This is a genomic window from Salinivibrio sp. AR640, from assembly GCF_001995405.1.
Taxonomy (GTDB): domain Bacteria; phylum Pseudomonadota; class Gammaproteobacteria; order Enterobacterales; family Vibrionaceae; genus Salinivibrio; species Salinivibrio costicola.
The window spans coordinates 1-57,671 of the sequence record NZ_MUFD01000020.1; the positions used below are offsets into that span (position 1 = coordinate 1).

Here is a 57,671-nt window from a genome sequence, read left to right on the forward strand (position 1 = left end):
ACCAGCTCGGTAACCTGCTGGCTAAGCAACTTTTTGCTTGGCTTGGCAAGAAGTTGCTTGGCACGTGCAAAAAATTGGTCAGTCATACTATAAAGCACTGATTTWTAATGGTAAAAAACTTGGCATGYATTTCGCAGGATAAGAGAGCGAACAGGCACACCGCCACGGTGGCGATGTGTCTTCCATGACATACAAAGGAGCGATTATGCCAACGCCATGTTATATCTCGATTGAAGGCGAAACTCAGGGTTTGATTACTGCCGGTGCCTGCACCGCGGATTCTATCGGTGATTCTTTTGTCGAAGGCCACGAAGACGAAATGCTGGTACAACAGTTTGACCACAATGTGACGGTTCCCACCGACCCACAATCTGGTCAGCCATCCGGTCAACGTGTGCACAAGCCATTTAAATTCACCGTTGCACTCAACAAAGCGGTGCCATTGCTTTATAACGCACTGGCGTCAGGTGAGAAGATGTCAACGGTCGAGCTAAAGTGGTACCGCACCTCGATTGAAGGTAAACAAGAAAACTTCTTTACCACCAAGCTGGAAAGTGCCTCGATTGTGGACATTCACTGCGAGATGCCCCATTGCCAAGACCCGGCGAAGTCAGACTTCACCCAAAACCTGACGGTATCGATGTCTTACCGCAAAGTGACGTGGGACCACGTCAACGCAGGCACCTCAGGCTCGGACGACTGGCGCAAGCCAATCGAAGCCTAATCTTTCATGGCGACATGAAGACGCAAACAGCCTGCCTTTACGGGCGGGCTGTGGTGCGTTGAGCCAGACGGCAGGGTCTGGCTCAACGTATCAGGGTAAACAAGCAGGGCGAAGGATACACAGATGGCGACATTGCAAATAGCGTTAACCGTGGCGGGGCTCGACCCGCAACCGTTCGTGGTGGTGGACTACCAAGGGGACGAGTGCCTCTCTCACCAAGCTGGCCTAAATGGTAACCCGGTGTATGGGTTCCAGTATGAGGTAGCATTGGCGAGCCGCCATACCGACCTCACGCCAGAGCAAGTGGTCGACAAGCCCGTGCAGCTGACGCTGTGGCGCAACGGCGAGCTGGTCAAACGGGTGCAAGGCATTGCCAGTGCCTTTAGCCAAGGTGACATTGGTCATCACTTTACCCGCTACCGCTTAACCTTGGTGCCCGCCCTGTATCGCCTGTCGCTTCGCCAAAACAGTCGTACCTTCCAGCATCAAACCGTGCCGACTATTCTAGAAACCCTGCTCACGGAAATGGGGGTGACGGAGGTGAGCTTCTCGCTAACCCGTGACTATGCCGAGCGCGAATACTGTGTCCAGCACCGTGAAAGTGACTTGGCGTTCTTCCACCGCTTAGCGGCAGAAGAGGGCTTGGTGTATCACCATGAGCACGATGCCACCACCCATACCCTGATAGTGACCGATGCGCCCGACAGCTTGCCCCAGCTTGAGCGCCCTGTGCCCTATAACGCCTTAAGCGGCGGACGCACCGACACGCCGTATATCGATGGCCTGACACGCCACACTGCGGCGCAGCCTAGCCACACGGCATTAAAAGACTACAGCTTCAAAAAACCGCGCTACAGCTTCCAACAAGCGGCGCAAGCCGATGGCATTGATTACCAGCGTACCGACAGCTACGAGCACTTTGACTTCCCAGGCCGCTTTAAAGACGACGCCACTGGTCAGGCATTTAACCAAACCCGCTTAGAGTACTTACGCCGTGAGGCCGAGCATGCCAACGGGCAAAGCAATGAGCCGGCATTACGGGCGGGTTATCGCTTTACCATCAGTGACCATCTGGATGGGGGCGTGAACCAAGCGTGGCAAGTGGTGCGGGTGCACCACCAAGGCAGCCAACCGCAAGCACTGGAAGAAGAGGGCGGCCAAGGGGCCACCACCTACAACAACCAGTTTATGCTTATCCCTGCCACTACCCCGTGGCGTGCAACCCCCATACCCAAACCTCAAGTGGATGGCCCCATGATAGGCACCGTGGTGGGACCGGATGGCGAAGAAATCTTCTGTGATGAACACGGGCGGGTGAAAGTCCACTTCCCGTGGGACCGCTATTCTAACGGCGATGACAAAAGCAGCTGCTGGATACGGGTGGCCCAAGGTTGGGCGGGTAGCCAATACGGCATGATGGCCATTCCCCGCATTGGCCATGAAGTGATTGTGTCCTTCTTACACGGTGACCCGGACCAACCGATTATCACCGGCCGCACGTATCATGCGACCAATGTGCCGCCTTATACCTTACCGGCACACAAAACCAAGACGGTTTGGCGCAGCGAGAGCCACCAAGGCGAGGGTTACAACGAGCTCACGTTCGAAGACCAATCGGGCAGTGAGCAAGTGTATTTACACGCGCAAAAAGACTGGCATACCGAGGTAGAAAACGACCGCGTGACCGAGATAGGTCATGACAACCACCATCAGGTACACAACGACCAATTTCATCGTGTGATGGGCAATGCGCATCATACCGTGGAGGGAGAGAGTCGCACCCGTATTGGTGGCAACCACTCCAATCTCGTCAAAGCCAGTGAGCACTATAAAGTCGGTAAGGTTCATGCGGTGGAAGCCGGAAGTGACATTCACCTAAAAACGGGCGCCAAACTGGTGATCGAAGCCGGTGCAGAAGTTACCTTAAGTGCCGGCGGTAGCTTTGTGAAAGTGGATGCTGCCGGCGTGCATGCTTCTGGTGCCGCAGTGAACTTAAACTCAGGCGGCAGCGCAGGCAGTGGACCAGGCTTTAATGGCCAAATGGCGAAGCGTCCAAAAACTATTGATGCTTTAGCCGATCCCGAAGCCGCGCCACTCCCCGATATCCAAGCGGTTGATGTAATGACCACATCAGAAACACAGCAAGGGGCACCGACGCCATCGTGGGCGCCGAGAACAGACGATACGCCATCATTGGCGCCTAAACGTCAAGTAGAAGCGCTAAAGGGACAATCTCCTTTATGTGAGGAGTGCGAGAAGTGATGACTATTTTGGCGCATAGCAATCTTTTCGATAGCGTCCCTGACATGCAGCCGCAAGAGGGTCATCGTTTGTATTTGATGGTCGATGGTGGACAAATTGAAGACATGGCGCAGCAACTATATGGCTTGGAAGGAGAGTTAGACATTATGCCTGTCTATACTCAACCGCCTTATGACCAGCTGCTCGCGGTTTCTCCCTTTATTGTACGATTGACCGACGCAGTGTGGACATGGTTTACGACCCTCAATCAACCCACTGCAGGATATGTATTCGCGTCTTCACACCCCGGGCTTGATGTCGCACATCAGTTACGGGATTTCATTCAAGTGCTGTCACCCTATGGCAGTAAGGTGTTCTTAAAGCTGGCGCACAGTGAATGCATTGATGCGTTGCTGTTTAATGACTTTGGTGGCTTCTGGTCCTTGATGTCGGCACTTTGGCTGCCGACGCGTGAAGGTTGGCAAGTTTATCATGCCCCTGAGTCGGCCAAATCAGTCTCGTTGCCCTATCAGCTCTCCGACCCTCAATGGAGCGCGCTTGGTAAGGTGGTTTGGCGTAATCAGATACAAAGCCTTAAGCAACATATGCAAACTTACTTTCCTGAGCGTCTTACCTCTCAGTCAGATCCTGACCAATGGGTACAGACGTGGGCAGAAACTGCCTATCAGCAAGGATTTCATACCGGGCAAGACCTGACGCAATTTTTCAATGTGTTAGGTTTTGTAGGTGAGCAAGCGCTTGATGCATCTGTGCATCCCGATATAAGCAATATTGTTCTCAATCCATCGGCACTGACGCCCTCTCAGCGCATCGAGCAAGCGGCCTTATTGGCAAAACACGAATCAGAACAAGCCGAGTCTCACTTATCGAACCAGCAGGAGCAGCTATGAGTGACCCAATCTCAGCGGCCAAATGTGCCAACAATCAAGATAGCCGCGACCCAACCGGACCGTGTCCTTTAAAAGGTGGCAGCGTTGGTTTTGTTCCTGTGCGTTATGCGTTCGACAATGGCTATGATCAAGACGATTACACACCAATATTTGCTTTACCTAAAAAGTGGCAAGGTGAAGCGTGGATCGAGGCAGAGTATAGCCAGCGCACATTGCGCCAACTAAGGGACGGTTGGCTGTATGTCTACGACCAAGACGCGGAGCGTCTCGATGAATACCAAGTGTCTGGTACCAAACTCATTAAAAAGCTGAATGATGACAGCGATGGCGAAACATCAAGCCGTTTAAACTATCCGGTTAAACACACGGTCTATCTTGCGTTTTCGCATCTACGCTGGACAGCGCGCCTAAAAACGCTGATGCAAGAAAAGGGTCAGCTACGCAGTGCGTGGATGCGAGAGCTCGATCTTGATTATTATCGCGAGAATATGGCGCATCCACACACCGGCAGTTTAAAGCAACTCGGGCAAAGTGTGATTGATATTGGCGAGGACTCTGCGCCGACTGGGTTATTTGCAAGTACGTGCACACCGCTTGATGAAGTCGATGATGTAGAAACCGATGAGCAAGACGTTCAACAACACCAGCACGTTGCACAAAAGCCAGGTAGCACGGTCACTGACTACAAGGTGGACTTGGATAAACCCAATGAAGGCTTTTTTATTGCGCTGGATGATAGGTTGGCCGATGTGTCTGATTTGTTCTTGCCTTTATCTCAGGAAGTCGCGCGACAGAGTGTTATTTTAAAAGACGAAGAGAACATGCATAAGCTCCAAATGGCTGAGCTGACGCGAATGCTAGCAGGCGTGAAATTGGTTCAAGACGAAGTACCCAGCTCAGTGAAGGGTGACCCCATCAGAGAGTTGGCATTCGAGCGCCATGTTATTGACTATCTTGCGACACAACGGCTTGCTGACCAAGAGCGAGCTGCGTTAGAAAATAATCCCAATGTCGCGACTGTGCCGATGACGTCACTGCAAGAAGAGGCCTTAAATAAAGGGGCGCTTCTTGAGGAACAATACGATTACCAACTCACTGAAGAGCAAAAACAGCGCTGGTCTATGTTCAGCGATGAAGTGGATTGGGAAGCGCTAGAGGCATTTCTCTCGGACCATTACAACCAATTACAAGGCCTTGATGCGCGCATCGCCACTCGCTACAAAGACTTTATGCATGGCTTTAAACAATTAAGCACCGATCCAGCCATTGTGGGTGTAGACAATCAAGACGCGGATCATTTGGTGTATCTGCTGAGCTTAGTGAGTCAATATTTGGTTGGCGTAAAACACGCGATAAACAATGAGGAAGCACAAGCTGAACTGAATAAAGTTCTGGACTTTGATCAGCCTGATAACCTCTTGGCGCTGGCGTCAGTGGGTTTCTCCAAAGAGAATTGGCAAGCGCTGAATGATGAAGTGCAGAAGATTGAGCATCATTTTATCGGCTTAGATAAACCAGGAGATATGTTGGCACTGTTTAGTGCGATTGCTAACTATGATGGATTCACGGGCGATGTTCGTATCCAAGAGAAGGAATGGTTTAAAGCGCTTGCAGAGCCTGTGAAAAAAAGTTTTTCTGCGTTGCAGCATGCGACATCAGGCGCGACGGAACAGACGTGGCGAGCGATAACCAACCTGTTATTTCCTAGCCAAATGAATACCACGCATAGCCCTGCAGGCATGATCAGTAATTTACGGTTAGTGATATTGGAGGCAATCGTTAATCCAGAAGCGATTGTTGCACACAACCCAGACTATCCGGCACAAGTCTCGGCATGGCAGCGAAAGATGAATGCCGAAGTTGCAATAATTACACGGATCAGCAAACCTCCGGTCGGGCAACCGATACCTAAAAATCACCAGATTAAGTCCATGCATGCAGCTCAGCAAAGGCTGCAGAAGCTATTGAGTAGTGAGTTACCTCAAATGGTAACGCTGAAGTATCAAGCAGCGAATGATGCAGCGAAAAAAATGCTCAATCAAGCCATTGAGCGCATCTGGCAAAAAGGCACACAAGCTGCTCAAACATCGTGGAATAAGCTCGGTAAAATGGGAGGCATTGTTGCGATCCTCAATATTTGGAATAGCGCATCAGTCTTGCATAATATTCGTTATAAAGCCGAGCAGCACCCTGAGACTAGCTTATGGTCAAACCCAGCACTAAGAGAAGCCACCTACTCGACCGGCTATGCGGTGTCCGCGATCTCGGCGGTTTGGCGAGATGCGGCATGGGAAAAGATTATGACCAGACAGTCTCTTCTCTCGGAACCTATGAAGGTTGCCTTAAAGAGTAGTACTCACTCTTATGAGGTAAGACAAAGCCTAAAAACCTTTGCTAAAACCACAGCGATGGTTTCTTTGTTTGGTTTTATCGCAGCAGGCATAGAGACATGGGATAGTGGTGAAAAAGCATGGGATTCAGACCATACACTAATGGAAAGGTTTGGTTATGGTTTAAAAGGTTTATCAACTTTCGCTCAAGTTATAGTTTTTTCTGCACAGTTAGGGGCCAATACATTAAGCCGACTTGGCATATTCAATATTAGTATAGGTGCGATCATTACTCGTTGGATGTTGACCACACTGATGGTGGCAGGTTTCGTATATCTGATAGCAGTTGTGGTCATTAATATTTTTAAACGCTCAGAACTTGAAAAATGGTTGCTCCACTCTACTTGGGGGAAACAGCCTAGCCAGTGGGAGTACCTAGAAGAGCTGAAGCGTTTGGATCAAATTATTCATAAGCCTCAAATTCGGCTAAATGCTATCCCGAGTCGGCGACCTTCACAATGGATGGACGCTGGCACAGAGCAGTGGCAATTAGAATTAACCCTGCCTGCGTTTACTCGGGATACAAAAATTGGTTTACAAATCACCCGCAAACCCAAAGACAAAAACTACCACTATCGTGTCGCTGAGCCGAAATCTGCAGTGGTAGTCAATGAGCTGCGTGGAACATGGCTTAAAGACAAAGGATCTGGAAACCTAATCTATCGATTGGATTTAGGAGGGACCATCGACGATACGGTGGCGGTACTCATCAGTATGCCTTTTACTTGGCAAGCATCGGAAAATGAGACGCTTGGCTATGTGGCTATCGGTAACCACCAAGGTGATCTAACCGTAAACCCAGCCCCGAGAGATAAAAAATTTGCCAAGCGTACCATTGAAGTGAGAGTTGAAAAATGAGTAATAGCGAAACTATAGATCCCATTGAAAAGAGGCTCTACGAGGTAGAAATTCGCCACTATTGGGAACACAAAGGATGGGGCGGAAAATTTGACCACCTTGGAATTTGGGGACTATCAATTTTTGCAGGGCTAACCCCTTTTTGCTTTCTATGGTTTGTAATCGACGAGCTCACGATAGACTCCATTGCATTTTGGGGATTATTTTCTTTCATGGCGATGATGGTATTAGTCTCAAGGTATCTTTTTTTCCCCGACAAGCATCGCTGTTACCACTTAACGCCTCTGGGTATTCATTACACAGAAAAAGACATGATTCCCGATGTTGCCTATCAAGTGGTGCGTGGTTTTGCGTGGGTGGGGATCGTGGTCTGTATTATTGCCGTGTTTGTGCTTAGTCCTATTGCATTTGTTGGGGCAGGTGGTTTTGCGTTGATGTCGTTTGGCATGACGAATTTTAAGCCAACGACGGAAAAGCATGAGGTGTTTTTTTCGGATAGACCCATATTATTTAATCCGATGAGAGATAGCATATTACGCATTGATAGTAATATTCCTACTGAATACTGCAGTAGTCGCAACTTTTACTTTTCTTCTTTGGGAGAAAAAGACGCGGTTGTATCCTTGATTAAAAACATTAGGAAAGATATCGAATATGTGGAAATGGCTAAAATGAATGACATGTTTAAACATCCAATATTCATTCAGGACTAGTATACTTGGATATCAAAGAGAAACATTGGTTTTATAATGTCATGTTATCTATGGGTGATGATATATTCATGCCAATGTATCTTAAAATTGCTGGGGCGAGCGGTTGAAGTAAGAGCTGAAAAATGAGTAATGGAGAAAACACAGAGCCCCTCGAGGAGCAGCTTTACGCTGCTCAGGTGATTTATTCTTGGGAGTCTATGGGTGCGGGTCTGAAACACGAAAATATGGTTAAGTGGGGACTGTCAATATTTGCTGGAACATCATTTCTTTTGTTTCTTTGGTCAGTGCTCGAGAAGTTGACTGTCGACTCATTTGCTTTTTGGGTATTAAGTGGTTTTTTGACACTGATGGTTTTTGCATCAAGATACTTGTTTCTACCCGATAAACATCGCTGTTATCACTTAACTTCTTTGGGTATTCACTATACAGAAAAAGACATGATCCCTGATGTTGCTTATCAGGTAGTACGTGGTTTGGCGTGGGTGGGAATCGTAGTCTGTATTATTGCCGTGTTTGTGCTTGGTCCTCTTGCGTTTATTGGAGCAGGTGGTTTTGCGCTGATGTCGTTTGGGATGACAAACTTTCGTCCTTCTATTGATAACCACTATATATTGATTTCGGAGCGTACGGTTGTGTTTGACCTAGAGAGTGATGGTGTATTTTCATTCGCCATCCCCGAGAAAGGTGCGTATGCTTACTATGGTGATATATTCACCGCTACTCTTGACCAAAAGCAAGAACTACTTGCTACATTACGTTCACTCTTCCCTAGGATCGAGTTCGTGAAGATAAAAAGGTTGAAGGACCAGTATAAACACCCTGTTTATCAGCAAGAAGAAGAGAAAGCGGCTCAGTAGTATGACCTACAACACCGAGCAGCTGTCGCTACAACCCGCAAAACCACCGCACGGTTTTTTGCAACGGCTACTAACCAAAGGGCAAGTATTCCCCTTTACCAAGGCAAATGACACTATTGCTTTATCACTTGCTCGAGAAACAATGCCATCGAACATAAAAAAGACAGAAGGGAATGGAAAGCCATCATTCTGGACCGAAGAAAGCTTAGATAGTGAATCTTTATCAGGCTGGTCTCAACTATACTTTTTAATGGTGGGGCTGGCAAAAATACTATTGATTTTGTTTTTGCCTTTGGCTTATTTGGTTTTCCTTTATCCATTATTATTTGGTTATGCAAGTTGGGATAAAAGGTGGGATGATTGGTTAATGGTTTCCTACGGTTTAACCCTCTACTTCACGCTTCCTTGCTTGCTTATATGGGCCCATTATAAACTGGTATGTAAAGGCTATTATTTCTTAGCGCCTTTCTTAAAAAGCAAACGTGTTTATAGCTTAAACCGTCAAACAGGGATGGTGACCTTGTATAAACGTGGCAATAAAGTGCGCTTTACGCATCCTTTTATAGAATTTGATTGTGTGTTGATGTCAGCCCCCAGCCCTCAAGGCCATCTGAACTACAATTTGATGTTAGTTCATCGCTATCAGCCTTACTCTGTGGGTGTACCTATTAGCAACTTAATTGGCACCAACGAGCGTGTAGTGGAGTACCAGCGCTTGTGGAATATGATCCAGCGTTACATGGATGTGAGTCAACCGATGCCCGATCTGTTGGTATTAGAAGAAGCTCGAGCCAAAGACCCTGTAACTGCTGCCCATGATCAACAGACTGGCCGCGATCCGCATTACTGGCGAGATATGAGCGATGACACCTACAAGAAGACCCTAGCGGAAATAGCCGAACAACAAAAAACATCCCCCGCCACCGGCCCAAAGATCAACATCTTTGCGGATGATTAAAGTGACTTGAGCAGACTTCTTCAGTCTGAAACAGCGAGAGGCGCTCATCATAAAGTAAGAGCAGGCCAAATAACCTTTATTTATAACCTCATAATACTAAATAGCAATTGTATTAGCACGTTGCGAGAGGAATAATAAATATGGCTCGCTCTTACAATTAACCATTTTCACCAAAGGTGTTTAATGCCTGCTCTGCACTCATTGGTTTAAAGTGGTAGAACCCTTGAATTTCATCGACACGCCAGACGTTGAGAATGCGCAATTGAGACGCGGTTTCGACGCCTTCGGCAACGGTGGTCATGCCCAGCTCTTGAGCCATGTTGATGATGCTGCGGACTAAGGTTTTGGCCTTTTCATTGGTTTCAATTTCGCTCATATACGATTTATCCAATTTGACGATATCGAGCGGGAAATTACACAGCGAGCTAAACGATGAATAGCCGGTACCGAAGTCATCTAAGGCTAGCTGGACGCCTAACGCTTTGAGGGCATGCATCCGTTCAATTGTCTCCTGGTCGGCACCGAGTAGAATACTTTCGGTAACTTCCAGCACCAGCTGTCCTGGCGAAAGTTGATACTGCTTAATGAGTCGCTGCAAGTTATTAATCAGCGCACTTGCGCCAAAGTGAGGACTAGAGAGGTTGACATGAATGGTGAGACGGTGCTGCGATTTTTTACTCCAATACCTTTGTATGGTTTGTAAAAATGCGCAGGCTTTTTCTAACACCAGTTCGTCGAGCTCAATAATTAATTTGTGTTTTTCGGCCAACGGAATAAAAACCCCTGGCGATATCATCCCCAAATCGGGATGATGCCAACGCGCCAATGCTTCAAAACCGATCACTTGATTCGATGTCGCGTTAACGATGGGCTGGAAGAAAGCGGTAAACTCTTCGTTTTTCAGTGCAGTGATCAGGTTTCGATTAATTGTTAATGTCTCATTGGCAGCTTGCACAATCTCTTCATCAACAATCGTCACATTGTGCTTGGGTACCAACTGTTGCTCTATCGCGTAGAAACCACAGTGGACGAGGGGTTCAAAATGGGTAAACGCGAACTCAGGCCCTATCATTGCGGCGTTAAGGCCGATATCAAAGTCTGCTGTCGTCTCAGCTAGATGATTCGCACTGACTTTTAGCACGGTATTCGCGCGAGGAATAAATTGCTCCTCCTCTATTTGATCAGTGAAAACGATAAACTCATTTTCGCTTAGCCTACCGATTTCCGCTTGCGGAAACTGTTGCTTCAAAGCATCAGCGATATGCTTTACCGCATTGTCATAGGCTTGATGCCCATATATCTCGTAAATTTCACGAAGACGTGTGGCAATTATGTAGAGGGTGATAATGGCCTTTTTGTTCGTAAGCGCTTGATTTAAGGCTTTAGTTGTCGAGGGCCGATTAAGTAAACCAGACAGGGTGTCATGGTGTGATAGTGTTTCTATTAAAGCGGCTTGTCGTTTTTGCTGGCTAATATCTTTCACCGCCAGCATCACAGTTTGAGACGTCTGATTGTCTAGCCGCATCGCTTCTACATTGCAAGAGATAGTTTGCCCAGTGACACTGCGTAGGTTAGTTTCAAAGTGAGTAACATCCTGCTCGTCTTGTTGTTGGAAGGCATTCAGATCAGACAGTGTGCCATCTTTGTTATTTAATAGGATATCGAGTGGGGCATCGATAAGCTGTGTGCGTTGATGACCAAGCAAATTAAGTAGTGCCTGATTCACGTCGACAATCTGGTTATTTTCTAAAAGTATCATGCCTAGATGCTGGCTATGGTACAGCGCTTCAAATTTAGACAGTGTTTCTTTAAGTTGTTGTTCGGCGTAAGAGGACGTGCTCGCCATTGCCTCGATTTGTTCAGTAATGCGGGTAAACATATCTGTGGGCGCTGTGATAGGAGCTGTGTTACCGAGCAGAGCGTTCACATTTTTCTCAAAAGAGATAAATTGTCTAGCAATATTGTGTCGATAAAGCAGATAAACCACGAAAGCGATAAATGAGGTCATCGCCAGTAAAGCTAAGATAAGATATTGAAATACTTGCTTTCCCTTTTGATAGTAATGGCGAGATTCGGTGGTTTCTAAGGCCGCAATGGGGCGGTTGCTCAAATCATATAAGGGGGTATAGCGGGTTATCTTATTGTCAGTACGAACAATGCGTTCAACGCTCCCTTCTCCTGTTGTATCCCCCTTGTTAACGAGACGGTTGTTGCCCGCTAATATGTTATCGTAAGCGGAGGGAAAGCGACCCGTCAGCGCTTGCCCCCAAACCATCCAGCCGACGACCGGTGCAGTGCCCGCACTGTCTCGGACTGGGTTGACACTGATCACCCATATGCGGCCTCTAAGCTGGAGTAAACCAGCGAAAGGAGTCAGCTCTTTATCAGGAATGGGTTGATGAATATGGGCTGTGACGGCAGGGGAGCGATATATTGCATCAATAATCGACTTGTTGCCCGCATTTTCCAGTACTTTTGCTTCGACTACCTCACCACTTAAGTCGGCAAACCCCATCATATCTAAACTGAGTGCGAGTAATGTCTCGTCGCTTAGATTCCTCTGCGCATAGCGATTATTACCTGTTGTAAGTAGCGCGTAAGTATCATCCCAATAGGCCCAATCAATTGCATATTCAACTTGATTATCGATGACACGCTGAATCACCGCTTTGGCTTGCTGATTTGCGCGCGTGATTTCTATGTCTTCTAGGTGGTCAATACCGAAGAGGAAAAAATAGCGAGTCAATAAAAGGCTACTGAAAATAATGGCAAGTAACCCTAGGATAAAAATAAGTGCTGCTTTGCTGTGAAGCGTAACAAATCGCGTCCGTGTCATTTAACACCTAGCAAGAAAAGAGGAAGGCCCGACGCCGAGGCTTTAAATTAGGCGAGTACACCACAACAATCAATAACGTTGTTAATGTATTGAGATGTTATTCAGTATTTAGGGATAGACTTATCAACAAGCGCCGATATTACGGGGTTTACAGTGTAAACTGGACCACTTTATGTGACGCTGTCACATTTTATTTTTGGTGTGTCGATTACAAACAAGAGCCCCTCGTATTATTGCTAAGACGAGGGGAAAGTGTATAACAATGCTTAGCTGGTCGATGACTCCAACTGCCAATGATGCTTAATCTTCTCTTGATTGTGCTTGGGCGAGTGAATAGTGAATGCAATACACAAGGATATAGTGATCATTACCAGCATCACACTAAACGCGGCAACAAAACCGCCAAATAGCGCCGCAATGACAGAGCCCATAAAGCTACCGACACCAAAGCCCAGGTACATAAAACCATAGTTTTGGCTGAGGTGGTTCATGCCAAAATAGTCGCTCATCAAGGTGGGGAATACGGTAATTGCTCCGCCAAAACTGAACGCGACACAAGCAACCGACAAATAGAAGCTGTATTGGTCCAGTGGCATAAAGCGGAGCATACCTACGCCTGCCGCGCAGACGAGGAGTGCCAAGCCAACCACTTTGCTGCGCGCCATGCGATCAGACAACACCCCCAGTACCAGACGGCCGCCTAGATTTGCCAGTGCGATAATGGCAACCGCTTCCGCAGCGGTGGCAGCATCAAGGTGGACATAAAGTTCACCCACATCTTTAGCGACGCCAATGACATAAAGCCCACTCATACAAATCGTGACAAATACCGTGGCAAGTAACCAAAATTGCGGGGTTTTAAAACATTGAGAAAGGGTGTAATCAGCAGGCGCATCGGCCTCAGATGCGTTTGTGGCGGCTTTTTGCTGTGGTGCATCGTGCATCAGTGCGCCGCCAATCACGACCATCACACAGGCCAGAACCGCCCACATTTGAAAACTTAGTGCTGCGCCGCCTGCAGCTAAAAAGTACAGATTAATGTATTTAAAACCTAAGCTGCCTAAACCATAAGCGCCAATAGCACAGGCTGAGGCAAGCCCTTTGTTTTTGGGAAAAAAGCGTACGCAATTGGAGAGCGTCATGAGGTAGCCAGTACCATCTGCTAAACCAATCAGAAGGCCGGCGGTAAGGTAAAGTAGCCATAGTTGGCTGACCACCGAGGTTAGCGCGAGACTGGTGCCAAGCAGTATGCCAGCGCCAATGGTCACGCGGCGGACACCGAATCGTGCTTGTAGATGGCCCGAGACGGAAGAAGCCAGGGCCAATGCCAGTGTCATAATGCCAAAGGTGAAGGCCACTTGGCTGACTGGCTCGTCAAGCTGGGCTGCAAGGGGAGCATTAAACAGGCTCCACGTATACACAGAGCCAAGTGCAAACTGGGCCAATACGGTGCCGATAAGGGTTTTGATGCCGGGGGATAAACGTGCGTTCATGGTAACGCTCCAGGGTTTTATCTATTGAGAACACCCCCAAGATACGACCCTGAATCCCCACATCAAGAGTAGGTGAAAAAGATAAAATGAGCTGCAGTTAGCGGGCATGAACTGCAGCGAGAGGGCATGAATTACAATTGCATCCGTTCGCGAAACGCTTTCAGATTACCGCGACTGACCAAGACAGGATCAGAAATGCCGGGGAGGAAAACGTGATAGGTGCTGTTTAAGCCTGGTTCAATTTCGGTGATTTTATCTAAGTTGATGCAATAAGAGCGATGGCAACGAAAAAAATTAGCCGGCAATTGCGTCATCAATTCACTGATAGTGTAAGGCACATAGAACTCACCGTCGGGTGTGTACACCAAGGTGGTCTTTTCGTTGGCAGCGGCGTAAAGAATGTCGGCGGTATCGGTAATGCGGATCCGATTATCACGCATCAAATGCAAGGTATGGCGTTGCTCTGTCAGGGTATCGGTAGGTGCAGCCGCGAGAGCAAGCTTATTGAGTACGCCTTTCACCCGTGTTTCGTTAAGCGGCTTAAGCAGGTAGTCGAACGCTTCAAGCTCAAAAGCATCTGCGGCATGCTCTTTGTAAGCGGTGGTAAAAATCACAAAGGGCGGGCGCGCATCGGCATGTAAACTCCGCGCGAGTAACATGCCATCAATCGAGGGGATATTGATATCTAAAAACAGCACGTCCACTGAATGGGTCTGCAGGTATTTTAGCGCTGCAAGCCCATCATCAAAGCTTTCGATGATCTCGAGATCACTATGCTTTTCAACTAAGTAACGTAGCTCTTCTTGCGCTAAGTATTCGTCTTCGACAATGACAGCGCGAAGCATGAAGGCTCCTTATGGTTTATCACAAATGATACACGTGTGCCGGGATTGCGTGGCTCAACAGTTAAGCCTTGTCCATAGAGCATGATTAAACGCTGATGCACATTCATCAAGCCAATATGATGACTGTCGATGGTGCCATGATAAAGTTGCTCGACAATATTAGGATTGATGCCGACCCCGGTATCTGTGATGCTAATCTCCGTTCCTTGCGCAATTTCGCGCACCGCAATGATAACATCACAAGGACGACGAGAAGGTTGAAAACCATGGCGAATCGCATTTTCAACCAGTGGCTGTATCAGCAAGGGCGCAATATTGGTGTCGGTCGTTTCAATATCAAAGCGGATCGTAAGTTTGTCACCAAAACGTGCTTGCTCAATAGCGACATAGTCTTTGACTTGCTTAATGGCATCACTAATGGGGATCAGATCCTGCGTGCGCTCTAAATTGTAACGCATAAAGTCGGCCAAATTGGCAATCAAGCCACGGGCGTCATCCGGACGCAGGCGGATCAAGCTGGAGATCGCATTGAGGGCGTTAAACAAAAAATGAGGGTTAATTTTACTTTGTAACGCAGAAAATTCGGCCTTACTCGCCATTTCTTTGAGGTTTTGTATCCGCGCAACTTCCATTTGGGTCGAAATCAATTGTGATAAACCAATCGCCATTTCCTGCATGGGGCGACGAATACGATGGGGCTGACGATAAAAAACCTTTAAGGTTCCCGTGACCACGCTATTTTCCCATAGCGGAATGATCAACAAAGAGCGAAAATCATGCACATTGAGATCATTGCTGATAATTTGTTCACCGGTTCTTACCGCTTGCTGAGTAAGGCGGCTAATTTGGTGATGGGCATCAATGTATTGCTCCTCACCAATGCCAACATACGCCAAAACATCGGCGGTATCGGTAATAGCCACGGCATCGGCACCGGTGTCTTTACGAATAATACTGCACGCCTTGGTCAAACCTCGCGCCTCTCCGCGTCGAAAATACGGTAGCGTGCGGTTGGCAATATCTAACGCTTGCTTAGCCTGCTGGGCGGCTAAATGTTCTTTTTCATCATCGATGTACTGCACCAGTTGGATGATCAGGCCAATACAGACGGTACCTGCAATCATCGGGAAGCTAATGGTGGCAACAATGTGTTGGGCGAGCGTTTGATCGCGGGCAAGCAAAAGGATAAGTAGCATGGTCAGCGATTCGCAGAGCATACCCGCCAAAATGCCGTAGCGTGCATAATGCTGTTTATCTGCGCGATAATGGATCAGTGCCGACAGGCACCCAGCAATAATACTGGCGATCAAACAGGCTTGTGAGGTTGGCCCATCAATATCGATAAGATAGCGGTGAACGCCCGAGACGACGCCGGCAGTCACGCCAACCCAAGGACCAAACAAAATACCGCCGGCGATAATGGCGATGATGCGTACATTTACCAGCGACCCATCGACATTCACTCCCGTGTAGGTACTGAACAAGGCAAACAATACAAACAAAGCGGCAATGAGCGCTGTTTCCATTGGATGGCGCTGGGTCTTCTGTACGATGGTTTGGATCAGATGGGTGCGAGTGAGCCAAAATAAGGCCATGAGTAATAAGGCGGCACGTTCAAATACCGCCAACAGCATCAATAACTGGTCGTTATACGCTAACAAAAGAAAAGACCGTGTTTAAATAAAGGGCGACTGTATGCTGCCAATTACTTGCGGCGGCAGAACTCTGCGATCACAAACAACGTTTGGCCGTTCACTTTACCCTGCACATGGGTGGGATCATCGGTCAGGTTAATGCCACGGATCACGGTACCTTGTTTGATTACCTGGCTTGAGCCTTTCACTGGCAAATCTTTAATCACGGTCACGTCGTCGCCTTTTTGCAGCGCCACACCATTTGCATCCAGCACTTTAACTTCTTCGATATCTTGACCGGTTTCCGCCCATTTACGCACGTCATCTTCCATATACATCATGTCGAGATTATCTTGCGCCCAGCTTTCACTCGAAAGGCGAGAAAGCTGGCGATAAGCGACGACTTGCACGGCTGGCTCTTGGCTCCACATGCTGTCACTCAGGCAACGCCAGTGGTTCACATCCATATTGTCAGGATTACTTAGCTGGTCATGACAGGTGCCACAAACCAATACGCAGCTGTTCGCGGTGGTATCTGGTGAGTACGGGACGTCATATACAGATAAGTTGTCTTGGCGGGTACAAAGTTCACATTGGCCGCCGCTGCGTGCCTGAAGTGTTTGTTCAATACTCATAAATGTCTCGTGTAGGGCAGATCGAGCCTGCGTTAACAATGCGGCAGAGTGTAATCGCTGACATAAATTCTTACAAGTTATAAGGGATTAAGTCAGCGAATTGATGGATGATTATAGACACAAAAATGCCACGCCAATGCGGCGTGGCATTTTATAAACGATGGTACCGCGCCATTAAGCGTTTGCAGTGTCTTGTTTCACCACTTCGTGGTGCTCGAAGATAGTCTTATCTTGGCCACCGGTTAAGCGTGAGGTGAGCGTGCCAGCAGTCATTGAGCCGCTAACGTTAATCGCGGTGCGGCCCATATCGATTAACGGTTCAATTGAGATTAACAGACCCGCAAGTGCGACCGGCATATCCAGTGCCGAGAGTACAATCAGCGCGGCAAACGTTGCCCCGCCACCAACGCCAGCAATACCGAAAGAGCTCACCGTTACGATGGCAACCAAGGTCGCGATAAAGCCAGGATCGAGCGGATTAATACCAATGGTTGGTGCAATCATCACCGCCAACATGGCAGGGTATAGCCCTGCACAGCCGTTTTGCCCCATGGTCGCACCGAAAGAGGCTGAGAAATTGGCACTGGCCGGATCGTTCCCCAAGTTCTTCATTTGAGAATCAATGTTTAGCGGAATAGTCGCGGCACTAGAGCGCGATGTGAAGGCAAACGTTAGTACTGGGAGTATCTTTTTCAAGTATTGAGCTGGGCTCATTCCTACTAGGCCGATTAAGATCAAATGCATCACCAAAATCGCGCCTAGGCCAACGTATGAAGCGACAACGAAGTTTGCCAGTTGCAGGATTTCACTGACATTTGATCCGGCAATGACTTTTGTCATGAGTGCCAAGACACCGTATGGCGTTAAACCGATAATCATGCGCACCAGCGTACGTACAAGCGCCTGAGCAACATCCATAAAGCGTTCAAAGCGCTCACCCAGTTCAGGCTGTGTGCGTGAAAGCGTTACTCCGGCAATTCCCACAAGCGCAGAGAAAATCACCACAGCAATCGTAGACGTTGGACGGCTTCCTGCTAAATCTGCGAACGGATTTTGTGGGAAGAAAGAGATCACCATATCAGCCAGTGACAGGTTTTCAACGGTACCTAGGCGTTCTTCAAGTGCAGCCCCGCGAGCCATTTCTTGCGCACCTTGCACGATATCTTGCGCAGACAATCCAAATAGACTGCTGACGAACACACCAATGAGTGCCGATGCTGCGGTCGTTGCCAGCAAAATCCCAATATTTAAGCTAGAGACTTTACCCAGTGAACCCGAGTCTTTCACCTTTAAGATGGCACCAATAATTGACACGGTAATCAACGGCATGATGATCATTTTTAACAAGCTCACGTAGCCTGAGCCGACGATATTGATATAGTCAATGGTTTCGCGTGTAACCGTGCCGTCAGCACCATATAACGCTTGCAGCGCAGCACCGAATGCCACCCCTAAGCCTAAGCCAGTAAAGACTCGCGTTGATAGGGATTTTTGTTGCTTGTGCAACTTCACAAGCACTGCCAGTAACAGCGCAAAAGCGATCAGATTTAAAAGGATAACTGTCATAGTTGGCGTTCCCACCTAGAGAATTATAATAATTTCAGCGTTAGATCCCGTGGATGTCGTTAAGGGATCGATATTGGTTCGCATCTTATGCCGACGGGTGCACATAATGAAGACATATGTCACATTACGGCTAGATAAAAAAAGCACTTATTAAAACTAAAAAGAATATGGAACAGTTATTGCACAATTTGCGGTGGTATATCGCGCAATGGCGACGACAAGTTATTCCGGCTGTTTTAAAACAAGCGTTCGTTCTAGGAATACACCTAAGGTTCCGGTAAGGTAAGGCCGCGCGTGTTGACTCACCCTCACCGTGTTTATTTTTGGACGCATACCAGGAGTGATGTGTTATTGATTTGAAGGATTCACAATGAGCAGAAAAATCTACTTCTCGACCCCAGGCCGGTTTAGTGCAAAACGTACGTTGATAGGCGCGGTTAGCCGTTGTCATCATCGACTTGCCCCCAGTCATGCAAGGAAGATTGCCCGCAAGCTCTTTCTTACCCCCACGCGCAGTCCAGCGGTGAACGCGGCCCCGAATGGCTTAGAGCGGTTTACTGCGCAGAGTCAACAAGGCGAGCTACAGATGTACAGCGTTGGCGCGGGCCCGACCTGGTTACTGACACATGGGTGGTCCGGCTCGGCGAGCCAATTTTTTCCTTTAATGGCGCATATTGCCTCGTTGGGTTTTCGCGCTGTGGCGTTTGATCACCCGGCCCATGGTGAAAGTGGGGGGCACGAAAGCCATATTCCAGGGTTTGTGCAGGCAATCAACGATGTTTTGGATCAAGTAGACAACGTTTCTGGTGTCGTCGCCCACAGTATGGGTGCGGCGGCCGTCCTCGAGAGCCAACATCCGCAATTAGATGACTTACCATTACTCTTGGTCGCGCCTGTGTTGAATTATCGTGAGAATCTGTATGCAACGGTGCGTCAGTCCGGATATTCACTCAAGCTGTTTGATGAAATTGTACAAGAAGTGGGGGAGCAGCACGGTTATCCGATCGAAACCATCGACCCCTTGACTAAACTCGGCGCGCGTCGTCATCAGGTGGTCATTGCGCATGACAGAAACGATCGTTTTGCCTCGTTCAGCGTGACTGAAAAAGCAAACGACTATCAACATGTCTGCTTGCTGCCTACTGATGGGCTAGGGCATGGGCGGATTTTAAAAAGCGACGTGACTTTACAAGCGTTTACTGATCTTGCGGCTAAGACGGATCCAGCGGTACATAGTGTTGAGAGCGCAACGTCAAGTAGCGATATTGCAGCGCGGAAAAAAAACTGGCAGACAACTGAAACCAGCGCGTCAGCCATGGATGTGTAAGCCACCGGCAAATAATCTAAAAAAGGCACCGACGTCTGCGGTGCCATATGGGGTCTATGATATGTGGCTTATAAAAAAACGTATTACTCGCCAGCTATCTATTCGCCAGCTATCGACAAACGGGCAAACCGTATCCGAGGGGCGAAGAAGGCGCCATCGTAATTAGGCGTGACTGTGTTGCCAATCGCATCAATCTCATTGAGCATGGTATAGAAATTACCTGCCACTGTGATGCCACGCACGGGGCGAACACGTTTACCGTCACGGCACAAGAAGCCACTGGCTCCAAACGAGAAGTCGCCACTGATAGCATTCGCGCCAGAATGCACCCCTTGCAGCGAAACCAGTTCGAGATACTCGCCTCCATGCACTTCGGCACCACTTTGTTTGCCGGCGGCAATGAGGTCGTGACGTGAAGTGACATCTAAGCCGCCTTTCGGGCTGCGGCCGGCGTTGGCAGTGTGACGCACGCCAAAATGATGGGCCGTAGCGCTATTATGTAACAACCCAACCAATATGCCATTTTCAATTAGCGGCGTGTCGGTTGTAGCAAAGCCCTCGCTGTCAAAGGCTTTGCTGCGCATCCCGCCATCGATACGTGCGATATCGGTAATGGTCAGGGCTGGATCGGCAATCGGTTTTCCGATTTTTTCGCGCCATGGATTGGTACCCCGTTTGGCCGCATCCCCGGAAAAACAACTGCCAAATGCGCCCAGCAATTCGCTTAAACAATTATGTTCAAACACTACCGCATATTGACCGGTTTTGACTGGCCCACCCTCTAACAATGCATCAGCCGTGTCATAGGCCAAGCGGGTTGCATATGCTTGGTCGAGATCGGCAAAGCGGCGTGACACTGACGCCCCCAAATGCATCGATTGCTTGCCGTCGTGATTGAGCAGTGCTGCCGTGTAGCAGCTAAAACTCCGTTCGCGATGATAGCAGCGTGTGCCCAGGGTATTAGCCAGCAGCTGATACTGGGTTTGCTCACCGTAGCCATTGTAGGGCGCCCCCGTTGCCCGTGGTTGATTGACCACGTCTTGCTCCATCGCGAGTGCCAATGCAATCTTATCTTCAATCGGCGTATTATCCGCTTGAAACAAAGTGGGATCTTGGCTATCGATCTGCTGCCCTTCGGCGCGAATTTTCTGGTCAGGGTCGGCTTTGGTAAAGCTCGCATTCGTTAGCGCGGCATTGACCATGCTGGCAAGGCTGTCGCTATCTAGCGATTCGGAATAACTGGTGGCAACTTGGTCACCTTTGATAACACGTACGCCAATCACTTGGCCCGCGGTGACTTTGTACTCGGACAGATCGCCTTGATCCGCCTTCAATGACAAGCTTTCACTGGCGTTGGCAATGACGTCTGCTTGCGCACCTTGCTGTTTCACCAAGCTGAGGACCTGATCGACGGCATCGCTTAGGGTTGCTTTCACGTTTTGCTCACTCATGCGTTACCGCCTCCTACTAGGATGTTGTCGACTTTAAGTGCGGGCTGACCCACAGTCGTCGGTACGGCACCACTCACAGAGCCACACATACCCGCGGCGAGGGCGAGATCCTTACCAACCATGCTGATTTCTTTAAGCACCTTAGGCCCCGTACTGATTAACGTTGCGGACTTGAGTGGTGCGGTGATTTGGCCATCTTCTACCAAATAGGCTTCTTGCACCGCGAAGTTAAACTCGCCGGTGCCGGGCTGTACTGAACCACCACCCATTTTTTTAGCATAAATGCCGCGCTCCATGGAGCCAATCATCTTCTCAAGATCATCATTACCCGGCTCGATAAAGGTGTTCCGCATCCGCGAGGTCGGCGCGAACTTGTAAGACTCACGACGGCCTGAGCCGGTGCGTGCATAACCGGTTTTCAGGCTGCCCATATGATCGACCATAAACGAGGTGAGCTTACCGTCTTTGATAAGCTGGGTATGCTGAGTCTCCATACCTTCATCATCGATGTTAATTGAGCCCCATGCGTTGGCTAAGGTGCCATCATCGACGGCGCTAACCACTGGGCTAGCAATCATCTCACCCATTTGATCATGAAACACCGAGGCTTGTTTGGCTACCGAGGTGGTTTCTAGTAAATGGCCACAGGCTTCGTGGAAAATGACCCCACCGAATCCATTTCCAATGACCACGGGCATTTCACCAGAAGGACAGGTTTGGGCGCCGAGTTTGGTTAATGCTTGACGTGCAACGCGTTCGCCCATCGCCACGGGATCAATATCGTGATGAAATTCCCAGCCAGTGAGTGCGCCAGGGGCATCAAAGCCGGTCGATTGCTCTTTTCCATCGGTGGCAACCGCGGTTGTAGCAATCCGAGTGTAATGACGTGTATCGCTAACGTGCAACCCGCGAGAGTTAAAGATCTCAATCTGTTGTTCACGTTGGCCGACGCGACCAATAATTTGTGTGATTTTTTCACTTTCGGCGCGTATACGTTGGTCTACGTGGCGTAAAAAATCGACTTTATCTGCCACATGCTGGTCACGAGATAGAGGTTCAGACACAGGATGTTTGTCATTTAAATGCGATAAATTAAGGGGGCCAGCAGCGGCAATTTGGTCACGCTTATCACGCGCGCAAAGTAAACTGGTCACTTTTTTAAGCTGTTCTTCATCGCGACTATTGGTATAGCCATAAAGGACCTTATGACCGAAAAACAAACGGATACCAATTCCAAAATCAATCCCTGAACTGACTTTATCCACCTCACCAGACAATAACTCGACGTTGCCCGAGTGGTGGTGCTCGACAAAGAGCTCGGCGAAATCTGCGCCCATAAACATGGCGTGATCAATCACCGATTTTGCCGTTGATGGATTCAGCATACTTCCTCCTAAGAAGTGTGTTAGCGAATCTTTTATTCTACCAAGCTTTTATCAGCAATGATCACCACGTTCAGTGAGTGCATGATATTTCATCACTTTCTGTGTAATTGATTGGATGGGAAATGGGGCTTTTCAGTGCATGATTACCAATGGGCGACGACTTTTTCGCGATCCGTTACACTACGTCGATGCAGATAACGAGCAGGATAAAGCAATGAGTCACGTAGCAGCCAACATCATCACTGGCTTTCTTGGAGTGGGCAAAACGACTGCCATTCGTCATTTGCTGGCGAATAAACCTGAGCAAGAGCGCTGGGCGATATTGGTCAATGAGTTTGGTGAAGTGGGTGTCGATGGTGCGATCCTCTCTGAGCAAGGTGCGCTGGTGAAGGAGGTGCCGGGGGGATGCATGTGCTGTGTCGCTGGGTTGCCTATGACGGTAGGCTTGAATACGCTATTAGCGCAAAAGCCGGATCGAATTTTAATTGAGCCGACAGGGCTCGGTCATCCTAAGGATATTATCGGTAAGCTTACCCAGCCGCCTTTCGATACCCATTTGTCGCTACACGCGACGATGACCTTGGTGGACCCGCGTTGCATTGACGATGTGCGTTATCGTGAAAATCAGAATTTTCACGATCAAATCGCGTTAGCGGATGTGGTGGTCGCCAACAAGCTCGATCAGTGTACTGAAGGGCAAATCGCAACGTTTTATGATTATGTCGCGGCGTTTGATGGCAAGAAAAGCTTGGTGACTGGCGTTGAACACGGCGCGCTCGAGACGGCATGGCTTTCGCTACCTCGGCAAGATCGCAAAGCGCATTATCACCATCATCACAGCAATGCTGAGCCGATGACCACGCTTGCGTTGGGTCCAGATGACATTTTTACCCGCAAAGAAAATCAGGGGCAGGGCTATGTCAGTTGTGGTTGGTTATTTGCCGCGCACTGTTGTTTTCCCTTTGATGCCTTGTATGGGTTATTTAGCAATCTCAATGCTCAGCGAATCAAGGCGGTGGTGAACACCGAAGAGGGATTTTTTGCGTTTAACGTTGCCAATCAGGTTGTCACCGTCACACCCATGTCGATTGAAACGGCAGAGTCACGGATTGAGGTGATTGATATCCAACCCTTACCGTGGGATGAGTTAGAAACCATCTTGCTTTCGTTTCTCGAGCCGCCGGCCGAATAAATCACGCCGTTATAGAAAATGACAATAAAACCGGTCAGTATCACTGACCGGTTTTTATCGACGTTGACGATGGCGTTGGGTTAGCTGGCGTATTTCGCTGTGAGTACTTGCCAGCTGCGTTTTTGTTGATGAAAACGCAGTTTCAAATCTTGATATTGCTGACTTAACTCGGCCTTTTCTACTTTTTCGCGGAATTTATCGCGTTCAAGTGCCAGTAATTGTTTTTTGAGCGTGTAGTAATCAGCCATCTTCGCCACCAAGGTATCGTATTCTTGTTGTAGAATTTGTAAGCGATGCGCGGCGTTGGGCTTATTGCTTAGCTTTTGCGTTGCACGCTGAAGCTGCATTGTCGCCCGTGCTTTTTCTATCTTTTCTTCCGGCGTAACACGCAGCTTTTCAGCCAACCCAAGCCAAGAGGCCGTTTTAATTAACCACTTCGTTGGATCAAATTGCCACCAGCGAATGCCGTTGCGGTAATCATTCTCAAAGATGTGATGGAAATTATGGTACCCCTCACCAAAGGTCATAAAGGCTAAAACACCATTATCGCGGGCTGTATTCTTCTCGGTGTACGGTTGACTTCCCCATACGTGGGCCAAAGAGTTAATGAAAAACGTTGTATGGTGGCTGAGCACTAATCGTGTGAAGCCCACCAGTAAAATGGCCCCCCACACATCGCCGTGAATCACGCCAAACGCGATAGGAAAACCAAAGTTGGTTGCCAGTGTCAGGGCCAAGTAGTGCTTGTGCTGCCACATCACGATCTTGTCTTTTTGCAAGTCACGACAATTGCTGTAATCACCATAACGGTCGGGATGATATTCACGTAACATCCAGCCTAGGTGCGAGAACCAAAAGCCGCGTTTCGCCGAGTAAGGGTCGACATCGTTGTCATCTACGTGACGATGGTGAATACGGTGATCGGATGACCAATGAAGGGCACTGTTTTGGAGTGCAAACGCGCCCCCAATAGCAAAAATAAACCGCAGGACCGGATGGGCTTGATAAGTTTTGTGGGCCCATAAGCGGTGATAGCCTGCCGTTATCGACAGCCCACAAAAACTAAAGGCGACAATCAGTGCGGTGATCTGCATCCAATCGAAACCATGGTGCCAAGCCCAAAGCGGGGTGCCAATGACTGCGATGAAAAACGTGAGCGTAAATACGCTGATATTTAGCCAAATCAAACGTGGTTTTTGTGGCGGTGAGGTTGTCGTTTTGGTTTCCATAACTCTTATCTTTATTTAAGCGTACACTTGTACGCTAGAATAGATGGGGGTCATCAATTGGTCAAGGCCTCGTCATCTCCTTTGTGCGCAAAATTGTTTCTGGGTTTGTCATCGAAAGATTAATGATTGAAATGGCTATACTTAGGTAAACATGGGAAAGCGTTGGGAGGATGCCATAGCCTATTCGCTCGTTGGCGTTGTTGGTTTGACGCCTTTTTGATTTTTATAGTTTTGAGGATGTGTGCCGATATGTATACGTGTTCCTTATTCACGAAAGGTTAGGAAGTATGATGTCCTATCCGGCCATACCGCACTTTGTGAAGGCGATGGGCCACCGTGTGGTGAGTTACATCTTGAATGTCACAGAGGCCGAAGGCCGCTTAATTTTAATGCAGAAACTCGGACTAAGCCGGATCCAGCGAGACACGCTGAACCAGTATATCGAGCTGTGCCGTCAGCTACGGGTATCCGCGGTTGACCAGGGAGAGAGTGAACAATCTTTTTTTTATCGCCTCCCCCATGTGATGCAAAATGGTCGTCATGTCTTTAATGTGTGGCGGGCACAACAAGGGGGAGAGCTCGCCACGCGGATCACCACCGCCGACCCCTTGACCAGTGCATTTTGCCAACTGGCCGGTGAGTTGTATCCCTTGTTTCTGATTAAGGCGGGACAACGCCCGCACCTTTTTTATCGGGGAGCAGGTTACCTGACCGCAGCTATTGAGCAATTCCCTATTAGTAAGTTGGTGCAAAAGCGGATGGCGGCCGATCCTGCCTTATCAAGATTATTCACCACCACTGGCAAAGAGCCACAACAAACGTGTGGTGACTATAAAGATGCCACCGGACATCGCGGCATGGTGAGTTTAGCCAGTCTCCCTGTCTCCATTTTGGTCAATAGTTATGACTTAATGCGGATACGTGGCGTGGTCAGTGCTGACCGTTTCGTGACTACCGTCCAAGAGATGTTAGACATGGCACGCAGCCTTGCCGATGGTGAGGTCGCGCATATTCCCATGTTTGTAGGATTTCGTAATGCGGCGCTCACGAATTTGGCCGAACTCGATACCAAATGGGGCAGTGTACGGCGCTACACCCCGGGTATTGCTGAATATGTCTTACAAGCCGCGGGGCTAATGGCGAAGCGCCGGAATAATGGCTTTATGTTAGAGTCTGGCTACGCATTTGCGATCAACTTTGGCGACTTTCTTGAAGACGATGATTGGCCCGAGGAGGTTCTGGATGCCGAGGGCGAGCAGCAAACTACCGAGCTGAATATCATTTTATGCATGGCGCTTTGTTATCTTGGCCAACATAAGGCATTTGTCGCGCCAGAGTGGGTGTGGCGTATTGATCCCTTTTCATTGGACAACCGACGACAAGATTTTAGCACCGTAGCGGAAACCAGCGATCCTGTGGCAATTGGTGATGAAGACTTAGTGGATATTGAGCGTTGGAGCATGCTGGTGGATGATACCGATTCCAGCGGGATTCGATTGGCCATGTCTCGCCTCTATGCTGCAGCAAAAAAACCGGTCACACAAGATGCCTTGATGGATGTGATTATTGCGTTACGCAATATATTTGCTGCCAGTGAAGACATTGTCCCGATAAAAGCGGCGCTGACGCATATTGTCGAGCAAGAGACGGATCTTGCTATGATTGATCAGCTTGCCGAGGATTGGCGTGCCTTGTTAACTGGGGAGTTTGATGACGATCCTGAGACCATCCGTGAAAAAGTCTATCAATGCGTCCAGCTGTGTTTAACCTGTTTACGTCATTTCTACGTGCATGCCCCGATGCTGATGACTCGCCCCGACCGGCTGAGCTATCTGTGCGAACACGATGTCACGCAATCAAAGGTGAATCCTTAGCGATCTCAAAGAATCTCAGTGATTTTTACGGGTTCGACCTCATACCTGGCGAACTTGGTTTATGCTTACAGTGATCACGCTGCCATACTCTCAGCTAAGAAGTCGAAAAGGAGAGGCTTTTGACCAAACAAATATTGATCACCGATGATTCTGCCCTGGCGCGCAAACAGCTATCTCGAACCTTGCCTCAAGACCTCGATGCTGACGTGCACTTTGCTGAAAACGGTAAAGTGGCACTCGACGTGCTCAACAGTCAGCCGATCGACATCATGTTTCTAGACTTGACCATGCCAGAATTAGACGGTTATCAAACGTTAGAGGCTATGCAAAAAGCGGGCATGACCACTCCGGTTGTGGTGGTGTCGGGTGATATTCAGCCATTAGCACAGCAGCAAGTGTTGGAGCGAGGCGCGAAAGACTTTGTTAAAAAGCCGATTAGTCGCGAGCGGGTCGATGCGTTAATCAAAGCCTATTTGCCTAATACATCCACCTTAGATACTCAGCGTGCGCAAACGTCGCACGAAAAACTGAGCCGTCGTGATATTTATATGGAAGTCGTGAACATTGCCATGGGCCAGGCGGCGGATAAACTCGCCCGGCACTGCGGTGTGTTTGTTCATATGCCTTTGCCGCAAGTAAATGTGTTTGAGGTGACTGAATTAACCATGACGATTCGCCATCTGGCCCAGTCCAACACCATGAATGGAGTGTGCCAAGGCTTTAGTGGTGAAGGGATCGCTGGTGAAGCGCTGATGTTGATCAGTGACTCGAGTATTACGGAAATGATCCAACTGCTCGACTACCCAGACGACGGATCGGTGGATAATGAATTAGAGCTCCTTGTGGATGTGAGCAACATTTTAATCAGCGCTTTTCTCCGCGGACTGGGCGATCAGGCGGCGTTAGAGTTTTCGCAAAGCTATCCGGCCTTACTTGGACAACATGCTGACGTTGACCAATTAATCTCGGCGATGAAGGGATCATGGAAGCGAACAGTGACCATTGAGGTCAGTTATCAGATTGATGGTACTGAGATAAAATGCGATCTTTTATTGCTGTTGTTGGATGAATCACTGCCGCTACTGGATGCCAAGTTAGCGTACCTGATGGATGAGGAGTAATGGAATGAGCACACAAGATTTTGATCAATTCCATTGGATGCTAGATATGGTGCAGCATATCGATATGGGATTAATCGTACTCGATCGCGATTTTCACATCCAAATGTGGAACGGATTTATGATCCACCATAGCGGCAAACATGCGAAAGATGTACAAGGTCGTTCGCTGTTCGACGTGTTTCCCGAGATCAATGCGTCCTGGTTTCGCGCCAAGTCTCAGCCGGTTTTCGAATTACGGTGTCGCAGTTTCATTGTTTGGCAACAGCGACCTTATTTGTTTCGCTGCCGTCATGTGCGCCCGATTACCGGACAGTTACCGTTTATGTACCAAAATATCACCATGCATCCGATGGCCAATACGCGTGGTGAAGTGAATCATATGTTTATTTCGATTCAAGATGTGACCAATGAGGCATTAGCAAGTCAAAGCCCTAAAGCTATAGCGTCATCATAGAGTAAGTACTGCGCGTCATCATAGCGAAATTACTGGTTGCGACTCGATTTTTTAGATAAGGCTTATTTTTGTTTTTGAGGTGGAGCGAGCTTTTAAGGTCAAATCGTGTCTCGTTTGGGATCACAGTACGCAAAAATGCCGCCGTTTAATGTCCTTTTTGCATAATACATGGCGGCGTCCGAGCAACTTAATAACGACTCAAACGATTCACCATGTTCAGGGTAACAGGCAATACCTATGCTCGCTGAGAGTGTGACTTCTTGATTGTTATTGACATGAAAGGGCTGGCTTAAACTGGCAATGATCTTTTCAGCCACGCGCCCCGCGTCATCTGGATGGCTGGTGTATTCGAGCAATACGGCAAATTCATCGCCACCAAGGCGAGCAAGCGTATCAGAATTGCGAATACTACTACTCATGCGTTTTGTGGTTTCCACGAGTACGCTGTCACCTGCGTCATGGCCGTAGGTATCGTTAATTGCTTTAAAGCCGTCTAAATCAATAAAAAGTAAAGAAAAGTGCGCACCTTGCTGCCGAGCTTGGACCAGTGCTTGGTCGGCGCGTTGTTTGAATGCCATTCGATTGAGGGCACCTGTTAAGGTATCTGTATGGGCCATGTGTTCAAACTGCAGGTACAAACGCTTGGTTTCGTTAATATCCTGGTGTGTACCAACCATCCGGACTGGATTATGGCTCCGATCCCACTCCATCACCTTGCCTTTCGATAATATCCAGACCCAGAAACCCTCTTTATGCAGCATTCTGAACTCACATTCATAGTTTGGCGTTAAGTCACCAAAGGCTGAATGTATTTTCTCTTGAGCATGGACATAGTCTTCGCTGTGACAGAGTGACTTCCATGTTTCTATCGTGATCGGAGAAAGCGCTTTTTGGCTGTATCCGATGATTTCGGCCCAGCGATCATTCACTACCAGCTGACCACTCGGGACGTGCCACTCCCACGTGCCTACATGTGTACCACGGATAATTTCATCGAGACGACCACGTTCAAGTTGTAACTCATATTCGGTGCGGCGTTTTTTGCGTAACACCAGCCACATTGTGGTCAACACCACACCGAGAAAGATAATAACCAGTGAAGTCGCAATCAGTTGGTGGTCTGTGCGTTTTTCAAGCTGTTGAGTTTGTTCATCAACCATGTGCTCTAGACGATTTTGGTAATGCCACAAGGATTCTTGTGTGGCGCGAAATTCACTGATGTCGGTGACGATAGAAAAAAGCACTGGACTGCCGCGGTAAGAAACCTGAACCGATGAGACTTTAACGGTACGGGTTGAGCCATCGGCCAACTGGTGACGGAACACAAAATAACGACGTTTTTCTAATGCTGCCAGCTTTCGTTCTTCTGCAACCGATTGAGGGGATAAATCGTTAATCTCTGAGATGTTCATTTGCGCCAGCGTATCACGCGAATATCCATAAAATTCGCTGGCAGCTGTGTTAGCAGCGAGGATATCGCCTTTATCAGGGTCGATTAGCATCATGACCAGTGCATGTTTTTCAAACATCTGATCAAATAAATCTGCATGGGGTTGTGACGTTGCTAACGTAAACGGCGCCCATAGTATGCAAATCAATAAGATGAAAGACTGCTTAATCACACAGAATCACTACCCACTAAAACCTAGACTAAGCGTAACACAGAGGTTAATGATTTGTGTGACAAGGGTAGGGGTTACTGTGCTTCATCGCTTATCAATCACGATAGGTAGTGCCTTTGTGAGTGAATTCACTTTGTTAATACAATGTTTGCATATGATTAGTTTGTACGCGGGCGTTGGCACTGGGCTGTCATACGGTGAGGGACGTTAGGCAAGCGAGACACACCTGACTCGAGTGCTTTTATGCGAGTGTTGGGAGACGGATGCGTCGAGAGCAGTTCGGGTGGCGCGCCATCAGACGCTTTGGCCATATTGCGCCATAGGTCGACACTGGCACTCGGATTGAAACCGGCTTGATGCATCAGCTGTAGGCCAATTTTATCCGATTCTGATTCTTGCGCGCGGTTATAGGGCAGCAAAATACCGACTTGCACGCCAAGTCCTAAACCGGCCATTGCCATGGCGGCATGAGGGCTATCTGATAGAGACATACCGGTAATCGTTAGCCCTAGTGCGGCAAGTTGAGAGCGAGAAAGACGTTCATTACTATGATCGGCTAATACATGACCAATTTCATGACCAATAACCGCTGCTAATTGATCGGGCGTCTCTGCGACATTGAGTAGGCCGGTATAGACGCCTACTTTTCCGCCTGGTAAAGCAAACGCATTCACTTGCTCACTGTCGAACACCACCACTTCCCATTCGGAAAAATTTGATTGAGGCGGAACCACTTTTAAAATCGCTTGAGTCACGCACTGTACGTACGTATTCACGGCTTTGTCCTGACTGATTGGCTGGGATTGCTTCATTTCCTCAAATGAACGCTGGCCTAGGTCAGCCATTTGATTGCCAGAAAAGAGCAAAAGCTGATTCCGGCCTGTGGGTGAATTTGAGCAGGCTGTAAGTGTGAGAATGAAGCAGATAGACAGAATGACTGTGTGGGCCGTGCGTCGCATGATTGTTTCCTGTATCGTTTTGCCTAACATGGGCGTGACCGAAGCATGCCGTGAACGGCGCTCAGTTAGTACAGGTAATGTACTGTCTTATCGCCCCGGCGTCTACGGTGCTGCTTTCTTCGTGTTGCGCTAGTCGACGTTGATCATCAGGGCAACCGTTAGCGGTTATTGAATGAATAATAGGTGAGACATGGTGAGCATTTGGAAAAAAGACATGTCGCTCGCGGGGCTAAATGCCTCATCGGCGAATACCTTGGTTGAGCATTTAGGGATTATTTATACGGCGTTTGATGACAACAGCTTAACAGGCACCATGCCGGTTGCCGCGCATACGCATCAACCGCTGGGCATGTTGCACGGCGGTGCGTCGGTGGTGTTGGCTGAAACTTTGGGATCACTCGCCGCTAATATGTGTGTGCCTGAAGGGAAATACTGCGTCGGCCTCGATATTAACGCCAATCATTTACGCGCGATGCGACACGGCACAGTGACCGGGGTCGCACGCCCGATTCATCTTGGGGCAACCACGCAAGTTTGGAGTATTACCCTCCAAGATGAACGCGGCCGCGATATATGCGTGAGCCGTCTTACGATGGCGGTGCTGACTGATAAAGCACACCGATAAAAGCAGACACCGTGCAAGTCTGTGAGTAGCCTTGCACGGTTTTAGGGGAACCCCAAGTGTCAGTTACTCGTGCGAAGCCGTGACTTCATAGCTGGTAAATTTACGCACATTGATCACGCCAGTATCGAAAATCAAATATTGGCCCTTTATTCCTTTCAATATACCGCTTACGTGCGGATTTTTATCAAAGTTGTGGGAGCTTATCTTGGCTGGATGCTCAGTGACAGGGTAACTAAATGTCAGTGCGTCTTGCTCAGCTGGCACAATGGCGTCTTGACCAAATTGTAAACGGATATCAGCAAGATCGGATGCAATGGCCTGGGTGAGGCGTTCCGCTTCTGTTGGTAAATCAAGTACGTCGTTGTCTCCCTTGAGAATCGCACGCCAGTTAGTCTTGTCGGCAACGTGTTTAGCGATTGCCACCTCGACCAGGCCAGATACATGGCGGGTTTTCACACGGAAGATTGGCAGGGCCTGCGTTGCGCCTTGATCATGCCAGCGGGTTGGCATTTGGTTCGCGCGTGTGATCCCGACTTTTAGCCCAGACGTGTTGGCGAGATACACGATGTGGTCGGTCATGCAAAACTGCTCGCCCCATTCAGGCTCCCGGCATGTCCCTTGTGCATAATGACAGGTTTCGGGCTTCATAATACACATGTCACAGCGCGCTAGCTTCTTCATGCAGGGGTAACAGTGACCTTGTGAATAGCTTTTTTTGGTTTTTCGACCACACGCATCACAAAAGATATTGCCAGTGTGTGTCAGGGTGAGCGTGTGGCCCAGTAGCGGGTTCAGGTGTAGTTCTTGCTCACCGACACGGAGAAAATACTGCACGGATGCGCCTGCTTCGGTGCGCATTTTATTTAAGGTTCCAATCACAACATTGCTCTTATCGTTATAAAGTGCAGAAGTGTAACAAAGGAAAGCCTAAAGCGTTAGGTAGGTCGACGCTGGGACGCACTCGTACCTACCTCTCTTATCATTTCATGCTTATCCGAGCCGATTCTCAAAGCGTTTTTGATTGTCAGTAGTGAACTCACGGTAGAGGGTCACCGACACGATCAATACCTCTTTGTGGGTATCTTCACTGACTTGGTTAATCACAAAGTAGTCAGCTTCTTCTTCTTTGACTCCACGCTCAACAAGACGAAGTACATCGTCTTGAATATTGCCCTCGATCTCGACATTCGCTGTTTTTTCGAAGTCACCAAAATCAAGGGTTGATTTGGCTATCAGTTCGGGGGCCGCAAGGGCTTGAAAAGACAGAAAAGAGGCGCATAACAGCACCGCAGAGAGAGCTTTTTTCATAATATATCGACACGTCGGTGGATTTGCTGACAACGTAACAAGGGTAGGATGACGCGTTGTCAGCGTGAAGTTAAATTAACGCTGAGGCAATCAGATTAGCGTGTGGCGTCTTCAATATCATCACTAAAGACATCATTGTGGCCCGCTATGTTGGGGCGATGATGCGCCGATGTATCATCAAGATAATCGGCTAGCAGGTCATCATCTGTTGGGATAACCTGATGCTGTAAACTGTTCATTTTTTCTCCTTGAGTGATCGTTAACCCATCACATATAGCAAGGCTAACGGCTCACTGTGTCAATACCATGACATTCCTAGCGGCATTAAGACCTTCTCAACCTTTTACGATTGGGTCAATCTATTTCGACGCCGACTCAATGTCGAAGCGCGCAACAATCGGGCAATGATCGCTGAGTCGATATGTCATTACTTTGTGATAGTCGAACTGATACTGAAAACTGTACTGCCATTGATTGGCAAGAGGCTCAGAGACCAAAACATGATCCACTAAGCGGCTGTACATCACCTGGTTCCAAGTTTGAGTGCGCCAATTGTAACGCCGTGCTTTACAGCGTGCTCGCACGTTTTTGGTGACGTTGACGATGTTGGGGGGATTGGCATCGATTTCAAGGCGATGAGCGTTAAATGTATGCCAAAATGGATCATTATTTTCCCCGATGTAGCGATTAAAGTCGCCGGCAATGATAACGTTTTTATCATCACGATCCGCGAGCCATTCCGCGAGCGCTCTAAATTGTTGACTCAGTTTTTTACAGCTGCTTGTGCCTTGGCGTTGGTGAAAACATCCCGACTTGAGATGAACGGATAACACGTGAATAGGTGCATGGCCAGGAGGCGTGATCACCACATAGGCGCCATAACGCAAAGAAGGGGGTCCAAACAGTCCGGGTAAGGCAATCTCACGAAAATCCTTCCGATCGTCCACCTGCCAACCTTTGCGCACGGCGATGCCAGTCAGCTGCTGACTGTGAGAAGAGGATTTGAGTGCGGCGTAACGGTCGGAAAAGTAATAGTTATATTTTTCTTTTGGTACCACACGGGCCAGCGCCTCAGGGCTATCGACCTCCTGAAATGCCAACACGTCTGGAGAGATCTGCGCTAATATAGCCGCGAGTTGTAGGTAATCCTCTTCATGGCGAATACCAGCCCGTTGATCGGTCTTTAAGGTTAGCCATTCAAAATTCCATGTTGCTACCGTGAGTGCATAGCTTGGGGCAACATATAGCCCTAGCAGCACCCACAGTCCGACGCGTCGAAGCACGATTGCCCCTTACCTTAATCATTTGCTTTTCACCGTGATCCTACTGCAAATATTCAACGTGTAGGTGAGTTCGCGATCAAATTGCGGACAAGGTTTGATTTTCGCTAACAATTGCAACAATACAGATCAGCAAATTGGAGAACAGATAGGCGTTTAAACGGCCGACTTTGGTTATTCGAAAGTTCGATGATCTGAGTCAACACAATCGATCCCGCATTTGCTATCTAATGCCACATCTTGTGTTTATGATGTTTTTATAATCCTATATATGGTGTGGAGGGCATATGCCAGCGGTAATTAAGCGCGACGGAACACGCGTCCCATTTGATGCAGATCGTATCGTTCAGGCGGTGACGTGTGCGCGAGAATCAGCGCAGTCGCTGCGTGACGTTGAATCATGCCCATTGACTGATGAGGCGATTCGTCGTTTAGCGGATACCATTGCGACGCAATTTGCTGGCGATGCCGAAGTAGACATCGATCACATCCAATATGCGGTAGAAGATGTGCTTATGGCTGGCCCGCATAAAGCGGTCGCGCGCGCGTACATTGAATACCGCCACGATAGAGACATTGCACGAGAGCGCCGAGGTCGACTGAATCATGAGGTACAAGGGTTGGTCGGTCAAACGAACACCGAGTTGCTGCATGAAAACGCCAACAAAGACAGCAAAGTTATTCCGACGCAACGCGATCTACTTGCGGGCATCGTGGCTAAGCATTACGCCAAACAGCACATGCTGCCGAGCGCCGTTGTCCGCGCCCATGAATCCGGCGAAATTCATTACCACGATTTAGACTATGCGCCTTTCTTCCCCATGTTTAATTGCATGTTGATTGACTTAGCCGGCATGTTGCAAAAAGGCTTTAAAATGGGGAACGCAGAAATTGCCCCGCCTAAGTCGATTTCGACCGCCACAGCGGTGACGGCACAAATTATCGCGCAAGTGGCGAGTCATATATACGGTGGCACCACCATCAATCGTATTGATGAGGTGTTAGCGCCTTACGTTGAAGCAAGCTACCAAAAACATTTACTTGTGGCGCGAGAGTGGGCCATTGTTGAGCCCGAGGCATATGCGCGAGCAAGAACCGATAAAGAGTGCTTTGATGCGTTTCAATCGTTGGAGTATGAGGTAAACACCTTACATACGGCCAATGGGCAAACCCCGTTTGTTACGTTTGGGTTAGGGCTCGGTGAATCATGGTCTGCACGTGCGGTACAACGTGCTATTTTAGCCAACCGTATTGCCGGTTTGGGCGAAAATCGCAAAACCGCTGTGTTCCCTAAATTGGTATTTTGCATTCGCGAGGGCTTAAACCGACAGCCTGACGATCCGAACTATGACATCAAGCAACTTGCGCTTGAATGCGCCTCAAAACGAATGTATCCCGATATTCTCAATTATGACCAAGTTGTATCGGTCACCGGTTCGTTTAAAACCCCGATGGGCTGCCGAAGCTTCTTAAGTGACTATGAAGAAAACGGCGAATTGATCCATGAAGGGCGGAATAACTTAGGCGTGGTCAGTGTCAATTTACCCAGATTGGCGATTGAAGCAGAAGGGGATGAAGACGCCTTTTATGCGCGCCTCGATGCGACGTTAAATATTGCTCGCCAGGCACTCGATACTCGAATTGCGCGTTTTAAAGGGGTAAAAGCCCGCGTGGCGCCCATTTTATATATGGAAGGTGCATGTGGGATCCGTCTTAATTCAGATGATGAAGTCAGTGAGATTTTCAAACATGGCCGAGCATCGATTTCGCTAGGGTATATTGGCCTACACGAAACGATTAATGCCCTTTATGGCAGCACGCCGCATCTTTACGACAGCGTGGTTAAGCAAAAGAAAGCGAAAGCGATTGTCGCCTACTTGCATGATGCGACCGAACGCTGGAAAGAAGAAACAGGCTATGGCTTTAGTTTGTATAGCACCCCGAGTGAGAACCTCTGTAGTCGTTTTTGCCAGCTTGATACGCAAGCCTTTGGTGTGCTTGAAGGGGTGACGGATAAGGGCTATTACACCAACAGCTTCCACCTCGACGTGGAAAAACAAGTCACACCTTACGATAAAATCGATTTCGAAATGGACTATCCACGCTTAGCCAATGGTGGCTTTATTTGCTATGGCGAGTATCCCAACATCCAGCATAATTTAGAAGCGTTGGAGAACGTCTGGGATTATAGCTACGATCGCGTGCCGTACTATGGCACCAATACGCCGATCGATGAATGCTATGAATGTGGGTTTACCGGCGAATTTGATTGCACCAGCAAAGGCTTTACCTGTCCGGCATGTGGTAATCACGACCCAGCGCGCGTGTCGGTGACTCGTCGCGTCTGTGGCTATTTGGGTAGCCCGGATACACGTCCATTTAACCCAGGTAAGCAGCAAGAAGTGATCCGCCGCGTTAAACATATGTAGGGAGTATATCGTGCATTATCACCAATATATCCCGGTCGATATTGTCAATGGGCCTGGCACGCGCTGTACTTTGTTTGTCTCAGGTTGTGAGCATCAATGTCGAGGCTGTTATAACAAAGCCACATGGCCGCTGAAAAGTGGCCACCTTTTCACTGATGTGATTAAAGATCAGATCATTCGTGATCTTCTCGATACACGGATCCCGCGGCGCGGTTTATCGTTAAGTGGTGGCGATCCTTTGCATCCTGCTAACCTCGACAGTGTAAAAGAATTGTTACAAGAAGTAGTGTTAAGTGCCCCGGATAAAGACATTTGGTTGTGGACAGGCTACACGCTGGAACAATTATCCTCTGAGCAGCAAGAGGTGGTGGCGTTGATTGATGTGTTGATCGACGGCAAATTTATCCAAGCAGAGGCTGATCCAAACCTCGTATGGCGGGGGAGTGCCAACCAATGCGTACACTTTCTGTCCGAGCGTGCGCAACATCGACAAGAGAATCGCGGGTAAGAGGTTGCCAATTTTCCCGCATGGGGTAGGGTATAGCGTATCTTGAGCATCCAGGCTTAAAAGGACGTATTACTATGTTAGATCTGCTCTCGCCTGCCCAGCAGGATCCCATTCTCTCTTTGTCACTGGCTTATCGTGACGATCCGCGTGAGCATAAAATGGACTTAGGCATTGGCGTTTACCGTGATAGTCATGGTCAAACGCCAATTATGCAAGCCGTTAAAGCGGCACAACAATCCCTAGCGCAAACTCAGCAAACGAAAGCCTATGTTGGCCTGGCCGGCAATGAAAACTTCAACCAAGCTATGGTCGATCTCTTACTCAAAGGGACGGACGCATATGACCGTTGTGCCGCCGTGCAAACACCAGGTGCAAGTGGGGCACTGCGTATGCTGGCCGATCTGATGAATCTCGCGAAGCCGGTGACTACCGTATGGTTGACAGACCCCAGCTATGTGAATCACAAGCCGGTGATGGAAGCGGCAGGCCTGACGGTGAAATTCTATCCGTATTTTAATCGTGAGACCAAAATGGTGGACGCCGATGCCATGCTGAATGCGTTATCACAGGCGGGCGCCGACGATGTGGTACTGTTACACGGTTGTTGTCATAACCCCACAGGTGCTGATATAAGCCTGAAGGAATGGGAAGCGATCACAGAGCTTGCAAATCGCAACGGATTTACCCCCTTTGTCGATATTGCCTATCAAGGCTTTGGTGATGGGGTAGAAGAAGATGCTCGGGGTTTGCGTCTTTTAGCCGATAATGTTGAAGAGTTATTAATTGCGACATCTTGCTCCAAGAGTTTTGGTTTGTATCGAGAACGTACAGGCGCGGCGATTGTGGTGGGTAAATCTGCCCAAGAAGCGCAGAATGCGAAAGGGCGCATCATGCAACTGGCGCGCAGCACCTATACCATGCCACCGGATCACGGTGCCGCAATTGTCGAAACCATTTTGACGGATGATGCGCTTACGCAGCAATGGCGCAATGAAATTAAAGCCATGAACACCCGCATTAATGCCTTACGAGAAGGCCTGACGTCAGCCCTTCGCGATCGCACCGGTGACGGTTATTTTGATTTTATCCAACACCATCGTGGTATGTTTTCCGTACTTGGTTTGACTGGTGAGCAGATCCATCAGTTGCGAGACAAACACGGCGTCTATGCGGTAGGAGATAGCCGGATCAACATTGCTGGCCTGGCAGAGCGACACATCGATAGGTTGGCCGATGCGCTGGTGGATGTGACGTCATAAACAGTGATAATCACATAAAGGCATTAGCATACGCCCGTCGTACTTCGGTACGACGGGTTTTTTATAACTGCGTACACATAATGTGATGTCCCCCCACGCTTTTTTACAACACAAGAGTTCGGTGTCTTATACTCATGTATCTAAGTTGTAAATAAATAGGGAATGTTCATGCAACCGACTCGATCACCGTTTGCCACCATACAAGGTCGATACAGTATCGGATTGATCGTCTTTTTACTGATCGCGACGATCCTGACTGTTTTTAGCATACAGACATGGATTGCACCGACGCTAAAAAAAGAGGGAGAAGAAAGACTTAAGCTTAACCTGAATGAAGTGGGTCGCGATATTACCTTCGCCCTTCGTGAGGTAAAAGCGCAGCAGCGCGCCATTACGCAACTTATCCCAACCTTAACCAGCGCCCAAATCGATACCCAACTACCGCACCTTATTGATCAGTACGGCAACCCTCTGGTATTTGGAGGCGGTATATGGCCACTACCTAATAAACGCCTCGCGGGCGTTGATCGCGCCTCTACCTTTTATCACCGTGATGACAGCGGACAATTAGTTGAGAATACTTACTGGAATAGCGACGAGGCCCCAAATTATTACACCCAACCTTGGCATCGCGCGGGTCAAAATGCGCCTCGGGGAGCATGCGTTTGGGCCAATGCTTATAAAGATGGTGCCAGCGCTCAGCCTCGTACCAATTGTGCCATGGGGATTTATCAGCAAGGCAATTTATATGGTGTAGCAACCATTGATGTCACGCTTGGCTTTTTTAATCAATTGGTCGCGGAAAAGCAAAAAGCCTTAGATGCCAACATTGCCATTGTGGAATCCGATGGCAAGATCCTCAGTCAGAGCCGTGGTGGTTTCACGCGTGACGATGTACTTAAATCGGTCTCACGTTTCAACACGCCTTTCGCCAAGGCTATTGATACGGCTCTAAATCAACAGACGCAGCGTTTGATCTTTGAAGGTAAAGATCAGGAGCAAACTTTATTGCTGTCGCCAGTCTCTGGTACGCCATGGACGCTGGTCGTTGCCAAGCCAACCTCGGCACTCACGGCGCTGAGCGATAAAATTATCACCACCCTTGCTTGGATCCAGTTACCTCTGATCGGCTTATTGCTCGTGGTCATGCTCATTGCGTTTAAGCGACTTCATGGCCGATTTGCGACATTTAAGCAAAATGTGGATAGTTTATCCTCAGGCGATGCGGATCTCACATTACGGTTGCCGACAAAAGGTAATGATGAGCTGGATAGCATCTCTCATTCAGTGAATGATTTTATCGCGTACTTGCAAGATTTAGTACAGAAAGTGATGAGCGCAAATCAAACCTGTTCGAACTATGTTGAGCAAATCAGTCATGATGCTAGCCAAACCTTATCGACATTAGATGCCCATGTAAGAGAAACAGAAGGCGTTGCTACCGCGATTAATCAGCTAAGTGCCTCTGCTTCTGATGTCGCGGAAAACGTTAATCAAAGCCATGATGTCACGCGTCAGATGCAATCAGAAGCCCAGCAAGCGCGTGAAGAGACGCAGGCATCGACACGCAGTGTCTTAGCCCTCGTCGATAACGTGGAAACCAGTGAGCAAAAAGTCGCGCAAATGCGAGAGCATACTAAAGCAATTGAATCCATTCTCGGCGTGATTGGTGATATTGCAGAACAGACTAACTTACTGGCCTTGAATGCGGCGATTGAAGCGGCTCGGGCGGGCGACCAGGGACGCGGTTTTGCGGTTGTCGCTGATGAAGTGAGAAACCTCGCCTCGCGGACGCAACAGAGCACCGGTGAAGTCGATAAGATGTTGGCACAGGTCAGTGACGCTGTGACACAGGCCAGTCAATCCATGCAGGAGACGAGAGAGCAGTGTGTCTCATCTTCAGAGAGTAGCCAACAGGTTGAGCAGCGGATTGAAACCATGACCCAATCAGTGACGCAGGTTGACGAGCTAAGCACGCAAATCGCCACGGCTGCCACCGAGCAAAGCCAGGTCACTGAAGATATCAGTCAAACCATGACGTCTATCCGTGATATCGTCGCCAAGCTGCATCAACATGGGCAAACTACCGAGCAGCGAGCACATGATTTACAAGCGGCAAATACGGCGTTGCAACAATTAGTGGGGCAATTTAAAGTCTAGCTGCATCCTTGCCAAAGGGGTCGAATGCCCCTTTGGCATGTGACTTGTTGTGATGTCATGAATTGTATTAACGTTTGTTTTTGAGGTAACGCTTACGGCGGGCCTCTTTTTTAGCGGCTTTTTCTTCCTCTCGACGGGCGTTGTCTTCTTCAACCTGCACCAGTTCGGTTTCAATCATGTCCGGTTTCTCTAACGTGAGGCCACCTAGCGCACCGGCGCGTAAATCATGCAACAGCACTTCTGAGGCTTTGTGCAAGTCAACCCGCCCTCCCGCGCGCAGACAACCGCGCTTGGCACCAATCGCTTCCATCAACTCAATGTCTGTGTCGGGTAATACATCAAGCTGATAGCGTTCTTGTAGCCGCTCGGGGTAGGCACTCGCCAAGTACTCCACGGTATAAAAAGCCACTTCGTCGTAGTCCATTGCTGTATCTTTCACAGCGCCGGTTGCTGCGAGACGAAAACCGCTATGTGGGTTCTCAACCTTTGGCCATAAAATTCCCGGTGTATCAGAGAGCACTACGCCGTTTTGCAAGTTAATCCGTTGCTGCTGGCGCGTCACGGCGGGCTGGTTGCCTGTTTTTGCAATCACTCGACCAGCAAGGCTGTTAATGATGGTGGACTTGCCTACGTTAGGGATCCCCATGATCATTGAGCGAATATTTTTACCCATGGCTTCGCGATGAGGGGCCAGTGCGCGGCACCGCTCCATGATTCGATTGACTTCACTTTGCTGCTGCGTGGTGATCGCCATTGCAGAAACGCCTTGCTCTTGCTCCAAGTGGGCCATCCAAATATCTGTCATGGCCGGATCGGCAAGATCGCGTTTGTTCAGTACTTTGATCACTGGCTTGTCGCCACGCAGTGTGCGGATCAGAGGGTTTTCGCTACTAAAGGGGATGCGTGCGTCGAGCACTTCGATGATCACATCGATCTTAGGGACGACTTCTTCGATTTCCTTTCGAGCCTTGTGCATATGGCCCGGAAACCACTGGATCTTGTTGTTAACCATGTTTGTACAACCTTGCTGATGCGAATGCGCCAACGTCATACAAGTCAGTGGCGCGACAATGGCGCGCATCATACCACTTAACGGTATCGATGAGAAAAGCTGAGGTGTTCTGGATTATCGATGACAACGCGCGGTATCGAAATAGCCACTCTCACCTAATAGACTACGTGCGCAATTTAGATCCTAGTCTAGTTATTCGACATGTTTATGCGTTTAGTGTTTACCTACTGCTATTAAGGAGACATCATAAAAATAGTTAAACCTGCAGATAGTCTCGGCGGAATGAAAGCCGGCAAGTCGTTGAATAAGGGAGTGAAATGGTCGCACCTAAAAGTCTCATTTTTCAGTTACATCAACATTGGGAGGTTGTTGAGCAGCTAACGCGGCTTTCGCGAGAGTTTCCAGCGTTTGAGCTGAGAGTACTTGAGCAGGTGATCAATCAATTCAAAAATAAGCAAACAGACAGTAATACTGTGCTCGCAAGCCTTGTTAACGCAGATATATTGCAACTTATCAACCGAAGTAGTGACTATCAGCTAAATACATTAGTCGTGGATTTTGTGAGAGGCTTGACGCAAGAGCATGAGCTTGGCCTATCAGCAGTACTTAGAGCACGAGTCGATGCGATTAAAGACGCCACCAGCCAGGTGTTAGAAGGGCTAGATGGGTCGGACAATGATTTGCTGCGTACCGGCGCGAACAGACTCTCAGAGCTTGTCAGAAAGATCACCCAACAGCTAATCCAAGACAAACAAGCAATTTTTGAAGTAGCAGAATTAGCGAAATCAGCGGATACCAGTATGCCGATTGAACGTCGTTACCGTGAAGTCCTAGAGGTATACGATCAATACGTTGAGCCGATGAACGAAATGATGGACAGCGGCCTTGGTGGTAGCTTCTACCCATTATTAGAAAAAGCAGAAGAAGCACTGGATGATGCGGTCGATCGACTCTCGATACGTGGCGCTTTGTATCAACAAAGGCTGGCGATGCGCCAGATAGCTTATCAAGTGAAAGAGCTTCGTTATCAAGGACGCGTCATTGCTCAACAATGTGCTGATACTTTGCTGCCATTACGTGAGGAAGCAAGACAGCATAACCAGCTTTCAGCGGTGATTAGTAAGCAGCTCAGTCAAGTTCGTAAAAAGGGATTAGCGCGAGGGCTCAACGCCAAGGGGCTACCTTTGTGGACAAGTAGCCGTGTCACCAAAATTCAATTGGGCAATGAGGTGCGTGAATTAATGGCTGAATTCATGAATTTTGAGCCTATTGCTGTTGTTTTCCCTGATGAAGAAGATGGACCGACGAGTTCAACGGTCAGCTGGGTGGATGAAGCGCGGTTGAGAGAAAAGCTGAGCGATTCGTTGCCGGTTGACAATCTTATGATATGGCTGAGAGAACACTATCCGCATTTACCGGACGCAGCGTTATTAAGACGTTACCATGAACTTGTGCAAGAGCCTCAATGGGAAAGCACGTTAGGGCCACACTCGAATACTACAGCGTTAAACACCGTCGCCGTTACTTATTACCCTCATAAAATCAGGGCATTAACTGATCCAACTCCTGCAAAGGGTATAGATCATGCAAAATAGTAAAATCGATTTAAATGAACTGGCACATTTGACCGAGTTATTTCACCTTTTTAGCTCTGGACGACACCTTAACCGCTCGGCGGATGCCGCGCTATGGCATGAGCTTGAGCTGCAAGCAGAACAGTATCAGTATCTATTTGCAAACCTAGGTTTTGATTTGCGGATTGATGGACGCGGCTTTGCTTGGTTTCATGATGAAGAAGGTAATCAGAACATCAATAAACAATCGCGTCATTTAGCGTTATTGCTAATGGTGCTATTTGATCATCAAGCGGATAGCGGTCGCTCCCGTGGCCAGTTTTACCAATGGACAATTGATAACACCTTACTCGATGACATTTACGGAAAGCATCAAGGACTTTTGGATGCAGAAGAGCTAGACCGAGATGCACTCGCAAAGATACTCGACAACGCTGTGCGAAAAGGTTTTGCCGTTCAAGAGAACAATCACTGGCGTTTGTTGCCGTCGGTATATCGCTACCTTGATCACTTCCAAGCAATTACAGAGCACGCATCTGAGAGTGATATAGCGGCTACGGCTTATGAGGAAGATGAATCATGTTAAGTTATGGCTTTCAACGTGTAGCGTTAATCGGCAGTGCGGGATACCAGCGCGCTGAACTTCCTCTCGATGATTCTGTATCATTAATCGCACCCAATAACCATGGCAAAACAAGCCTTATCAATGCGCTTCAATTTCTACTTATCATCGATCAGAGAAAAATGGATTTTGGCTCGCACACGCGAGATCAAACGCGTCGCTTTTACTTCCCAAATAACAGCGCCTATATCTTACTAGAAGTAATTCTACCGCAAACGGGCACAGTAGTGTTTGGGTGTGTCGGTAAAGGGGTGGGCCATGACTATGAGTACTTTGCCTACAAGGGAGAGTTGAATTTAGACGATTATCGTTTAGATGATGGTAATATCGTCAGCCAACCAAAGCTTGTCAGTCACTTAGCAAAAAAGAAATATAGCGTCCATCGATATAACGAGAGGGACTTCCGTCACTTGATTTATGGCGGTGCAAAAAGCAAGAAGACGAGCGATATTGACTTTACCGTATTTAAGCTTGAGCATATTAGCGATGCCCGTTCCTTCCAGCAGGTACTCACCAAGACGCTGCGACTCGACAAACTAAATTCTAGTGATGTGAAAGAATATTTGTTAACGATATTTAGTCGAGAGCTACCCAACGCCAGTATTGATTTTAAGCAGGAATGGGAAAAAGCGTTTCAAGACATTAACTTAGAGCACGAGCAGTACCTAGCCGCTTTCAATAATCAAAAGATGATTTACCAACTCGAGCAAAAGTTTGAGCGTACCTTATCTTTACGAGGAAAGATTGCCGTATGCCAACCGAAAGTGGATGCGTTGCTAAAAGACTGGCATGGTCACGTTCAAACGACGCGGGAACAGCTAGTTAAGCAAAAGGCTAAGCTTGAACAAACCTCACGTGAACTTCGAGAGCAAGATATCGCTCAAGCAGGGAAACGCCAAGACTTAGTCAATGAGCTGGCAAAGCTAGATCATACGGAGAAGCAACATCAAGAGCTGGAAGCGCGTTTTGCCCTGATTCCGGATCAAGGATTCCTAGAGAGCCAGTTACGATCCGCCGAGAAAGAGTATGAAGCGCAGGCCACATTATGTGTTCAGTCCCAGCGCTCCTCTTCCGAGATGCTTCGAAAACAATTGCAAGAAAAAGAACAGCAGCGCCAGCGGCTGCAGTATCAACAGCGAACCCTAAATGACAATTTATACCTTCACCTTTCTAAGACGCTCAATACACACGAGTTAGATAATCTAAACAAAGTGCTCAGCCAACAAGTTCTGCAACTGCCACCCTCACAGTACTCGCTTAATGCTGAGCAGTTGCGAAGCGTTTTTAATCGCGAGTCCTCACAGCAATGCTTGCTCCCCGGCTTAACATTGTCGCTTCATGAGCTATTGCCTCAGCATGTGCAGAAAACAGAGTCAGAGGTTTTGGAGGAAATTGGTAGCGTTAATGAGCAAATAAACGAGCTCAAAGAATTACTACAAGCAAGTAGAGAGCAAGAGGCGGCTGAGAGGAAAAAGGCCGAATTAAATAGTGCTGTTAGGCAGTGTGAACAACAGCTAAAAGAATTCCAACAGTTACAAGAGTTAACACACAATCAAGCACAGCGAATCGAGCAAAGACAGGCTGTTGAGAAACAGCGAGTAGCGATTAACGATGCGCTTAACAACTCAGGAGAAAAGCAAGCCTATCTTTCAAGGCAATTAAGTGAGGTAGCGGATAAGCTTAATAAACTGGCTTCAGACGAGAGCAGTGTTGAAAAACTAAAAAAACAAAGAATAGATGACCAAGCGCTATTTAGCGGACTTTCTGACCAGCCACATTCGCCCTGGATAGCGGGGGATGATTGGTCTTTGGCGTCACTTCCGGATCGTCTTCAGGACTACATTGAAGATTGCAAAGCCCTTGATCAGCTATCAAAAGAATTGCGCCAAATGAAGAATGAATTGGGTCAAAAAGGGCTGACGAAGTTTCAGATGGCGCAAACACAAGATGAAGAATTAGAGGGTATTATTCAATTCAATCATTGTTTGGACGATGAGAAAAAAGCACTGGAAAGGCGGGCCCGATCGGCCGTCGTCAACGTCACTGCCAGTTTAAGAGAGCTGCGCAGTGGTTTATATGCATTGCAAAGTAAGATGAAGGAATTCAACCGCCTGATCAGCCAAAGGCAGCTGTCAGATCTTAAAATTTTCAAAATTGAGCCAGTCGAACAAAGTCTGCTTGTTAATGCGATGAATGTGCTGATCCAACAAGCAGAGCAAACTGAAAGTGGTCAAAGTTTTGAGCTATTTGATCAGGGCAGTATCCTCGATGATGCTGATTTAGAGCGCGCGAAGAGCCTGCTGATTGATGAGGGCAATGCTCGCCAAGGTTTAAGAGTAGCAGACTTATTCCGGCTTGAATTTGTCGTTGCCAAGCACGGCCAGCCGCAAGAGTCATTTGAAGAAATTGATAGTGCCGCCTCTAACGGAACCGTATTGATGGCGAAGCTTGTGACGGGTCTGGCGATGTTGTACCTCATGCAAGATAAACGCCACCAAATGAAAGCAGTCTGTTATTTGGATGAAGCGTCAGCTTTGGATACCCAGAACCAAACGAGCTTGATAGAGATTGCGGATCAATTCGGTTTTGCCTTGATATTTGCCTCTCCAGCCCCCTTAACCACCGCGCGTTATTGTGTGCCAATTCACCAAGCCAATGGCAAAAATCATATTAGTCGAAATAGCTGGCAGATTTTCGAACCACTAGAGAGTCAAGAGCTGCCCCAATCATATGCAGAGCCATCGCTATGAGCCAGGCGTTGGTGAAAGCACTCTCGCGACTCGTTGAGGTTTACCCTGATTCCGTTGCCGGAAGTACAATGACACCGTCTCAAAAGAAGCAGCTTGAAGCGTTCAATCACAAAACGCGGTGTGTGCAAATTACGCCTAAAGGCCGTGGTGTTGTTTATCGAATTCAAGATATGGATGTAGCCACCGTTGAACTTGAACGGTTGGCCCCCGACCAACGTGTATCTTCCAGTGTACCGCAACGATCGGCAAACATAGCCTCGACACGCAGCAGCAAACAAGGATACGCAGGTCACGATGTCACGTACGCTCTGGCTAAAACGGTTGCGAACCCTTTGTGGGACGTTTCCGGCGTGCCAACTGAGCACTTAAATGCAGCCACAGAAGTGTTTGGTGTCTTGTCGCTTGAGGTGGGCGGAGAGCGAAATAGACATCTTCACACAGAACATTCCATTTGGCTGGTGGAGAATCAAGCGCTATTTGACAGACTAGATTGGTTGCCTAATAACGAACCTACTACCGTTATTTGGTACCGCGGGCAGCTACACAACAAACTAATTGATTGGTTATCGGTGCCTGAAAGGGCACCGATAGTCTACTTTTTTGCTGACTATGATGGAGTAGGGCTGAATAACTACCGCCGCCTCAAAGAGAAGCTTACAGAAAGAGTAGAGTTTTGGATGATGCCGAATTGGAAGGCGTTTTTGTTGCGTTATGGACAAAACCAGCTTTGGGTTGACACCGCCCGGGATTTTGCCTCTTTCGAGCGCAATAGCCAAAAGCTTTTAGCACAGTCATCAGAGTTACGAGAGTTGGTGACGGAAATGAAGAAGCATGGCTTAGCTTTGGAGCAAGAGGTGATTTGGTTGAATGACTAATATCTGTGATTTCATCTTATATTTACAGGTATACATTAGTGGATTGATGATAATTCAAAATGAATTCTCGTGAATAGTTAAATTAAGAGTGATTAAAAGGGAAGATGGCTTCCCTTATATTGTGATTACATTTCAGATTGTCTGCTTTTACTTAGTCCAACACATGTAGATTACGATATTCGTCATAAGCGTACTGATCGGTCATGCCGCTAATATAGTCTTGGATGAGGCGGACTCGAAAATAAAACTCCCAAATATCGTCATCAAAGTCATAGGGTAAGTACGTAAGGTCAGACGGTTTATTTTTTTCTAGCTCTAACCTTTGCATAGCGATTTCGTATGCTCGAAGGTGCTTGTTCGGTAGTTTTTTGTAGAGTCTTCTCTCGTATAGAGGGGCTTCTTTAATGTTGGTAAAAGTCTCTTTGCTTAATAGTAATAATGGCTTATACGCTTCAAGTAACCCCGTAATGATTCTATATCCTTGTAGCTCACTTTTTTCTACTTCTGGATCGCAGAAAGCATAGTTCATAGCAACATTCTTAAGAGCTTTTACTAATGCATGATTATCACTATGATCTTCAATTAGCGCTCTATTGAAGCTCCCGTGAAATACCTTCTCTATGTTATCTATAAACTGTTTGCATGCATGTTTTGGTAGGCGTTTGTTTATTTCCACGCGAAGAGTAATGAAGAAGTGGCTGTTCGCACAGTTATCGGATTTTGAAGCGCTTTCACTGGCGACATCAACGATCTTTTTCATCTCTTCACTGTTTTGCAAATCGTACTCTTTTACAAGAGATTGGTATTCGTCGTTTAAAACTTCTTTGAGTTGATCTACTGTGAGAATGTCTTTTTCAACAGCATCCTCAATGTCTGCAATGCCGTAGGAAATATCATCCGCAGCTTCCATTATGTATGAAAATGGAGAGCGGCAATGAGAGTCCATTGACAGCACCGTTTTTAGTGACTCTATGTAGCGGTGTTCACTTAAGTAATAACCCACTTTTTTCATCAAATAGTCATAGTCATGTAATTCCGAGTTGCTCTTTGTTTTAGGCGATGGTTGATCCCCACGGCGAGTATACTTGAACACACCAGATACTTGCGAATAGGTTAGATTGAGCTCGAGTAGAGTGTGAACTAGGCGGATAGCCTGTGCGTTACCTTCGAAATTGGTAAGATCTTGTTGGATTGGCTTTGGTAAGTCGATTGTGGGCTCACCGTTCTTATCCATTACAAGAGATAGTAAATTTCTAGAAAACCAATCGTTTATAGCTTGCTCTCCAAAATGTCCGAAAGGTGGATTGCCAATGTCATGCATTAAACATGACATTTCGACTATCGACTCAAATTGACGTTCTAATCCGGTTAGCTCGTATTCTTGTTTAGATTCTTCAGAGAGCTCTTTAAAGATTAATTGAGTGATGTATCGACCAACTTGTTGAACTTCGAGAGAATGAGTGAGACGACTGCGAACTGCAGCATTACGTTCGAGGGGAAAGACTTGAGTTTTTTGTTGAAGCCTTCTGATTGCAGCTGAGTTGAGGATCCTACCTCGATCACTTTCGAAGCTTTCTTGTGCTACAATTTTGCTGGATTCAGTCAGTGGACGAGGTTTAATGGCTTTTCCGCTATGATATACCCTTGTTCCTCGAACTTTTTCTTTGAAGTTGATAGCCATAATAGTTCCTCTTTGTTTAACGCGCTGAAGAAACTATACCTAAGATTCTAGTCGGCTCATATTAGATTGGATAAATAATGTGATTAGGGATTTAGTCATTGTGAAGAACATTGACTTGGGGAGGATGACCAAAAAGCTGGTTTTTAGCTGTATTTAGTGAGATGTTCCGGTATTTATCTATTGACTTTATTGTTAACATTAAGCAAGGGGTTGCTTTTTTGGCAAGTTATAGGGTTTTAATATACTTGGTTCGAGAACCACTGGATCTTGTTGTTAACCATGTTTGTACAACCTTGCTGATGCGAATGCGCCAACGTCATACAAGTCAGTGGCGCGACAATGGCGCGCATCATACCACTTAACGGTATCGATGAGAAAAGCTGGGGTGTGCTACTAAATAATAACTACTTATCTTTCTTGCTCGGGCTCAACTGCTTATCACACCATTTTTCAATAGAGGGTGCGTATAAGGTGAACAGGCCAATGATCATGGCGATGGCGCAGATTACATAGATAGCTGTCATTACACCCCTCCTTATTGGTTAACTTTAGTATACACCTTGTTTAGCCTTTCCTCGGCCTCAAGTGCCGAGGATGGCCGTATTTTTAGGTTAGGTTGATGAAGATGGTTTGGTATCTGTATCAAACTGCTTGATCAGGACTGAGGTATCACTTCGACCGTATCCGCGTTGTTGCAGCTGCCTGTACTGTTGATCCACTTGCTCGGTTAAGGGAAGGTTCACGCCTAATTTGGCGGCTTCTTCTAAACAAAAGCCAAGATCTTTACGCATCCAATCAATCGCAAAACCAAAATCAAACTGATCCTGTGCCATGGTCGATGCGCGATTGTCCATTTGCCAGGAGCCCGCGGCACCGTGCTTAATGGCATTGATCATTTTTTCGATATCGAGATCAGCGGATTGCGCGAAGGTGAGTGCCTCGGATAAGCCTTGTAAGACGCCGGCAATACATATTTGGTTGGCCATTTTACAGCGCTGGCCGCTACCATTTGGCCCAATATGCTCAATCGCACTGGCGTAAACAGTCATCACAGGTTCAGCATGACGAAATACAGCAGGATCGCCACCCGCCATAATAGTAAGTTTGCCGTTTTCGGCGCCCGCTTGACCTCCGGAGACAGGCGCATCCAAAAAGTGAATACCTTGTCGGTTACACACGTCGGCAAGTTCAGTCGCCAGCTCTGCAGAGGTGGTAGTGTGATCCACCAAGGTACTGCCTTTTTTCATATTGGCCAGCACACCAATGTCGCCATAGACCACACTGCGTACGTCATCATCGTTACCTACGCACATAAAGACAATGTCAGCGTCAGTGACTGCCTCAGCAGGGGTACATCCACTCTGTCCTTGATAGGTTGTACACCAGCTTTCGGCCTTGCCGGGGGTTCGGTTGTAAACCCGGGTTGGGTAGCCGTTACGTTGCAGGTGGCCGGCCATCGAAAATCCCATCACGCCGAGGCCAATAAAAGCCACTTTGGTCTTGTTCACTTGCATATCGTCACGCTTCCCTGTTGTGGATTAGGTAGTAATCTATCAAAAACTTAACCTTTCTTGTATATGTCAATGTTAAGCTTGTATCATCTTCTTTTGTGTTGTGGCACGGATTATTATGACAGCACGACAACCATTCTCATTAACCATCGCGCATATTAACGATACGCACTCACACTTTGAGTCTACGCCTGTCTCGCTCAGCTTAGATAGCGAAGACACACGGGTATATGCCAATTGCGGTGGATTCGCACGCATTGCATCGGCGGTGAAGCACTTTCGTCATCAGGCTGAACAAAATCAGCACGGCTTTCTGTTTCTGCACGCCGGTGATTGCTTCCAGGGCTCGCTGTATTATTCCTTGTTTAAAGGAAAAGCAAATGCCGACATGCTTAATCGCCTTGGGATCGACGCGATGGCCATCGGTAATCATGAACTGGATCAAGGCAATGGGCCCGTTGCCGATTTTCTCGATGATATTAAGTTTCCTTTACTTGCCGGTAATTGGCATGTGGATGATGAAGCAAAAGACAAGCAAAAACGGGTAAGCGATAAGCCTAGCTTGATGCCATACCTGCCAGAGCACGCACGTGCGAGCACCCTGATCAAAACCTACGCGGGCCATCAGGTTGGTCTGTTTAGCTTGGCGGTTGAGAAAATGGCGGCACTGGCACATCCCGATCACGATACGCCGTTTTTGCCTGCCACCCAGATAGCTAGAAATACGGTGGCGTATTTGCGTGCTCAAGGGGTCAACACCATTATTTTGTTAAGCCATCTTGGTTATGACAAAGACAAGGCACTCGCAGCAGCAGTCAAAGGCATTGATGTGATTGTGGGAGGGCACACACATGTCTTACAAGGCGATTTTCAAAATATTGGTCTCGAGGCCCAAGATCCATACGGGTATCAAGTTAATGATACTTGGATTGTGCAAGCCGGGTGCCATGCGCAATCTATTGGCCGTTTTACGTTATCCATCGATGAAAAAGGTCGGCCAACAGCCTTTAATGGTCAAAATTACGTGCTGCTTGGACGCAGTTTGGCGATGGATGCGTCGCGCGAGCAGCAATTAACCGACACCTCTTATCAAGCGGCGCGCGACTATCTGAATAGTCAGTCGAATGTACTCATTTTGCCGAGTGATTTAGATCTAAAACGCCACTTGCAACAGACATATCGTCCACAAGTGGCACAATTAGAGCGTGATATTGTCACGCATGTGCCCGAGCGTTTACGCCATGTTCGCGTCCCTGACGGCGAAGGTAGTAGCGACGTGGCCCCTTTGGTCACCGAGAGTTTTCTTTGGGCGGCGCGTGAGCAAGGGATTGATGCGGAGTTTGCGATACATAATGCGGGAGGAGTTCGAGTTGGATTGAACGCTGGCCCGCTTTCTGCTGCATTAATTGCCGGTACACTGCTGCCGTTTGCGATCGACGTGATCGCGTATCGAGTGACAGGCGAACAAATCCGCAGCGCGTTAGAAGGGGCAATCAACAACGCGACCAACAATGGCGTTGCTGGTCTTGGGACCGGCAGTTTCCCGTATTGTGCCGCTATCCGTTATCGTTATGAAGCGTGGCGCCCGATGGGGCAGCGCATCACCCAATTAGAAATCAAACGGGGTGAGCATTGGGTGGCGATGGACGATGCGCACCGATATACCGGTGTGTCCTCATCTTATACGGCACAAGGTAAAGAGGGCTATGACGCACTGCAGACAGGCCGTCGTCGCTCAATTGGTTTATCAATGGCGGAGTGTTTTATTCGGTATGCACGGCAGCAAAACGCACTCACGCTCCCGAGCCAGCCTTTAGTGTGTTATTTGAGTACACCCGATCAGACTCAAACCTGTTGGGGTCAATAACTTGGCCCATCCTTTGCTTATTCATCGATAGGTTGCACGTTCGGCATAACATTGCCGTTAGATTAAGTTTGGATCGTTATTGTCGATAACCGTAATAGGTGCTCTGAATGTAGCCATACTATCGAAAGGTGAAGATGATGGAAAAACGTGATTGGTTTGATGTGGGGTTGATTAGCTTTTGGCTGATAGCTTGGGCATCTTTGGTTTATTTTGTACCGGTTGTATAAACGAGCCGCGCTAGGGTACCTGCGTGTCAGCGCGATGCGCGTGACGTATGGCCCAGCGAACCAAAAGAGGCTGTAGGTAAATGGGTAACTGAATGGCACCGATTAAGGGTAAAAATACCGGGCCAAGTGCGACGCCGGCAACGGTATAAGTCAGTAATACATTGCGATTTACGGCGGCCACCGCGGCGATCATACTGGCTGCTTGTCCTTGTCGTCGGTATAAACCGAAGGCAATGGTAAAAAAAAGCATGCAAATTGCGACTGAAATTGCTAACAGTTCTAGGGCATACGCTTGATCGTTTTGCCAGGTTTCTCCAAATGGCCCCACCAGCCCCAAAGGAAAGCTAAACACCAGCACAATAGTAAACTGTGCGAGCTTGCCGTGAATGCGTTTGAGTTTTTCGGGCTTGACCAGCGCGTGAAAAATCGCGGCGAACGCCATGGGCCCGAAAATAAATACCACTAATCGAATCACGTAGCTTTGTAAATCCAGTGAAAAAGCATCACCACTGAATATTGTTAAATTGACGAATAAGACAACTGGCATCAGCAACGTTGAGGCGATGGTGTAGGCCATGGCGATCAGCGCGTCCATGCCTAACGAACGGATAATGGCGGGTGTGGCAAACAAGGAGCCGGTTGCGCAGACCCCACTAATCGCGAGTAATAACCCTGTCGATGCACCCAATAACCAAGCGATCGAACAGGTTATCAGCGTTAATACCACCGCATGAATAAATGCATATACCCACACTTGCCACTGGCCCAGTGCTTTTACCAGTAAACCTTGGTGGATGCCAAGCAGTGTAAATAGCATCAGCGCAAACAAAACATAGGGAAGAAAAGGAAACAACGCTAGCGATACCGCTGGAAATGCAAAGCCAATCAGCGCAGCAATAAAAAGAAAGATCGCAGAGTGTCGGGCTAGAAACGCAAGCATGGTCAACACCTTAGTGACATGTGTAACATTGATGTTATCAGGTTTTAATCGATAATCGAGCGATAAATCGCCATTTTTAATAAGTAAGACACGGCCATGTGCAAGTGACAAGGTATCGCATGGGTGTGGAGACGGCTTTCAAACAAAATAAATATAATGACAGCTCAGGGGAACGTAAAAGCAAATAGGCGCTTTTTTAACCGTAAGTTAACATGATTTTCTGATTAGCGATTGCTTGCTTTTCGGATTATAAAAACTAATCCTATGCTTTAATTTTCATCAATTTATCATTGTGGGTTAGCCGCCTATACTACGCGCCGAGTGATTCAGAAAATAAAGCGAGGATCGTATGACGACTGCAACGGTTAATATGACACGTTCACGTCGATCTTACGCGGTAACTATCAAAGGACTGATCGCTCATGCCATGGATGTGTTGTTTACCCGCAGCACGCAAGCACCTGCTTATGATGCAAGCCGTTTACCGGCGCATTTGCAGCGTGATATCGGCATAAACCGATAAGACGACAAAAACGTAGACAGAACGCGAAACGCCACATCATCGAGATGTGGCGTTTTTTTATTTGTGGTTTAATCACCCTTGGCATTAACCAATCATATATTGCCTGATTTGTCCGAGCCGAAAGATAAAAAGGAGTAAAGAAAGATGGGATGGTTTTCCGCACTTTTTTCTGGTGGTCAATCGAAACAAGCTAAAGCGACTGTGACCCCAACAGATTACAAAGGCTATTTGATTTACCCCGAAGCGACCGCAGAAAGCGGCCAGTACCGTGTATGCGGGCGTATTTGCAAAGAAATCGATGAACAGGTGATGACCCATCACTTTATCCGTTCTGATCTATTGGGAAATCAAGACGATGCAAATAGCTTGATGATCACAAAGGCCAAAATGATGATTGACCAGAATGGCGACAAGATTTTTGCGCGTGGCGGTTAGGCGATGCTGAGTGATACCAAAATTAATGCATAACTATGAACAATAAAAACAGATAAAGTGTCGATTGGATCACATTTATACCCTAATGGCGATCCTCGCCCTGTGGTGATTAAGGAATAAACTCGTTAAGTTAAGGCTGTTGCGTTGCTAAGCACAAATTACTGACCCCCGCAACTGAGTGAACAATGGGTAAAGCCGTTTTCAATACGAATTTAGTCAGTGAATGTCTCTCAGGTGGTACTCACCTGTGACGATTAAAAAATTTTTTATAAGCCAACATTCAGGGAATAGCTATGCAGATTGGTGTTCCAAAAGAGAGGCTCGTTAATGAAACGAGGGTAGCTGCGACGCCAAAGTCGGTGGAACAGCTTATCAAACTCGGTTTTGACGTAGTGGTAGAAAAGGGAGCGGGCGAAAAAGCAAGCTTCGAAGATACTGCGTACGAACTTGCCGGGGCGACCATTGTTGATACGGATGCCGTTTGGCAGTCTGAGGTCATATTTAAAGTCAACGCACCGGGTGTGATTGAACAAACCGGTCAAGATGAAGTGGAACGACTACAAGCAGGCACCACGCTTGTCAGCTTTATCTGGCCTGCCCAAAACGAAAAGCTACTTGAGCGATTATCGGCGCGCAATGTTAATGTGATGGCGATGGATGCCGTGCCGCGGATTTCTCGAGCACAATCTTTAGACGCGCTGAGCTCGATGGCAAACATTGCGGGCTATCGCGCTATTGTCGAAGCGGCCCACGAATTTGGCCGTTTCTTTACCGGGCAAATCACCGCGGCCGGTAAAGTACCGCCTGCCAAGGTATTTGTTGCCGGTGCAGGGGTGGCAGGTCTGGCTGCGATTGGTGCTGCCGGGAGCCTAGGTGCCATTGTTCGTGCCTTTGATGTTCGCCCAGAGGTGAAAGAACAAGTTGAAAGCATGGGCGCTGACTTTCTTGAAGTGGATTTCAAACAAGACAGTGCAGGCAGCAGTGATGGCTATGCCAAAGAGATGTCGGATGAATTCAATCAGGCTGCGCAAAAGCTCTATGCGCAACAAGCAGAAGATGTCGATATTATCGTCACCACGGCGCTGATCCCTGGTAAACCTGCGCCAACGCTGATTACTAAAGAGATGGTAGACAGCATGAAATCCGGGAGTGTGATTGTTGATTTGGCAGCCGCCAATGGTGGCAACTGTGAGTACACCGAAAAAGACCAAGTCATCACCACGCCAAATGGGGTCAAAGTGATTGGCTACACCGATATGGTAGGGCGCTTGCCGACTCAGTCATCACAACTGTATGCCACTAACTTGGTTAACCTCACCAAACTGCTTTGCAAAGAAAAAGACGGCAATATCACCATTGATTTTGACGATGTAGTCGTACGTGGCGTCACCGTTATTAAAGAAGGCGAAGTGACGTGGCCTGCACCGCCGATTCAAGTGTCGGCACAACCGAAAGCGGAACCTAAACCCGAACCTGCACCGAAAGCAGAGGCGAAAAAAACGTCACGGGCAACCAAGTATGGCTTAATGGCCGCCGGGTTGGGGGCGTTTGGCTGGGTAGCCAACTACGCCCCAAGTGAGTTCCTTTCTCATTTGACCGTGTTTGTGCTTGCCTGTGTTGTGGGCTACTACGTGGTCTGGAATGTAACCCATGCGCTACATACGCCACTGATGTCCGTCACCAATGCGATTTCAGGCATCATTATCGTCGGGGCGCTATTGCAAGTAGGACAAGGGATCGGTTTTGTTACCTTCCTCTCCTTCATTGCCGTGTTGATCGCCAGTATCAATATTTTTGGCGGCTTTACTGTTACAAAGCGCATGCTTGAAATGTTCCGTAAAGGGTAAGGAGAAAGAATGTCTGAAGGATTGGTACAAGCTGCGTATATTGTTGCCGCACTCTGTTTCATTCTGAGTTTGGCTGGGCTCTCAAAGCAAGAGTCTGCGCGTGCCGGTAACTACTACGGGATTACCGGGATGGCCATCGCGCTGGTGGCGACGATTTGGGGTCCCGATGTTCAAGGCGTTGGTTGGATTATACTCGCGATGATCATTGGTGGCGCGATTGGTATTTACTACGCCAAACGGGTTGAGATGACCGAAATGCCGGAGCTGGTGGCGATGCTGCACAGTTTTGTCGGCCTGGCGGCGGTATTAGTCGGTTTTAACACCTATATTGATCATCCACCGCTGACTGGTGCGATGCTTAATATTCATTTAGTTGAGATCTTCTTAGGCGTGTTTATTGGTGCAGTGACTTTCACCGGGTCGATTGTCGCCTTTGGTAAATTGCGTGGCGTGATCTCGTCGAAAGCGCTGGCGTTACCGCATCGTCATAAGCTTAACCTTGCCGCCGTCGTGGTTTCCTTTTTACTGTTGATTAACTTCGTCAATGCCGAAGGCTCCACGTTCGCACTCATTGTAGTGACGCTCATCGCGCTGGCCTTTGGTTATCACCTTGTTGCCTCGATTGGCGGCGCAGACATGCCGGTTGTGGTGTCTATGCTGAACTCGTATTCCGGTTGGGCAGCGGCAGCGGCAGGCTTTATGCTGGCGAACGATCTACTGATCGTCACGGGGGCATTGGTTGGCTCATCGGGTGCCATTTTGTCTTACATCATGTGTAAGGCCATGAACCGCTCATTCATTAGTGTGATTGCTGGTGGCTTTGGTTCAGATGGCACCGCGTCATCGGGTGATGAAGAGGTCGGTGAATACCGCGAGAGTACCGCTGAAGAAGTCGCAGAAATGCTAAAAGACTCCAACAGTGTTGTGATCGCACCCGGCTATGGTATGGCCGTTGCGCAAGCG

General features: G+C 48.0%; 45 protein-coding genes (1 of these 45 running past the window's edge). 26 read left to right on the forward strand and 19 right to left on the reverse strand.

Annotation, left to right across the window (positions count from 1 at the left end; genetic code table 11):
- Positions 1–205 precede the first annotated feature (205 nt).
- From hcp-2 to BZG75_RS10730, 7 genes are all read left to right on the forward strand, one after another.
- Positions 206–724 (forward strand): type VI secretion system effector Hcp-2, encoded by a 519-nt coding sequence (gene hcp-2, locus BZG75_RS10700; RefSeq protein WP_077576942.1) that lies wholly within the window; start codon positions 206–208, stop codon positions 722–724.
- 123 nt (positions 725–847) lie between these two features.
- Positions 848–2,986, forward strand: coding sequence for a type VI secretion system Vgr family protein (gene tssI, locus BZG75_RS10705; protein ID WP_077576943.1), 2,139 nt, complete (start codon positions 848–850; stop codon positions 2,984–2,986).
- Entirely contained in the window at positions 2,986–3,876 is an 891-nt protein-coding gene (locus BZG75_RS10710; protein WP_077460796.1) for a DUF4123 domain-containing protein, read from the forward strand. Before tssI ends, BZG75_RS10710 begins: the two co-directional genes overlap by 1 nt.
- The gene (locus BZG75_RS10715) at positions 3,873–7,124 is read left to right on the forward strand and encodes a T6SS effector BTH_I2691 family protein (RefSeq protein ID WP_077576944.1); all 3,252 of its coding nucleotides are present in this window, start codon (positions 3,873–3,875) and stop codon (positions 7,122–7,124) included. Before BZG75_RS10710 ends, BZG75_RS10715 begins: the two co-directional genes overlap by 4 nt.
- Complete coding sequence (locus BZG75_RS10720; RefSeq protein WP_077576945.1) at positions 7,121–7,837, forward strand: hypothetical protein; 717 nt, start codon at positions 7,121–7,123, stop codon at positions 7,835–7,837. The genes BZG75_RS10715 and BZG75_RS10720 overlap by 4 nt, the downstream gene beginning before the upstream one ends.
- Before the next feature lie 122 nt (positions 7,838–7,959).
- Entirely contained in the window at positions 7,960–8,694 is a 735-nt protein-coding gene (locus tag BZG75_RS10725) for a hypothetical protein (RefSeq protein WP_077576946.1), read from the forward strand.
- Between the two features lies 1 nt (position 8,695).
- Positions 8,696–9,652, forward strand: coding sequence for a hypothetical protein (locus BZG75_RS10730; protein WP_077576947.1), 957 nt, complete (start codon positions 8,696–8,698; stop codon positions 9,650–9,652).
- Between the two features lie 157 nt (positions 9,653–9,809).
- Here the strand turns inward: BZG75_RS10730 and BZG75_RS10735 are convergent, their stop codons facing one another.
- The 6 genes from BZG75_RS10735 to BZG75_RS10760 form a co-directional block, all read right to left on the reverse strand.
- Positions 9,810–12,488 carry a bifunctional diguanylate cyclase/phosphodiesterase gene (locus tag BZG75_RS10735; RefSeq protein WP_077576948.1) on the reverse strand — a complete coding sequence of 893 codons (2,679 nt, stop codon included), beginning with the start codon at positions 12,486–12,488 and terminating at the stop codon, positions 9,810–9,812.
- A gap of 266 nt (positions 12,489–12,754) precedes the next feature.
- A complete protein-coding gene (locus BZG75_RS10740) occupies positions 12,755–13,981 on the reverse strand; it encodes an OFA family MFS transporter (RefSeq protein ID WP_077576949.1) in 1,227 nt (408 codons plus the stop codon).
- 131 nt (positions 13,982–14,112) lie between these two features.
- Complete coding sequence (locus BZG75_RS10745) at positions 14,113–14,826, reverse strand: LytR/AlgR family response regulator transcription factor (protein ID WP_077576950.1); 714 nt, start codon at positions 14,824–14,826, stop codon at positions 14,113–14,115.
- Positions 14,790–16,460 carry a LytS/YhcK type 5TM receptor domain-containing protein gene (locus BZG75_RS10750; protein ID WP_077576951.1) on the reverse strand — a complete coding sequence of 557 codons (1,671 nt, stop codon included), beginning with the start codon at positions 16,458–16,460 and terminating at the stop codon, positions 14,790–14,792. Before BZG75_RS10750 ends, BZG75_RS10745 begins: the two co-directional genes overlap by 37 nt.
- A 71-nt stretch (positions 16,461–16,531) precedes the next feature.
- Positions 16,532–17,095, reverse strand: coding sequence for a PhnA domain-containing protein (locus tag BZG75_RS10755; protein WP_077460788.1), 564 nt, complete (start codon positions 17,093–17,095; stop codon positions 16,532–16,534).
- 174 nt (positions 17,096–17,269) lie between these two features.
- Positions 17,270–18,661 carry an L-cystine transporter gene (locus tag BZG75_RS10760; RefSeq protein WP_021023917.1) on the reverse strand — a complete coding sequence of 464 codons (1,392 nt, stop codon included), beginning with the start codon at positions 18,659–18,661 and terminating at the stop codon, positions 17,270–17,272.
- 370 nt (positions 18,662–19,031) lie between these two features.
- Here BZG75_RS10760 and BZG75_RS10765 point away from each other — a divergent pair, with 370 nt between their 5' ends.
- Complete coding sequence (locus tag BZG75_RS10765; RefSeq protein WP_077576952.1) at positions 19,032–19,988, forward strand: alpha/beta hydrolase; 957 nt, start codon at positions 19,032–19,034, stop codon at positions 19,986–19,988.
- A gap of 98 nt (positions 19,989–20,086) precedes the next feature.
- On the opposite strand, the gene BZG75_RS10770 is transcribed toward BZG75_RS10765, so the two are convergent.
- Both BZG75_RS10770 and BZG75_RS10775 read right to left on the reverse strand, forming a co-directional pair.
- Positions 20,087–21,439: a TldD/PmbA family protein gene (locus BZG75_RS10770; protein ID WP_077576953.1), complete on the reverse strand. Its 1,353-nt coding sequence runs from the start codon at positions 21,437–21,439 to the stop codon at positions 20,087–20,089.
- Positions 21,436–22,824 (reverse strand): TldD/PmbA family protein, encoded by a 1,389-nt coding sequence (locus BZG75_RS10775; RefSeq protein ID WP_077576954.1) that lies wholly within the window; start codon positions 22,822–22,824, stop codon positions 21,436–21,438. The genes BZG75_RS10770 and BZG75_RS10775 overlap by 4 nt, the downstream gene beginning before the upstream one ends.
- 214 nt (positions 22,825–23,038) lie before the next feature.
- On the opposite strand from BZG75_RS10775, the gene BZG75_RS10780 reads away from it, so the two are divergent.
- A complete protein-coding gene (locus BZG75_RS10780) occupies positions 23,039–24,016 on the forward strand; it encodes a CobW family GTP-binding protein (RefSeq protein WP_077576977.1) in 978 nt (325 codons plus the stop codon).
- Between the two features lie 80 nt (positions 24,017–24,096).
- On the opposite strand, the gene BZG75_RS10785 is transcribed toward BZG75_RS10780, so the two are convergent.
- On the reverse strand, positions 24,097–25,245 hold the full coding sequence (locus tag BZG75_RS10785) for a fatty acid desaturase (RefSeq protein ID WP_077576955.1): 1,149 nt from the start codon (positions 25,243–25,245) through the stop codon (positions 24,097–24,099).
- A gap of 287 nt (positions 25,246–25,532) precedes the next feature.
- Here BZG75_RS10785 and BZG75_RS10790 point away from each other — a divergent pair, with 287 nt between their 5' ends.
- The 3 genes from BZG75_RS10790 (at position 25,533) to BZG75_RS10800 (ending at position 28,694) form a co-directional block, all read left to right on the forward strand.
- The gene (locus tag BZG75_RS10790) at positions 25,533–27,119 is read left to right on the forward strand and encodes a hypothetical protein (RefSeq protein WP_077576956.1); all 1,587 of its coding nucleotides are present in this window, start codon (positions 25,533–25,535) and stop codon (positions 27,117–27,119) included.
- Between the two features lie 119 nt (positions 27,120–27,238).
- A complete protein-coding gene (locus BZG75_RS10795; protein ID WP_077576957.1) occupies positions 27,239–28,240 on the forward strand; it encodes a response regulator in 1,002 nt (333 codons plus the stop codon).
- 4 nt (positions 28,241–28,244) lie between these two features.
- Positions 28,245–28,694: a PAS domain-containing protein gene (locus BZG75_RS10800; protein ID WP_021023812.1), complete on the forward strand. Its 450-nt coding sequence runs from the start codon at positions 28,245–28,247 to the stop codon at positions 28,692–28,694.
- 98 nt (positions 28,695–28,792) lie between these two features.
- On the opposite strand, the gene BZG75_RS10805 is transcribed toward BZG75_RS10800, so the two are convergent.
- Positions 28,793–30,316 carry a sensor domain-containing diguanylate cyclase gene (locus BZG75_RS10805; protein ID WP_077576958.1) on the reverse strand — a complete coding sequence of 508 codons (1,524 nt, stop codon included), beginning with the start codon at positions 30,314–30,316 and terminating at the stop codon, positions 28,793–28,795.
- 158 nt (positions 30,317–30,474) lie between these two features.
- Positions 30,475–31,275, reverse strand: coding sequence for a M48 family metallopeptidase (locus BZG75_RS10810; protein WP_077576959.1), 801 nt, complete (start codon positions 31,273–31,275; stop codon positions 30,475–30,477).
- 193 nt (positions 31,276–31,468) lie between these two features.
- Here BZG75_RS10810 and BZG75_RS10815 point away from each other — a divergent pair, with 193 nt between their 5' ends.
- Positions 31,469–31,900: a hotdog fold thioesterase gene (locus BZG75_RS10815; protein ID WP_077576979.1), complete on the forward strand. Its 432-nt coding sequence runs from the start codon at positions 31,469–31,471 to the stop codon at positions 31,898–31,900.
- Between the two features lie 63 nt (positions 31,901–31,963).
- Here BZG75_RS10815 and BZG75_RS10820 read toward each other — a convergent pair whose 3' ends face one another.
- The 4 genes from BZG75_RS10820 to BZG75_RS10830 form a co-directional block, all read right to left on the reverse strand.
- A complete protein-coding gene (locus tag BZG75_RS10820; RefSeq protein WP_077576981.1) occupies positions 31,964–32,758 on the reverse strand; it encodes a DUF2797 domain-containing protein in 795 nt (264 codons plus the stop codon).
- 132 nt (positions 32,759–32,890) lie between these two features.
- A complete protein-coding gene (locus BZG75_RS10825) occupies positions 32,891–33,208 on the reverse strand; it encodes a hypothetical protein (RefSeq protein ID WP_077460778.1) in 318 nt (105 codons plus the stop codon).
- A 95-nt stretch (positions 33,209–33,303) separates the two neighbouring features.
- On the reverse strand, positions 33,304–33,447 hold the full coding sequence (locus BZG75_RS15330; protein ID WP_158009982.1) for a hypothetical protein: 144 nt from the start codon (positions 33,445–33,447) through the stop codon (positions 33,304–33,306).
- A gap of 120 nt (positions 33,448–33,567) precedes the next feature.
- The gene (locus BZG75_RS10830; protein WP_158009983.1) at positions 33,568–34,491 is read right to left on the reverse strand and encodes an endonuclease/exonuclease/phosphatase family protein; all 924 of its coding nucleotides are present in this window, start codon (positions 34,489–34,491) and stop codon (positions 33,568–33,570) included.
- Positions 34,492–34,775: 284 nt separating this feature from the next.
- Between BZG75_RS10830 and nrdD the strand changes: the two genes are divergently transcribed.
- The 4 genes from nrdD (at position 34,776) to BZG75_RS10850 (ending at position 40,844) form a co-directional block, all read left to right on the forward strand.
- Positions 34,776–36,917, forward strand: a complete 2,142-nt coding sequence (nrdD, locus tag BZG75_RS10835; protein WP_077576961.1) for an anaerobic ribonucleoside-triphosphate reductase — start codon at positions 34,776–34,778, stop codon at positions 36,915–36,917.
- 10 nt (positions 36,918–36,927) lie between these two features.
- Positions 36,928–37,425 carry an anaerobic ribonucleoside-triphosphate reductase-activating protein gene (nrdG, locus tag BZG75_RS10840; RefSeq protein WP_021023863.1) on the forward strand — a complete coding sequence of 166 codons (498 nt, stop codon included), beginning with the start codon at positions 36,928–36,930 and terminating at the stop codon, positions 37,423–37,425.
- A 74-nt stretch (positions 37,426–37,499) separates the two neighbouring features.
- Positions 37,500–38,684, forward strand: coding sequence for an amino acid aminotransferase (locus BZG75_RS10845; protein WP_077460774.1), 1,185 nt, complete (start codon positions 37,500–37,502; stop codon positions 38,682–38,684).
- Positions 38,685–38,852: 168 nt separating this feature from the next.
- Positions 38,853–40,844: a methyl-accepting chemotaxis protein gene (locus tag BZG75_RS10850; RefSeq protein WP_077576962.1), complete on the forward strand. Its 1,992-nt coding sequence runs from the start codon at positions 38,853–38,855 to the stop codon at positions 40,842–40,844.
- Between the two features lie 67 nt (positions 40,845–40,911).
- On the opposite strand, the gene ylqF is transcribed toward BZG75_RS10850, so the two are convergent.
- Positions 40,912–41,856 carry a ribosome biogenesis GTPase YlqF gene (gene ylqF, locus BZG75_RS10855; RefSeq protein ID WP_025744796.1) on the reverse strand — a complete coding sequence of 315 codons (945 nt, stop codon included), beginning with the start codon at positions 41,854–41,856 and terminating at the stop codon, positions 40,912–40,914.
- 431 nt (positions 41,857–42,287) lie between these two features.
- On the opposite strand from ylqF, the gene BZG75_RS10860 reads away from it, so the two are divergent.
- From BZG75_RS10860 to BZG75_RS10875, 4 genes are read left to right on the forward strand one after another with little or no spacing between them, the layout of a single operon-like run.
- Entirely contained in the window at positions 42,288–43,451 is a 1,164-nt protein-coding gene (locus BZG75_RS10860; protein WP_242413598.1) for a hypothetical protein, read from the forward strand.
- Complete coding sequence (locus BZG75_RS10865; RefSeq protein ID WP_077576964.1) at positions 43,441–44,016, forward strand: condensin complex protein MksE; 576 nt, start codon at positions 43,441–43,443, stop codon at positions 44,014–44,016. The genes BZG75_RS10860 and BZG75_RS10865 overlap by 11 nt, the downstream gene beginning before the upstream one ends.
- Positions 44,010–46,802, forward strand: coding sequence for a hypothetical protein (locus BZG75_RS10870; protein WP_077576965.1), 2,793 nt, complete (start codon positions 44,010–44,012; stop codon positions 46,800–46,802). Before BZG75_RS10865 ends, BZG75_RS10870 begins: the two co-directional genes overlap by 7 nt.
- A gap of 11 nt (positions 46,803–46,813) precedes the next feature.
- On the forward strand, positions 46,814–47,677 hold the full coding sequence (locus tag BZG75_RS10875) for a DUF7281 domain-containing protein (protein ID WP_242413599.1): 864 nt from the start codon (positions 46,814–46,816) through the stop codon (positions 47,675–47,677).
- Between the two features lie 151 nt (positions 47,678–47,828).
- On the opposite strand, the gene dgt is transcribed toward BZG75_RS10875, so the two are convergent.
- On the reverse strand, positions 47,829–49,358 hold the full coding sequence (dgt, locus tag BZG75_RS10880; protein ID WP_077576967.1) for a dGTPase: 1,530 nt from the start codon (positions 49,356–49,358) through the stop codon (positions 47,829–47,831).
- A 611-nt stretch (positions 49,359–49,969) separates the two neighbouring features.
- Positions 49,970–50,866: an NAD(P)-dependent oxidoreductase gene (locus BZG75_RS10885; RefSeq protein WP_025744797.1), complete on the reverse strand. Its 897-nt coding sequence runs from the start codon at positions 50,864–50,866 to the stop codon at positions 49,970–49,972.
- Positions 50,867–50,987: 121 nt separating this feature from the next.
- On the opposite strand from BZG75_RS10885, the gene BZG75_RS10890 reads away from it, so the two are divergent.
- Positions 50,988–52,736: a bifunctional metallophosphatase/5'-nucleotidase gene (locus BZG75_RS10890; RefSeq protein ID WP_077576968.1), complete on the forward strand. Its 1,749-nt coding sequence runs from the start codon at positions 50,988–50,990 to the stop codon at positions 52,734–52,736.
- A gap of 237 nt (positions 52,737–52,973) precedes the next feature.
- On the opposite strand, the gene BZG75_RS10895 is transcribed toward BZG75_RS10890, so the two are convergent.
- A complete protein-coding gene (locus tag BZG75_RS10895; protein WP_198532933.1) occupies positions 52,974–53,903 on the reverse strand; it encodes a hypothetical protein in 930 nt (309 codons plus the stop codon).
- A 349-nt stretch (positions 53,904–54,252) separates the two neighbouring features.
- Between BZG75_RS10895 and BZG75_RS15420 the strand changes: the two genes are divergently transcribed.
- The 4 genes from BZG75_RS15420 to pntB form a co-directional block, all read left to right on the forward strand.
- The gene (locus tag BZG75_RS15420; RefSeq protein WP_021023852.1) at positions 54,253–54,426 is read left to right on the forward strand and encodes a hypothetical protein; all 174 of its coding nucleotides are present in this window, start codon (positions 54,253–54,255) and stop codon (positions 54,424–54,426) included.
- A gap of 144 nt (positions 54,427–54,570) precedes the next feature.
- Positions 54,571–54,861, forward strand: a complete 291-nt coding sequence (locus BZG75_RS10900) for an HlyU family transcriptional regulator (protein ID WP_021023851.1) — start codon at positions 54,571–54,573, stop codon at positions 54,859–54,861.
- 293 nt (positions 54,862–55,154) lie between these two features.
- The gene (locus BZG75_RS10905; RefSeq protein ID WP_077576969.1) at positions 55,155–56,708 is read left to right on the forward strand and encodes a Re/Si-specific NAD(P)(+) transhydrogenase subunit alpha; all 1,554 of its coding nucleotides are present in this window, start codon (positions 55,155–55,157) and stop codon (positions 56,706–56,708) included.
- A 9-nt stretch (positions 56,709–56,717) separates the two neighbouring features.
- A protein-coding gene (gene pntB / locus BZG75_RS10910; protein ID WP_021023849.1) for a Re/Si-specific NAD(P)(+) transhydrogenase subunit beta crosses the window boundary here: on the forward strand, positions 56,718–57,671 show its 5' portion. Its footprint extends 423 nt past the window's final position; the window shows 954 of its 1,377 coding nt (coding positions 1–954); it begins with the start codon at positions 56,718–56,720; its stop codon lies off the right edge, out of view.

Coding starts and splice junctions, on each gene's coding strand:
- hcp-2 (WP_077576942.1), top strand. CDS start 206: ATGCCAACGCCATGTTATATCTCGATTGAAGGCGAAACTCAGGGTTTG.
- tssI (WP_077576943.1), top strand. CDS start 848: ATGGCGACATTGCAAATAGCGTTAACCGTGGCGGGGCTCGACCCGCAA.
- BZG75_RS10710 (WP_077460796.1), top strand. CDS start 2,986: ATGACTATTTTGGCGCATAGCAATCTTTTCGATAGCGTCCCTGACATG.
- BZG75_RS10715 (WP_077576944.1), top strand. CDS start 3,873: ATGAGTGACCCAATCTCAGCGGCCAAATGTGCCAACAATCAAGATAGC.
- BZG75_RS10720 (WP_077576945.1), top strand. CDS start 7,121: ATGAGTAATAGCGAAACTATAGATCCCATTGAAAAGAGGCTCTACGAG.
- BZG75_RS10725 (WP_077576946.1), top strand. CDS start 7,960: ATGAGTAATGGAGAAAACACAGAGCCCCTCGAGGAGCAGCTTTACGCT.
- BZG75_RS10730 (WP_077576947.1), top strand. CDS start 8,696: ATGACCTACAACACCGAGCAGCTGTCGCTACAACCCGCAAAACCACCG.
- BZG75_RS10735 (WP_077576948.1), bottom strand. CDS start 12,488: ATGACACGGACGCGATTTGTTACGCTTCACAGCAAAGCAGCACTTATT.
- BZG75_RS10740 (WP_077576949.1), bottom strand. CDS start 13,981: ATGAACGCACGTTTATCCCCCGGCATCAAAACCCTTATCGGCACCGTA.
- BZG75_RS10745 (WP_077576950.1), bottom strand. CDS start 14,826: ATGCTTCGCGCTGTCATTGTCGAAGACGAATACTTAGCGCAAGAAGAG.
- BZG75_RS10750 (WP_077576951.1), bottom strand. CDS start 16,460: ATGCTGTTGGCGGTATTTGAACGTGCCGCCTTATTACTCATGGCCTTA.
- BZG75_RS10755 (WP_077460788.1), bottom strand. CDS start 17,095: ATGAGTATTGAACAAACACTTCAGGCACGCAGCGGCGGCCAATGTGAA.
- BZG75_RS10760 (WP_021023917.1), bottom strand. CDS start 18,661: ATGACAGTTATCCTTTTAAATCTGATCGCTTTTGCGCTGTTACTGGCA.
- BZG75_RS10765 (WP_077576952.1), top strand. CDS start 19,032: ATGAGCAGAAAAATCTACTTCTCGACCCCAGGCCGGTTTAGTGCAAAA.
- BZG75_RS10770 (WP_077576953.1), bottom strand. CDS start 21,439: ATGAGTGAGCAAAACGTGAAAGCAACCCTAAGCGATGCCGTCGATCAG.
- BZG75_RS10775 (WP_077576954.1), bottom strand. CDS start 22,824: ATGCTGAATCCATCAACGGCAAAATCGGTGATTGATCACGCCATGTTT.
- BZG75_RS10780 (WP_077576977.1), top strand. CDS start 23,039: ATGAGTCACGTAGCAGCCAACATCATCACTGGCTTTCTTGGAGTGGGC.
- BZG75_RS10785 (WP_077576955.1), bottom strand. CDS start 25,245: ATGGAAACCAAAACGACAACCTCACCGCCACAAAAACCACGTTTGATT.
- BZG75_RS10790 (WP_077576956.1), top strand. CDS start 25,533: ATGATGTCCTATCCGGCCATACCGCACTTTGTGAAGGCGATGGGCCAC.
- BZG75_RS10800 (WP_021023812.1), top strand. CDS start 28,245: ATGAGCACACAAGATTTTGATCAATTCCATTGGATGCTAGATATGGTG.
- BZG75_RS10810 (WP_077576959.1), bottom strand. CDS start 31,275: ATGCGACGCACGGCCCACACAGTCATTCTGTCTATCTGCTTCATTCTC.
- BZG75_RS10820 (WP_077576981.1), bottom strand. CDS start 32,758: ATGCGCACCGAAGCAGGCGCATCCGTGCAGTATTTTCTCCGTGTCGGT.
- BZG75_RS10825 (WP_077460778.1), bottom strand. CDS start 33,208: ATGAAAAAAGCTCTCTCTGCGGTGCTGTTATGCGCCTCTTTTCTGTCT.
- BZG75_RS15330 (WP_158009982.1), bottom strand. CDS start 33,447: ATGAACAGTTTACAGCATCAGGTTATCCCAACAGATGATGACCTGCTA.
- nrdD (WP_077576961.1), top strand. CDS start 34,776: ATGCCAGCGGTAATTAAGCGCGACGGAACACGCGTCCCATTTGATGCA.
- BZG75_RS10845 (WP_077460774.1), top strand. CDS start 37,500: ATGTTAGATCTGCTCTCGCCTGCCCAGCAGGATCCCATTCTCTCTTTG.
- BZG75_RS10850 (WP_077576962.1), top strand. CDS start 38,853: ATGCAACCGACTCGATCACCGTTTGCCACCATACAAGGTCGATACAGT.
- ylqF (WP_025744796.1), bottom strand. CDS start 41,856: ATGGTTAACAACAAGATCCAGTGGTTTCCGGGCCATATGCACAAGGCT.
- BZG75_RS10865 (WP_077576964.1), top strand. CDS start 43,441: ATGCAAAATAGTAAAATCGATTTAAATGAACTGGCACATTTGACCGAG.
- BZG75_RS10870 (WP_077576965.1), top strand. CDS start 44,010: ATGTTAAGTTATGGCTTTCAACGTGTAGCGTTAATCGGCAGTGCGGGA.
- dgt (WP_077576967.1), bottom strand. CDS start 49,358: ATGGCTATCAACTTCAAAGAAAAAGTTCGAGGAACAAGGGTATATCAT.
- BZG75_RS10890 (WP_077576968.1), top strand. CDS start 50,988: ATGACAGCACGACAACCATTCTCATTAACCATCGCGCATATTAACGAT.
- BZG75_RS10895 (WP_198532933.1), bottom strand. CDS start 53,903: ATGCTTGCGTTTCTAGCCCGACACTCTGCGATCTTTCTTTTTATTGCT.
- BZG75_RS15420 (WP_021023852.1), top strand. CDS start 54,253: ATGACGACTGCAACGGTTAATATGACACGTTCACGTCGATCTTACGCG.
- BZG75_RS10900 (WP_021023851.1), top strand. CDS start 54,571: ATGGGATGGTTTTCCGCACTTTTTTCTGGTGGTCAATCGAAACAAGCT.
- BZG75_RS10905 (WP_077576969.1), top strand. CDS start 55,155: ATGCAGATTGGTGTTCCAAAAGAGAGGCTCGTTAATGAAACGAGGGTA.